At 70.3% G+C, this 57,671-nt stretch carries 48 protein-coding genes and 1 pseudogene (1 of these 49 only partly in view); 28 read left to right on the top strand and 21 right to left on the bottom strand.

Annotation, left to right across the window (positions count from 1 at the left end):
- Positions 1 to 121: 121 nt before the first annotated feature.
- On the bottom strand, positions 122 to 1,615 hold the full coding sequence (gene pdxR / locus ACZ7L6_RS25735; protein ID WP_471927706.1) for a MocR-like pyridoxine biosynthesis transcription factor PdxR: 1,494 nt from the start codon (positions 1,613 to 1,615) through the stop codon (positions 122 to 124).
- A gap of 47 nt (positions 1,616 to 1,662) precedes the next feature.
- Between pdxR and ACZ7L6_RS25730 the strand changes: the two genes are divergently transcribed.
- On the top strand, positions 1,663 to 2,184 hold the full coding sequence (locus tag ACZ7L6_RS25730) for a carboxymuconolactone decarboxylase family protein (RefSeq protein WP_471927704.1): 522 nt from the start codon (positions 1,663 to 1,665) through the stop codon (positions 2,182 to 2,184).
- Positions 2,185 to 2,203: 19 nt separating this feature from the next.
- Here the strand turns inward: ACZ7L6_RS25730 and ACZ7L6_RS25725 are convergent, their stop codons facing one another.
- The 3 genes from ACZ7L6_RS25725 to ACZ7L6_RS25715 all read right to left on the bottom strand — a co-directional run bounded on the left by ACZ7L6_RS25725 (position 2,204) and on the right by ACZ7L6_RS25715 (position 5,520).
- On the bottom strand, positions 2,204 to 3,691 hold the full coding sequence (locus ACZ7L6_RS25725) for a glutamate synthase subunit beta (RefSeq protein ID WP_471927702.1): 1,488 nt from the start codon (positions 3,689 to 3,691) through the stop codon (positions 2,204 to 2,206).
- Positions 3,692 to 3,991: 300 nt separating this feature from the next.
- The gene (locus ACZ7L6_RS25720) at positions 3,992 to 4,471 is read right to left on the bottom strand and encodes an anthrone oxygenase family protein (RefSeq protein ID WP_471927700.1); all 480 of its coding nucleotides are present in this window, start codon (positions 4,469 to 4,471) and stop codon (positions 3,992 to 3,994) included.
- A 353-nt stretch (positions 4,472 to 4,824) separates the two neighbouring features.
- Positions 4,825 to 5,520, bottom strand: coding sequence for a DUF2293 domain-containing protein (locus ACZ7L6_RS25715; RefSeq protein ID WP_471927698.1), 696 nt, complete (start codon positions 5,518 to 5,520; stop codon positions 4,825 to 4,827).
- Positions 5,521 to 5,781: 261 nt separating this feature from the next.
- On the opposite strand from ACZ7L6_RS25715, the gene ACZ7L6_RS25710 reads away from it, so the two are divergent.
- The 3 genes from ACZ7L6_RS25710 to ACZ7L6_RS25700 all read left to right on the top strand — a co-directional run bounded on the left by ACZ7L6_RS25710 (position 5,782) and on the right by ACZ7L6_RS25700 (position 7,467).
- Positions 5,782 to 6,423 (top strand): nucleoside/nucleotide kinase family protein, encoded by a 642-nt coding sequence (locus ACZ7L6_RS25710; RefSeq protein ID WP_471927696.1) that lies wholly within the window; start codon positions 5,782 to 5,784, stop codon positions 6,421 to 6,423.
- Positions 6,424 to 6,481: 58 nt separating this feature from the next.
- Entirely contained in the window at positions 6,482 to 6,895 is a 414-nt protein-coding gene (locus tag ACZ7L6_RS25705) for a PPOX class F420-dependent oxidoreductase (protein ID WP_471927694.1), read from the top strand.
- Positions 6,896 to 7,029: 134 nt separating this feature from the next.
- Positions 7,030 to 7,467, top strand: a complete 438-nt coding sequence (locus ACZ7L6_RS25700; RefSeq protein WP_471927692.1) for a CBS domain-containing protein — start codon at positions 7,030 to 7,032, stop codon at positions 7,465 to 7,467.
- 91 nt (positions 7,468 to 7,558) lie between these two features.
- Here ACZ7L6_RS25700 and ACZ7L6_RS25695 read toward each other — a convergent pair whose 3' ends face one another.
- The gene (locus tag ACZ7L6_RS25695) at positions 7,559 to 8,686 is read right to left on the bottom strand and encodes a magnesium and cobalt transport protein CorA (protein ID WP_471927690.1); all 1,128 of its coding nucleotides are present in this window, start codon (positions 8,684 to 8,686) and stop codon (positions 7,559 to 7,561) included.
- 262 nt (positions 8,687 to 8,948) lie between these two features.
- Here ACZ7L6_RS25695 and ACZ7L6_RS25690 point away from each other — a divergent pair, with 262 nt between their 5' ends.
- Entirely contained in the window at positions 8,949 to 9,743 is a 795-nt protein-coding gene (locus ACZ7L6_RS25690) for a methyltransferase domain-containing protein (protein WP_471927688.1), read from the top strand.
- Positions 9,744 to 9,751: 8 nt separating this feature from the next.
- Here the strand turns inward: ACZ7L6_RS25690 and ACZ7L6_RS25685 are convergent, their stop codons facing one another.
- Entirely contained in the window at positions 9,752 to 10,642 is an 891-nt protein-coding gene (locus tag ACZ7L6_RS25685) for a carbohydrate kinase family protein (RefSeq protein ID WP_471928111.1), read from the bottom strand.
- Between the two features lie 391 nt (positions 10,643 to 11,033).
- The gene (locus tag ACZ7L6_RS25680; RefSeq protein ID WP_471927686.1) at positions 11,034 to 11,942 is read right to left on the bottom strand and encodes a pseudouridine-5'-phosphate glycosidase; all 909 of its coding nucleotides are present in this window, start codon (positions 11,940 to 11,942) and stop codon (positions 11,034 to 11,036) included.
- Positions 11,943 to 12,040: 98 nt separating this feature from the next.
- Here ACZ7L6_RS25680 and ACZ7L6_RS25675 point away from each other — a divergent pair, with 98 nt between their 5' ends.
- A complete protein-coding gene (locus tag ACZ7L6_RS25675; protein WP_471927684.1) occupies positions 12,041 to 12,469 on the top strand; it encodes a VOC family protein in 429 nt (142 codons plus the stop codon).
- 31 nt (positions 12,470 to 12,500) lie between these two features.
- Here ACZ7L6_RS25675 and ACZ7L6_RS25670 read toward each other — a convergent pair whose 3' ends face one another.
- The 3 genes and pseudogenes from ACZ7L6_RS25670 to ACZ7L6_RS25660 all read right to left on the bottom strand — a co-directional run.
- On the bottom strand, positions 12,501 to 13,790 hold the full coding sequence (locus ACZ7L6_RS25670; protein WP_471927682.1) for an MFS transporter: 1,290 nt from the start codon (positions 13,788 to 13,790) through the stop codon (positions 12,501 to 12,503).
- A gap of 217 nt (positions 13,791 to 14,007) precedes the next feature.
- Positions 14,008 to 14,562, bottom strand: coding sequence for a methylated-DNA--[protein]-cysteine S-methyltransferase (locus tag ACZ7L6_RS25665; protein ID WP_471927680.1), 555 nt, complete (start codon positions 14,560 to 14,562; stop codon positions 14,008 to 14,010).
- 77 nt (positions 14,563 to 14,639) lie between these two features.
- Positions 14,640 to 15,497: pseudogene (locus ACZ7L6_RS25660) on the bottom strand (glycerophosphodiester phosphodiesterase); the annotation flags it as partial.
- Positions 15,498 to 15,776: 279 nt separating this feature from the next.
- On the opposite strand from ACZ7L6_RS25660, the gene ACZ7L6_RS25655 reads away from it, so the two are divergent.
- The 7 genes from ACZ7L6_RS25655 (at position 15,777) to ACZ7L6_RS25625 (ending at position 24,619) form a co-directional block, all read left to right on the top strand.
- Complete coding sequence (locus ACZ7L6_RS25655; RefSeq protein ID WP_471927678.1) at positions 15,777 to 16,643, top strand: MHYT domain-containing protein; 867 nt, start codon at positions 15,777 to 15,779, stop codon at positions 16,641 to 16,643.
- A gap of 40 nt (positions 16,644 to 16,683) precedes the next feature.
- A complete protein-coding gene (uvrB, locus tag ACZ7L6_RS25650) occupies positions 16,684 to 18,831 on the top strand; it encodes an excinuclease ABC subunit UvrB (RefSeq protein WP_471927676.1) in 2,148 nt (715 codons plus the stop codon).
- A 195-nt stretch (positions 18,832 to 19,026) separates the two neighbouring features.
- Complete coding sequence (locus ACZ7L6_RS25645; RefSeq protein ID WP_380851736.1) at positions 19,027 to 19,605, top strand: TerD family protein; 579 nt, start codon at positions 19,027 to 19,029, stop codon at positions 19,603 to 19,605.
- A 61-nt stretch (positions 19,606 to 19,666) separates the two neighbouring features.
- A complete protein-coding gene (locus ACZ7L6_RS25640) occupies positions 19,667 to 21,745 on the top strand; it encodes a TerD family protein (protein ID WP_471927674.1) in 2,079 nt (692 codons plus the stop codon).
- Between the two features lie 224 nt (positions 21,746 to 21,969).
- A complete protein-coding gene (locus ACZ7L6_RS25635) occupies positions 21,970 to 22,971 on the top strand; it encodes a TerC/Alx family metal homeostasis membrane protein (protein ID WP_471927672.1) in 1,002 nt (333 codons plus the stop codon).
- Positions 22,972 to 23,112: 141 nt separating this feature from the next.
- Positions 23,113 to 23,415, top strand: coding sequence for a DUF1330 domain-containing protein (locus tag ACZ7L6_RS25630; RefSeq protein WP_471927670.1), 303 nt, complete (start codon positions 23,113 to 23,115; stop codon positions 23,413 to 23,415).
- A 103-nt stretch (positions 23,416 to 23,518) separates the two neighbouring features.
- Complete coding sequence (locus tag ACZ7L6_RS25625; protein ID WP_471927668.1) at positions 23,519 to 24,619, top strand: calcium:cation antiporter; 1,101 nt, start codon at positions 23,519 to 23,521, stop codon at positions 24,617 to 24,619.
- A 70-nt stretch (positions 24,620 to 24,689) separates the two neighbouring features.
- Here the strand turns inward: ACZ7L6_RS25625 and ACZ7L6_RS25620 are convergent, their stop codons facing one another.
- Positions 24,690 to 25,994 carry an MFS transporter gene (locus ACZ7L6_RS25620; RefSeq protein WP_471927666.1) on the bottom strand — a complete coding sequence of 435 codons (1,305 nt, stop codon included), beginning with the start codon at positions 25,992 to 25,994 and terminating at the stop codon, positions 24,690 to 24,692.
- 62 nt (positions 25,995 to 26,056) lie between these two features.
- Positions 26,057 to 27,103 (bottom strand): S66 family peptidase, encoded by a 1,047-nt coding sequence (locus tag ACZ7L6_RS25615; protein ID WP_471927664.1) that lies wholly within the window; start codon positions 27,101 to 27,103, stop codon positions 26,057 to 26,059.
- 103 nt (positions 27,104 to 27,206) lie between these two features.
- Between ACZ7L6_RS25615 and aroQ the strand changes: the two genes are divergently transcribed.
- Positions 27,207 to 27,680, top strand: a complete 474-nt coding sequence (gene aroQ, locus ACZ7L6_RS25610) for a type II 3-dehydroquinate dehydratase (RefSeq protein WP_471927662.1) — start codon at positions 27,207 to 27,209, stop codon at positions 27,678 to 27,680.
- 45 nt (positions 27,681 to 27,725) lie between these two features.
- Here the strand turns inward: aroQ and ACZ7L6_RS25605 are convergent, their stop codons facing one another.
- From ACZ7L6_RS25605 to ACZ7L6_RS25585, 5 genes are all read right to left on the bottom strand, one after another.
- Positions 27,726 to 28,454, bottom strand: a complete 729-nt coding sequence (locus tag ACZ7L6_RS25605; protein ID WP_471928109.1) for an amino acid ABC transporter ATP-binding protein — start codon at positions 28,452 to 28,454, stop codon at positions 27,726 to 27,728.
- A 38-nt stretch (positions 28,455 to 28,492) separates the two neighbouring features.
- Positions 28,493 to 29,413 (bottom strand): amino acid ABC transporter permease, encoded by a 921-nt coding sequence (locus tag ACZ7L6_RS25600; RefSeq protein WP_471927660.1) that lies wholly within the window; start codon positions 29,411 to 29,413, stop codon positions 28,493 to 28,495.
- Positions 29,410 to 30,294 (bottom strand): ABC transporter substrate-binding protein, encoded by an 885-nt coding sequence (locus ACZ7L6_RS25595; protein ID WP_471927658.1) that lies wholly within the window; start codon positions 30,292 to 30,294, stop codon positions 29,410 to 29,412. The genes ACZ7L6_RS25600 and ACZ7L6_RS25595 overlap by 4 nt, the downstream gene beginning before the upstream one ends.
- 322 nt (positions 30,295 to 30,616) lie before the next feature.
- Positions 30,617 to 31,273, bottom strand: a complete 657-nt coding sequence (locus ACZ7L6_RS25590) for an MBL fold metallo-hydrolase (protein ID WP_471927656.1) — start codon at positions 31,271 to 31,273, stop codon at positions 30,617 to 30,619.
- 139 nt (positions 31,274 to 31,412) lie between these two features.
- Positions 31,413 to 32,099: a maleylpyruvate isomerase family mycothiol-dependent enzyme gene (locus ACZ7L6_RS25585; RefSeq protein WP_471927654.1), complete on the bottom strand. Its 687-nt coding sequence runs from the start codon at positions 32,097 to 32,099 to the stop codon at positions 31,413 to 31,415.
- 251 nt (positions 32,100 to 32,350) lie between these two features.
- On the opposite strand from ACZ7L6_RS25585, the gene uvrA reads away from it, so the two are divergent.
- Positions 32,351 to 35,389, top strand: a complete 3,039-nt coding sequence (gene uvrA / locus ACZ7L6_RS25580; RefSeq protein ID WP_471927652.1) for an excinuclease ABC subunit UvrA — start codon at positions 32,351 to 32,353, stop codon at positions 35,387 to 35,389.
- Positions 35,390 to 35,542: 153 nt separating this feature from the next.
- Here uvrA and ACZ7L6_RS25575 read toward each other — a convergent pair whose 3' ends face one another.
- From ACZ7L6_RS25575 to ACZ7L6_RS25565, 3 genes are all read right to left on the bottom strand, one after another.
- Positions 35,543 to 36,454: a carbohydrate kinase family protein gene (locus tag ACZ7L6_RS25575; protein ID WP_471927650.1), complete on the bottom strand. Its 912-nt coding sequence runs from the start codon at positions 36,452 to 36,454 to the stop codon at positions 35,543 to 35,545.
- Positions 36,451 to 37,659, bottom strand: a complete 1,209-nt coding sequence (locus ACZ7L6_RS25570) for a LacI family DNA-binding transcriptional regulator (protein WP_471927648.1) — start codon at positions 37,657 to 37,659, stop codon at positions 36,451 to 36,453. Before ACZ7L6_RS25570 ends, ACZ7L6_RS25575 begins: the two co-directional genes overlap by 4 nt.
- Positions 37,660 to 37,886: 227 nt before the next feature.
- Complete coding sequence (locus tag ACZ7L6_RS25565) at positions 37,887 to 38,843, bottom strand: hypothetical protein (RefSeq protein WP_471927646.1); 957 nt, start codon at positions 38,841 to 38,843, stop codon at positions 37,887 to 37,889.
- Between the two features lie 282 nt (positions 38,844 to 39,125).
- Here ACZ7L6_RS25565 and ACZ7L6_RS25560 point away from each other — a divergent pair, with 282 nt between their 5' ends.
- The 13 genes from ACZ7L6_RS25560 to pgi all read left to right on the top strand — a co-directional run bounded on the left by ACZ7L6_RS25560 (position 39,126) and on the right by pgi (position 55,672).
- Complete coding sequence (locus ACZ7L6_RS25560) at positions 39,126 to 39,836, top strand: hypothetical protein (RefSeq protein WP_471927644.1); 711 nt, start codon at positions 39,126 to 39,128, stop codon at positions 39,834 to 39,836.
- Positions 39,837 to 40,033: 197 nt separating this feature from the next.
- Entirely contained in the window at positions 40,034 to 42,124 is a 2,091-nt protein-coding gene (gene uvrC, locus ACZ7L6_RS25555) for an excinuclease ABC subunit UvrC (protein WP_471927642.1), read from the top strand.
- A complete protein-coding gene (rapZ, locus tag ACZ7L6_RS25550) occupies positions 42,121 to 43,080 on the top strand; it encodes an RNase adapter RapZ (protein WP_471927640.1) in 960 nt (319 codons plus the stop codon). Before uvrC ends, rapZ begins: the two co-directional genes overlap by 4 nt.
- Positions 43,077 to 44,144, top strand: a complete 1,068-nt coding sequence (locus ACZ7L6_RS25545; RefSeq protein WP_471927638.1) for a gluconeogenesis factor YvcK family protein — start codon at positions 43,077 to 43,079, stop codon at positions 44,142 to 44,144. The genes rapZ and ACZ7L6_RS25545 overlap by 4 nt, the downstream gene beginning before the upstream one ends.
- Entirely contained in the window at positions 44,135 to 45,124 is a 990-nt protein-coding gene (whiA, locus tag ACZ7L6_RS25540; protein WP_004002132.1) for a DNA-binding protein WhiA, read from the top strand. Before ACZ7L6_RS25545 ends, whiA begins: the two co-directional genes overlap by 10 nt.
- 201 nt (positions 45,125 to 45,325) lie before the next feature.
- Complete coding sequence (locus ACZ7L6_RS25535; protein ID WP_471927636.1) at positions 45,326 to 48,280, top strand: M14 family metallopeptidase; 2,955 nt, start codon at positions 45,326 to 45,328, stop codon at positions 48,278 to 48,280.
- A 230-nt stretch (positions 48,281 to 48,510) separates the two neighbouring features.
- Positions 48,511 to 49,518 carry a type I glyceraldehyde-3-phosphate dehydrogenase gene (gene gap, locus ACZ7L6_RS25530; protein WP_394726396.1) on the top strand — a complete coding sequence of 336 codons (1,008 nt, stop codon included), beginning with the start codon at positions 48,511 to 48,513 and terminating at the stop codon, positions 49,516 to 49,518.
- A 144-nt stretch (positions 49,519 to 49,662) separates the two neighbouring features.
- Positions 49,663 to 50,874, top strand: a complete 1,212-nt coding sequence (locus tag ACZ7L6_RS25525; RefSeq protein WP_471927634.1) for a phosphoglycerate kinase — start codon at positions 49,663 to 49,665, stop codon at positions 50,872 to 50,874.
- 6 nt (positions 50,875 to 50,880) lie between these two features.
- The gene (gene tpiA / locus ACZ7L6_RS25520) at positions 50,881 to 51,657 is read left to right on the top strand and encodes a triose-phosphate isomerase (protein ID WP_471927632.1); all 777 of its coding nucleotides are present in this window, start codon (positions 50,881 to 50,883) and stop codon (positions 51,655 to 51,657) included.
- A 124-nt stretch (positions 51,658 to 51,781) separates the two neighbouring features.
- Positions 51,782 to 52,012, top strand: coding sequence for a preprotein translocase subunit SecG (gene secG / locus ACZ7L6_RS25515; RefSeq protein WP_062713769.1), 231 nt, complete (start codon positions 51,782 to 51,784; stop codon positions 52,010 to 52,012).
- A gap of 201 nt (positions 52,013 to 52,213) precedes the next feature.
- On the top strand, positions 52,214 to 52,549 hold the full coding sequence (locus tag ACZ7L6_RS25510; protein WP_003957010.1) for an RNA polymerase-binding protein RbpA: 336 nt from the start codon (positions 52,214 to 52,216) through the stop codon (positions 52,547 to 52,549).
- 146 nt (positions 52,550 to 52,695) lie between these two features.
- Positions 52,696 to 53,964: an MFS transporter gene (locus tag ACZ7L6_RS25505; protein WP_471927630.1), complete on the top strand. Its 1,269-nt coding sequence runs from the start codon at positions 52,696 to 52,698 to the stop codon at positions 53,962 to 53,964.
- Between the two features lie 52 nt (positions 53,965 to 54,016).
- Positions 54,017 to 55,672, top strand: a complete 1,656-nt coding sequence (gene pgi, locus ACZ7L6_RS25500; protein WP_471927628.1) for a glucose-6-phosphate isomerase — start codon at positions 54,017 to 54,019, stop codon at positions 55,670 to 55,672.
- A gap of 138 nt (positions 55,673 to 55,810) precedes the next feature.
- Here pgi and ACZ7L6_RS25495 read toward each other — a convergent pair whose 3' ends face one another.
- Positions 55,811 to 57,671 carry the 3' portion of an ABC transporter permease gene (locus tag ACZ7L6_RS25495; RefSeq protein WP_471927626.1) on the bottom strand. It continues 671 nt past the right edge of the window, so 1,861 of the gene's 2,532 nt are visible here — the last part of the coding sequence; the start codon falls outside the window, past its right edge; it ends in the stop codon at positions 55,811 to 55,813.

Below are 57,671 nucleotides of genomic sequence, written 5' to 3'. Positions count from 1 at the left end.
GGGCAGGAGGCGGCAGGGGCGCGCTCCTTCCCGGGCAGGAGCGCGGTACCGCAGGGCCTGGGCTGGGCCCGGTGCCCGCGCGCCTCACCCGCCGTCCGGGTTCCCGTTCCCGCCCCGGTTCCTAGCCGCCCGGCGGCAGCACCCGGCACAGCGCCTCCAGAGCAGACCCGTACGCATGCTCCGAAGGCGTCGCGAAGCCGACGACGAGGCCCTCGGCGACCGGCATGTCCGGCTCTGTGGCCTCCGGGTGGCGGAACTCGGCGAGGCCGTCCAGGGCGATGCCCTGCCAGGCGGCCGCCGTGACCGTGGACCGCTCGGTGCCGGGCGGCAGCCGCAGCACGGCGTGCAGTCCGGCGGCGACACCGGTGACCTCGATGTGCGGTGCACGCTCGGCGAGCGCCGCGACGAGGCGGTCACGGCGGCTCCGGTACCGCTGCCGCATACGCCGTACATGACGGTCGTACGCCCCGGAAACGATGAGGTCGGCGAGGCTCAGCTGATCGAGGGCGCTCGCCCACGCCTCACGCTCGCCCTTGGCCGCGAGCACGTCGTCGACGTACCGCTCCGGCAGCACCATCCACCCCAGCCGCACCGCCGGTGACAGGCTCTTGCTGACCGAGCCGACGAAGATCACCCGCTCCGGGTCGAGGCCCTGGACGGCGCCGACGGGCTTGCGGTCGTAGCGGAACTCGCCGTCGTAGTCGTCCTCCAGCACCACGCCCCCACGCGCGCGTGCCCAGTCGATCACGGCGGCGCGGCGCTCGGGGTGCAGCGGGCCGCCGGTCGGGAACTGGTGCGCGGGCGTCAGCAGCACGGCCCGTTCGCGCCCCAGCCGGTCGACGCGGGCGCCGTCCTCGTCGAGGGGGAGCGGTACGGTCCGTACGCCCCCGGCGGCGAGGAGTTCCCGGTGGAAGCCGAGCCCGTACGCCTCCACGGCCAGCGGCCCGCGCAGCACGCCGCGGCCCCCGCCCCTGTCCTGGCCGAACAGCAGCCGCAGCGCGTGCGCGAAGCCGGAGCAGATCACGATGCGGCCCGGCTCGGTGCGCACGCCACGCGCGCGTGCCAGGTACTCGGTGAGCGCCTCCCGCAGTTCGACGCGCCCGGCGGGATCACCGGGCCCGAAGACCTCGTTCGGCGCCTGCTGGAGGGCCCGCCGGTAGGAGGCCAGCCAGACCGCGCGCGGGAACGCCGACGCGTCCGGCGTGCCCTGCCGCAGGTCGTGCCGAGGCCCACGCGCGCGTGGAGGCGCCTTATGGGGCACTCGCTCGGCAGGGTCGACACCGCTCGCGCAATCACGCCGCAAGGGCTGGGCGCGCTCGGCCACCCTCGTCCCCGAGCCCTGCCGTGCGGTGAGCCAGCCCTCGGCGACCAGTTCCGCGTAGGCGTCGGCCACCGTGTTGCGGGCGACGCCGAGGTCGGCCGCGAGCGAGCGGTACGGCGGCAGCCGGGTGCCGGGCGCGAGCCGCCCGCTGCGCACGGCCTCACGCAGCGCACGGGTCAACGCGGCCCGCCGCCCGCCCGGCGCCGGCGACTGCGACGACCCTGACGATTCGGAGAGGTCCAGGTGCAGGTCGGCACCGATGCGCTCCGCCGAATTGACCCATGATTCCGCCATGGAAATGCACCCTACAGCCGGTCTTTCGCACTCATAGTGTGGAGCACATGACGACGAACACGACTGCTGCGCACGGCACTTCCGGCATCGACTCCGCCATCGCCACAGCCGAGGCCGCGCGGGCCCGCCTGGACTTCGCCAGGTCCGCCCCGAAGGTCTTCCGCGCCATCGTCGGCTTCGACGCCGCCGCCCGCGAGGGCCTGGACCCGGCGCTCGTCGAGCTGATCCAGATCCGCGCCTCGCACCTCAACCACTGCGCCTACTGCCTCCACATGCACACCAACGACGCCCGCAGGGCCGGTGAGAGCGAGGACCGGCTGCACATGGTCGCTGTCTGGCGCGAGGCCCGCCACTTCTTCACCGAGAAGGAACAGGCGGCCCTGGCCCTGACGGAGGCGGTGACCCTGGTGGCCGACGGAGGCGTCCCCGACGACGTCTACGCCCGGGCCGCAGCCCACTTCGACGAGCAGGAACTGGCGCACGTACTGGCCCTGATCCTCACGATCAACACGTGGAACAGGGTGGCGCTGGCGACGGGGAAGGTGGCGGGGACGGACGAGCGGCGGTAGGCGGCGCGACCGCCGCCCCTCAAACGGTCATGGGCCGGTCGTACGGCGAGATCGGTGCCGGCAGCCGCGAACTGCCCGTCAGATAGCGGTCGACGGCTGCCGCCACCGCCCGCCCTTCCGCGATCGCCCACACGATCAGCGACTGCCCGCGCGCGGCGTCCCCCGCAGCGAACACGCCGGAGGCGTTCGTGGCGAACCCGGCGTCCCGCGCGATCGTGCCGCGAGGCTGCAGCTCCAGCCCCAGCTGGTCGATCAGCCCGTCCTCCCGGTCGGGCCCGGAGAAGCCGAGGGCGAGCAGCACGAGGTCGGCCGGCAGCGACCGCTCGGTGCCCGGCAGCGGGCGGCGCTCTGCGTCCACTTCGACCAGGCTCAGCGACCGTATGCGCCCGTCGGCGTCACCCGTGAAGCGGAGCGTGGACGCCGCGAACAGCCGGGCGTCCGCGTTCGCCGCGGGCGCCGTCTGAAGATCGCGCGCCTCCTCGTGCGCGGCCGACAGACGGTAGATCTTCGGGTACGTCGGCCAGGGCTCCGTGTCCTCGTCCCGTGCGGCGCCCGGCTGGGCGTAGATGTCCAGCTGGGTCACGGACGCGGCGCCCTCCCGTACGGCGGTGCCCAGACAGTCGGCCCCCGTGTCCCCGCCACCGACGATGACGACATGCTTCCCGGCGGCGGACAGGGGGGACGTCTCCAGGTCCCCCTCGCACACCCGGTTGGCCAGCGGCAGATACTCCATCGCCTGATGGATACCGCTCAACTCCCGCCCGGGTACGGGCAGTTCCCGCCATGCCGTGGCTCCCGTGGCGATCACCACGGCGTCGTAGCGCGACCGCAGTTCGGCGGCTCCGATGTCCCGTCCGACCGCCGTCGACGTACGGAACTTCGTCCCCTCGGCCCGCATCTGCTCGATCCGCCGCTCCAGATGGTGCTTCTCCATCTTGAACTCGGGGATCCCGTACCGCATCAGCCCGCCGATCCGGTCGTCCTTCTCGTACACGGCGACCGTGTGCCCCGCCCGGGTCAGCTGCTGTGCGGCCGCGAGCCCGGTCGGGCCCGAGCCGATCACCGCCACCGTCTTCCCGGACAGCCGCTCCGGGGGACGCGGCGGGGCGAAGCCGTCCTCCCAGGCCCGGTCGGCGATGGCGCACTCGACGTTCTTGATGGTGACGGCCGGCTGGTTGATCGCCAGCACACACCCCGCCTCGCACGGCGCCGGGCACAACCGCCCCGTGAACTCGGGGAAGTTGTTCGTCGCGTGCAGCCGGTCGGCGGCCGCCCGCCAGTCCTCCCGTGACACCAGGTCGTTCCACTCGGGGATCAGATTGCCCAGCGGACAGGCGTCGTGGCAGAAGGGTATGCCGCAGTCCATGCAACGGTCGGCCTGCTTGCTGATGATCGGCAGCAGCGCCCCGGGGACGTACACCTCGTCCCAGTCCTTGACCCGCTCCTCGACGGGCCGACGCGGCCAGTCCTGGCGGGGGGTGGTCATGAAACCCTTGGGATCGGCCATGGCCGTCTTCCTTGCGTGCGCGTGTGACGTGTTGGAGCCGTGCGTCATCGGGCGGCACTCTTCCGGCCACGATACGTCCCATCGGTGGCCTGCGCAGAGTGGGGGACAGCGCTTTCTCCACGGTTTTCCCGCGGGCTCTTCCCGGGCTCGCCCCATGTGGAGTGGGCAGGGGCGGGGCCTATGGGGAGTCGGCCGGATGTGGCTGATGCGGGGCGGGTCGGATGTGGCTCATGCGGGGCGGGTCGGACGTGGCCCGTGCGGAATGGGGCGGGATGGGGTCCGGAGCGGGGCGGGGGCGGGTCAGCTGAGGGCGAGGACGTACGACACCGTCGCGGCGGCCGAGGCGACCATGCGGACGTGGTTCCACGCCGTCCACTCGCGCACGTACGTCGGCCAGTAGGCGGCCGCCTCCGGGGTGCCCGCGTCGAGCTCGAGCAACGCTTCGTTGCGGGGCACGTTCGCCGCCATGGTCACCCCGAACGAGCCGAACAGATACAGCCCGCTGCCGAGCAGCAATTCCACCGTTCCCTCGTCCGGCCAGAGCACGAACGTCACCACGGCGATCACCGCGCACAGCACCGCCGACCCGACGAACACCAGCATGAACGCCGGCGTCAACGCCGTCACATTGATCGCCTTCATCGCGGCGACGCCCTGCGCCGGCGGCAGCACGGCGAGCCCGCGCATCACGAAGGTCGAGAAGGCACAGAAGACCCCGGCCACGAGACCGGTCCCGACCACTCCGATCACGACCAGTACGAAGTACGGCCCCTCAATCATGTCAACGTCAACTCCCGCATCCAGCCGAGATCCTTCCCGGCCCAGCCCCATCTGTCACCTCAAGTGAAGTCGTGCACGAGAACAGTCACCATGGCTGAACGACGCGCACACATACGCGAGCGTCCAGCGGGACGAAGGACGGGCGCCGAGCCTTGAAGAACGGCACTGTGGGTGACCGGTTTTCCTCCTCGGCTGTTGCCAAGTCGGTCGGCTGGAGATGATCCGCCGCAGCGGCGATCAACCGCTGCGGCGATCAACCGCAGCGGCGCTCAACGCGACGGCGTCGTCCGGCGGTGCCGAACGGCCATCCCGCTCAACCGCCACCCTCCGATTCCCGTCTCCCCGGGCCACCGTCAGCCGACGCCCGACATCTCCGCCCGCCACGCCCGCAACGTCGTCTCCACCACCGCCGCGATCCGGCGCCGAGCCTCGTGCCTCGGCACCCCACTCATCAGCAACTGGTCGTACGGGCTGTCCAGATGCCGTACGGACGCCACGACCGCCGACGTCACCGCCCCCTCGGACAACGCCCGCCCCGCCGCACTTCGCCCCACCCGTCCACTGCCCCGAACCGACGCATGCGCGGCGATGTCCCGCGCCCGGTCCGCCGGACACCCCGGAAACAGCCGCCGTATCTCCGCCGCGAACGCCTCAGCGAACCGCACGTCCTCCCGCGCCCGCCGCCGTGCGTCCCGCTGCCGGCGCCGCCGCCGGGCCTCCTCGTCCGCCAGACACCGCTGCTCGGCCCGGGCGAGCCCCGCCTCCTCGACGAGGACGCCCTGCCGCTCGTAACGGCTCTTGCGCCGGTTGAACCTGACGACCACCGCCGACAGCGCACTCTCCTCCCGTGACCGACGCGTCAACGCCGTGTCGCCGCGCGGCAGGAACACCAGATGTCCCAGATCGGCACAGTCGAGGCACCGCGGCGCCCCGTCCTCCAGTACGAGCATCGGCAACGGACCCGCATGACACTCCGCACAGTGCCGCCGCTTGAGAGGCTGGATCACCAGAAGGCCGGTGCGGGGCGGGGGAGTTGCGAGCGCTGCCATACCGGGTTCATTCCCCGTGGGGCGGCTCTGGGGAACTACCCGACTGGGACAACGCACTGCCTCACCAGGACCGCGAACTGCCTGATCGGGACAGGGAACTGCCTGATCGGGCGGGGTGAGCGGCCTGATCGGTCCGCTGAGCGGTGCGAGCGGGGCCACGAAGCGGTCCGGGGGGGCCGGGACACCCGGCCCCGCCCGGCGGCCGCGCCGAAACCTCCCCACCGAGGAGCACCCCGCACCCCGACCGCTCCGTGTCGCATCATGGGCCCTGTGCGACTCGAAGCGATCACCTGGGACCGGCTCGGCGACCTGCTGGCCGAGCGGCTGCTCGACCTGAAGCCGGCCGACGGCAGCTCCTGGCCGCGCATAGCCTTCGACGCTGCCCCGGCGGCCCGCCCGGGAGACCTGGCCGAGCGGGTCGGTGAGGCGTTGCGCATACGCGGCCGTCCCTCGCTCGCCGTCGGCACGGAGGGCTTCCTGCGCCCCGCCTCGGTCCGGCTGGAGCACGGCCACCAGGACGTGGATGCCTATTACGACGGCTGGCTCGACACCGGCGCCCTGTGGCGCGAGGTCTTCGGCCCCCTCGAACCCGGCGGCGACGGCCGCGTCCTGCCCGATCTGTGGGACCCGGCCACCGACCGGGCCACCCGCAGCCCCTACGTCCAACTCCCGCCCGGCGGCTTCCTGTTGCTGCACGGCCCCCTCCTGCTGCGCCACTGGTTCCCCTTCGACCTGACCGTCCACGTCCTTCTCTCACCCGGTGCTCTGCGCCGCCGTACATCCGAGGCCGAGCACTGGACCCTCCCGGCCTTCGAGCGCTACGAGCACGAGACCGACCCGGTCGGCACGGCCGATGTCCTGGTGCGCGCCGACGACCCGCGGCACCCGGCGTGGAGAGGTTGATCCAGAGGGTGATCCCAAAACCCCCCTCCATGCACATGCATTTAATTACTCTGCTCCCATGACAACCTCCACAAGGGATCCGATCTCCTTCGACGACTCCGTACGCACCCTGCTCGACGGCAAGAACTTCGCCAGCGTGGCCACCCTCGGCCCCGACGGCGCCCCGCAGAACTCGGTGGTCTGGATCAAACGCGAGGGCGACACCGTGCTCTTCTCCTCCGTCGACGCCCGCCAGAAGGTGCGCAACCTCCGCCGCGACCCCCGCATCAGCGTCTCGGTCTACGACCTCTCCAATCCCTACAGCTCGGTCGAGATCCGCGGCACCGCGGAGATACTCCCGGACGAGGCCAAGCGGCTCCCGTTCGAGCTCTCGCACAAGTACCTCGGCATCGACCCGCCCGCCGAGAAGGACGACGAGACCCGCGTGATCATTCGTGTCGTCCCGCGGAAAATCGTGCGCTTCTCGGCCTGAGCACCTCCTGCCGTCGGCGGCCGTCACCACTCGGTTCCGGGTGCACGGGCCGGGCGGCGCGGCGAGAATGAAGGACGCCGGGACTAGCGGTGCGTTCCGCGCCGCGCCGGCCGTCCGGCATCGGGAGGTACTTCATGACCACTGCCGGAGACATCATGCACCGTGGTGCCCAGTGGATCCCGGCCCACGAGACCCTCGACCGCGCCGCCCAGCTGATGCGCGAGCTGGGCGTCGGGGCCCTGCCCATCAGCGACCAGAACGAACGGCTCTGCGGCATCCTCACCGACCGCGACATCGTCATCGGCTGCGTGGCCATGGGCCGCGACCCGAGCAAGGTCACCGCCGGCGAGATGGCCCAGGGCACCCCGCGCTGGATCGACGCGAACGCCGACATCAAGGACGTGCTCCGGGAGATGAAGGAGCATCAGATCCGCCGGCTCCCCGTCATCGACAACAAGCGCCTGGTCGGCATGATCAGCGAGGCCGATCTGGCCCAGCATCTGTCGGAGCGCGAGATCGGTCAGTGGGCCGAGAGCGTCTACGCCAGGACCGGGGCGCCGACGACGCACTGACCGGGCGAACGCCTCACCCTCGCCAGTTGTGCCGTCCTCGTCCGGCCGACCGTGCCGGGCGGGGACGCACCTGAGTCGGCCGGAGGAAGCGTCAGAGCCATCCGTTGCGCCGGAAGCCGCGGTACAGCACCACGCACGCGACGGATATCACGGCTATGACCAGCGGATAGCCGAACGTCCAGCGCAACTCCGGCATGTAGTCGAAGTTCATCCCGTACACCCCGCACACCATGGTCGGCACGGCCACGATCGCGGCCCAGGCCGTGATCTTCCGCATGTCCTCGTTCTGCGCGACGGTGACCTGTGCCAGGTGCGCCTGCAGGATCGAGTTCAGCAGTTCGTCGAAGGCGAAGATCTGCTCCTTGGCGCGCAGCAGATGGTCGGACACATCACGGAAGTAGGCCTGTATCTCCGGCTCGACCACCCGGATGGGCAGCGTGGCCAGGTCCTCCAGCGGGCGGCTCAGCGGAACCACGGCCCGCTTCAGCTCCAGGAGTTCCCGCTTCAGCTGATAGATCCGCCCCGGGTCGACCCGCGCGCCGTTCTCCGCGAACACGTCCGACTCGACCTCGTCGATGTCCTCCTGCACCGAGTCCGTGACGTTCAGATAGTCGTCGACCACATGGTCCGCGATCGCGTGCAGCACCGCCGCCGGCCCCTTGGCGAGTTGCTCGGGGTCCGACTCCAGTTCCTCGCGCAACGGGCCCAGTGAACCGTGCCGCCCGTGTCGCACCGTGATCACGAAGTCCCGGCCGACGAACACCATGATCTCGCCGGTGTTCACGACCTCGCTCGTCGCCGTGAGCTGCTCGTGCTCGACATAGCAGACCGTCTTGAACACCGCGAACAGCGTCTCGTCGTACCGCTCCAGCTTCGGTCGCTGATGTGCCTCGACCGCGTCCTCGACCGCCAGCGGATGCAGGTCGAACAACTCGGCGATGCCCGCGAACTCCTGGTCCGTCGGCTCATGGAGGCCGAGCCAGACGAAGCCGGCCCCGCGCTTGCGGACCCGCTGTACGACATCGACCAGATCACCGCTCTCCGGGACCCGTATCCCGTCCCGGTACGTCACGCAGTTCACCACCGAGGAGCCCAGCGGGGACCGGGCGGGATGGCTGAGGTCGACGCGGGGGCGCCGTCGAGTCAGCCGTGCCACCTTGCGGAGGCCGCCGACCTTTCCGAGGCCCGTGACCTTCCGCAGATTCCCTGCCATGGACATCTGGATCTCCTTGCGTGGATCCTCGCGCCGCATCTCTGCGCCCTGGCCCGCCAGTTTGCCAGTTGGGGGTGAGCGGTGGGTAAGCCTGTGGGAACAGCGGATTCCGCTTTGTTCCCGCCTGTGGATGAAGGGAGTTTGCCCATGTCGCCTCACGTTATGGGTGCGAAAACCGGGGGAGCGGAAGGGGGTCGTGTGGAATTCGCGACCCTCCCGTCGAGCGTCGACCGCCACCAAAAAAGAGGGCAAATGGGATGATCTAGACATGATGCGAACCGACGGGTATCTCCTTGACAACCGGCAGGCCGAGGCAGGTGGGCGCTGCGACGCCCTGGGACCTCTTTTCGACCCCACGACGTTCCGGCACCTCGAAGGGTTGGGCATCGGGCCCGGCTGGCACTGCTGGGAGGTGGGCGCCGGCGGCACTTCGGTGGTCTCCTGGCTGGCCAAGAAGGTCGGCCCGACCGGAAAGGTGGTCGCCACCGACCTCGATACCTCACGGCTCGCCCCGGCCGCCCGCCCGCCGGTCGAGGTCCGCGTCCACGACGTGGGCGCCGAGGAGCCGCCGGGGGACGAGTTCGATGTCGTGCACGCCCGGATGGTCCTCTCTCATGTACCGGATCGCGAGCGGGCGTTGCGGTCGATGATCAATGCGCTTCGCCCCGGCGGCAGACTCCTGGTCGAGGACGCCGACCTGTTCCTGCAGCCCCTGCTCTGCCCCGACGAGCACGGCCCCGAACAGCAACTGGCGAATCGCCTCCGCGACGGCGTCCGCGCCCTCCTCGCCGACCAGGGCGCCGAACTCTCCTTCGGCCGCAGGCTCCCGCGCCTGCTCCGCGAGGCCGGACTGAGCCGGGTGGCTGCCGACGCGTACTTCCCGGTCGCCTCGCCCGCCTGCGCCGACCTGGAGTCCGCCACCATCCGAGAGCTCCGCGACCAGCTCGTCACCGCGGGCGTCGCCACCGACCAGGACATCGACCGCCACCTCGCCAACGTCACCGCGGGCGGCATGGACCTGGCTGCGACCCCGATGATCTCGGCGTGGGGACGCAAGGCGTAGGCCAGGGGTCACACCGGCCGGGGCGGTCTCCCGCCCACCTGCCCCACCGCCAGTGCTCCCGCCCGGCACCCCTCCCGAGCCGCGTCCTCGGGTCCGGCGCCAGTGAGCAGGGCCGCGAGGAAAGCACCGGTGAAGGCGTCGCCGGCACCCGTCGTATCCGTCGGGGTCGCCTGCACGGCGGGGACGTGGGCGCCCACGGTGCCCGACCGTGCCACCAGGGCACCGTCCGCGCCCTGCTTCGCGACGACCAGCGGGACAAGACGGCTCAACTTGGCCGCCGCGTCCGCCGCATCGGGCAGCCCCGTGAGCAGGCATGCCTCGTCACGGCTCGGCAGCAGGATGTCCACGCCCTCCACCAGCCCCAGGAAACGGTCGACGCCCAGCTCCGTGAGGAACCCCGCCGACGCCGGATCCAGGCTCACCGGAACTCCACGCGCGCGTGCCGACTCCAGAGCCATTGCCGCGAGCGCCCGGCTCGGCTCGGAGAACATCAGGTAGCCCGAGAGATGCAGTCGGGCGACCCCGTCGAGCAGCGTGTCCGACCAGTCGCCGGGCCCGAGCCGCAGGCACGCGCCGCTGTCGGTGAGGAACGTCCGCTCGGCGGCGGCGCCCTTGTCGACCAGGCAGATCACCGTCCCGGTCGGCGCGTGCGGATCCACGACGAGACGGGGCCGCACTCCGCAGGCGGTCAGCTCCCGTTCGTGCCATGCGGCCGTGTCCGCGCCCACCCTCCCCAGAAGCCGCACATCTGCACATCCCCAACGCGCGGCCCAGCAGGCCACGTTGGCGCCCGCGCCGCCCGGCACCGTCCGGATGGCCGCGGCCGTGTCCGTGCCCGAGGCGAGCGGCCCCCGGTGCTGGGCAATGACGTCCGTCACCACGTCCCCGACGACCAGCAGCGCACCGTCGCGTGTACCGCGGGCAGCCGGTCCACTCCCCGAACGGCCGGGCGCTGTCCCGCCGCTGCCGGGGTCCCGCGGGGCTGCCTCGTTCCCGGGCCGGCGGCCCGTCGCCTCGTTCCGGCCCACCGCCTCGTTCCCGGGCCCGCGGCCCGCCACCTCGTTCCCGGGCCCGCGGCCCGCCGCCTCGTTCCCGGGCCCGCGGCCCGCCGCCCTCGGTCCGCTCCCCGAGCCGCCGGGAGCTGTCCCGCCGCTGCCGGGCTCCCGCGCTGCCTCGTTCCCGGGTCCGCCGCCCGCCGCCTCGTTCCCGGGCTCGCGGGCCGCCGCTCCCGGTCCGCGGCCCGCCGCCTCGCTCCCGTTGCCGCCTGCCCCCGCCCCGGTCATGTCCCGCTCACGCCCCGGCCCACGCTGCCGCGATCCGCCCCGCCAGCCGTACGTTGCCGCGCACCGCCGCAAGGTTGGCGTTCAGCGAGGCACCGTCGGTGTGCCGTACCAGGTAGTCCAACAGGAACGGCGTGACCGCCTGACCGGTGATGCCCCGCTCCTCGCACGCGTGCAGCGCGTCGGTGAGCACACGCGCGTGCAGCTCCGGATCCAGCTGCTCCTCCTCCGGCACCGGATTGGCGACGATCAGCGCCGACTCCGGGCCGTCGAGCGCGTCCTGAGACCGCATCACCTCGGCCACCTCCTGCGGCGACTGAAGCGTCCAATCCACCGGGTGCCCCGAGTCGGACAGATAGAAGCCGGGGAAGCGTTCCGTGCGGTAGCCGGCCACAGCGACGCCCAGCGTCTCCAGCCGCTGCAGGGTCGCCGGGACATCCAGGATCGACTTCACGCCGGCACACACCACGGTGATCCGCGTACGGGCCAGCAGCCCCAGGTCAGCCGACTCGTCCTGCGTCACCGTCCACTCCCGGTGCACGCCGCCGAGCCCGCCCGTCGCGAACACCCGTACCCCTGCTAGAGCCGCCAGCAGAGCGGTCGCCGACACCGTGGTCGCCCCGCTCGCCCCCGACGCCACCGCCAGCGGCAGATCACGGTGCCCGAGCTTGCGGATCCCGTCCTCGTTCGCGATCCGCTCCAGCTGCTCCTTGTCCAGTCCGACATGGGGCCGCCCGTCCAGCACGGCGATCGTCGCGGGGACGGCGCCCTCCCGGCGTACGACGTCCTCCAGCTCCAGTGCCACCTGCAGATTGCGCGGGCGCGGCAGCCCGTGCGCAATGATCGTGGACTCCAGAGCCACCACGGGCCGACGCGCGTCGATCGCCTCTCGCACCTCTTCGGACACCACCAGCACCACGCGCCTGCCTCCTGTCTGTCGGTCTTCCCTCATCTCTGGCGGGCGGCGCACCGGGTCAAACCCTTGCGGCCTGTGGGAGACGACACCAGCCTGGGGGCATGACGGACAACACTGCACGTCTCGACCACGTCGTCCTCTGGGTACGTGACCCGGTGGCGTCGGCCGACTTCTACGAGAAGGCGGTCGGCATGGAGCCGGTCAGGCTCTCCGAATTCTCCGCGGGGGCTGTTCCGTTCCCCTCCGTACGCCTCAACGAGGAGACGATCCTCGACCTCATGCCGCTCACCATGGCGGAGCGCATGCAGATGCTGCCCGGCGCCGCCGAAAGCGCCGGCCACCCGGTCAACCACGTCTGCCTGGCCCTGCCCGGCGACGACTTCGACGCCCTGCGGGCCCGCCTGGAGGAGCGCGGCGCGCCCGTGTCGGACATCTCCCACGACTCCTTCGGCGCCCGTGGCAAGGCCAAGCGCAGCTTCTACTTCCGCGACCCCGACGGCAACGTCTTCGAGGCCCGGCACTACGACTAGCTTGCCCGCCCCGGCTGGTCTTGCCGCGGCCTCACCCGTCCGCCGGGACGTCCCGCGCCCGACGACGGCCCCGCGTGAACATCGCCAGCGCCGCCAAGGGGACGAGCAGACACGCGGCGGTGAAGTTCAGCCAGGCGTAGCTCGCCTGGGCGACCACGAGCCCGGCCGCCGCTCCGCCGATGCCTGCGGAGGCATTCATGATCAGGTCCGACAGACCCTGAGCGGCAGCCCGCGCGGGCTGCGGCACGGAATCCGTGAGCAGCGCGGAACCGGAGACGAGCCCGGCCGACCAGCCGAGCCCGAGTACGAAGAGCCCGGCGGCAGTCTGCCCGTGACTGCCGCCGGCCGTACCGGCGAGGAACGCCGCGCACGCGAGCAGCCCCACGGCGAGCCCGATCCCGGACAGCCGCCCCAGCCGGTCCGACAGCCTCCCCATGAGCGGCGCGAACGCGTACATGCCCGCGATGTGCCCGCTGATGACCAGCCCGATCAGATCGATGCCCGCCCCGTGGTGCGCGAGGTCGACCGGGGTCATCGACATCACCGAGACCATCGCGGTGTGCGCCACGGCAACCGTCACCACCGCGAGCCGGGCCCGCGGCGAGGCGGCCACGGCGGCCAGTCCGGCGCGCAGCGAACGAGCCGCGGACGACTGTTCGTCGGCCGGTGCGAGCGCACGCGCCGTCAGCAGCGGGTCCGGCCGCAGCAGTACGGCCACCACGACCGCGGATATCAGGAAGATCCCGGCCGCCCACAGGAACGGGCCGGCCGCCGCGGGTATCCCGAGGCCCGTGACGCTGCGACCGGCGGGCGAGGCGATGTTCGGGCCGAGGACCGCGCCGATGGTCGTCGCCCATACGACCAGGGAGATGGCCCGGGCCCGCCGCTCCGGCTCGGCCAGATCGGCCGCCGCGAACCGCGCCTGCAGATTCGCCGACGAGGCCGCGCCGAACGCGGCCATCCCGCACAGCAACAGCGGAAAGCTCCCGACGCGGGCCGCGATCACCGTGACACCGGCGCCCAGCGCCCCGATGAGATAGGCCAGCACGAGCCCGGGACGGCGTCCACGCGCGGTCATCAGCGCGGCCAACGGCATCGAGAGAACCGCCGTACCGGCGACGGTCGCGGTGGGCGCGAGTCCGGACAGCGACTCGGTGCCGCTGACCTCCGTGGCCAGCACGGCCGCGAGCGCGATGCCGGTGGCGACGCCCAGCCCGCCCAGGATCTGCGTCGTGATCAGCACGGCCGTGGTGCGGCGCCGCAGAGCCGGCAACCGGTCGGGCGTGACGGACACGACGGCCTGCCGCTCGACGGCGGTCATGAGGTACACCCGTCCGTGCGGCGCGCTGGACCGGCCGACTGAGGACAGCACACCGGACCGGCCGCGTACAGGTGGGTGAAAAGTGTCGTCACAGGCGCAGTCTCCCCCTCTTCTCTCGCCTGCCCAACCGGTGAAGGACCGGTGCTCAACCTCGTGAAGCACTGGGCCCAACGGTGTGAAGGACCGGACCCAACCGGGTGAAGGCCCAGGAAGCCTCTCAGAACAGCGGCTCCGGAAGCACTCCCTCCAACGCGAGCAGCTTCCGCTTGGTCTCCAGACCGCCCCCGAACCCGCCGATGCCGCCGTCGCTCTCCACGACCCGGTGACACGGCACCACGACCGGCAGCGGATTGGCGCCCATCGCCATCCCCACCGCCTGGGCGGCGCCCGGCTGGCCGACTCGCCCGGCCAGATCGCCGTACCCGACGACCGTCCCGTACCGGACGCCGGCGGCCAGTTCGTGCAGCACCTGCCGGTTGAAGCCGGAGATGAGGGACCAGTCCAGCGGCAGCTCGAAGTCGCGCCGCGTACCCGCGAAGTACTGCTCCACCTGACGTATCGCCTCGGCCAGCAGCGGAGAGCCCGGCGCCTCGACCGGCTCGGTGCCGAGCCGGGAGGCCAGGTGGTCGAGCGCCTTGTCGCGCACCTTCTCCGTGGCGTGGAACACGACAGTGACCAGGCCGTCGCGGGTCGCGGCCAGCATCAGTGGACCGATGTCGGTACCGACGACGGCCCAAACGACCTGCTGCTCGTACTGCCCATGGCTGTCCATGTGCCAACCGTACGACCCACCACTGACAACGCCCCGGGAACGGGCCGCGGCCCATGCACGGACCTCAGGCCCAGGGACAGGGAGTCCCGCACCACGTCGGGATGGTTGGTGATGATGCCGTCGACGCCGTACCCGGCGACCAGCCGGGCGGTGTCCGCGTCGTTCACGGTCCAGGTGAAGACCTCCAGCTGCCTGCCGTGCGGTCCCGTGAAGGCGTGGACGGTGGCGACGTAACCCCGGGAGATGGAGCCGTACGAGGGGTTGATCTGGTCGGCGAAGGTCGCGTACCCGGCGAGGTCCGCCGCGGGCGGCGTCCCCAGGAAGCCGGTCCTGACGGCGGGCTTCAGCTTGTGGACGGTCCGGATGCTGTCGGCGCTGAAGCTCTGCACGATCAGCCGGCTCGCCAGATGGGGCGGATCGAGCCAGCCCCCGTCGCTCAGCACCTCGAGGATCTGCCGTTCGATGCCCGGGTACAGCTCGGGGTTCTTGATCTCCAGGAGCAGCTTCTGGTGGTGCAGCTCCACGCGGTCCATGAACTGTTCCAGCGTCGGCACGCGCGCGCCCGTGTACACGTGCCCGAACCAGCTGCCGGCATCCAGGCGGGCGATCTCGGCGGCGGTGAAGTCCTTCACCTTCCAGGGCGCCCGGTCGGGGAAGACCTGCTCCACGTCGGTCGTGCGCCTGAGGTTGTCGTCATGGATGACGACCAGTTCGCCGTCCTTGGTGCGCTGTACGTCGTTCTCGACCCAACCGATGCCCAGTTCGGCGGCCTTGTCGACGGCGGCGAGCGTGTTCTCGGGAGCGTAGGCCGAGGCCCCTCGGTGAGCGATGACCGTGGGCTGCTCGGCGCCGGCCCGGGCGTCGGAGGCGGGAAGCAGCAGAGCGGCGGTTCCCAGGAGCGCGGTCGTCATGGCGGCTACAGCGCGCGCGTGCATGCGTACTCCTCGCGTCGAACGATCACGGACAGCACAACTGTGACAGCAGACGGTCAACGACGAAGGAGTACAGAATGGCCACAGAATGAATGGAGTTGCCCAGGCCCGCTCACTCGTGCCGCACAACTGGGGCAAGGCCGTGTTTCTTTGCCGGAAAATCGTTCGACCATTCCGGTGGGAGTTACCCTCTGCCTCAACCCTGACCGCTCGGGCGGTGCTGGGAGGGGGGCGCATTTCACGGGGTTCCGGGACGTAAGAGGGCGGGAAGGGCAACCGCGTATGCAGGGCACGATCGACGGTTTCAGCTACGGACTCGTCACACCGCTGGTGGCCTACCTCATGGCCTGCCTCGGCGGTGCCCTCGGCCTGCGCTGCACCACCAGATCGATGCTCGTCTCGCAGTCCTGGCGTCCCGGCTGGCTCGCTCTGGGAGCGGCGGCCATCGGCTCCGGCATATGGACCATGCACTTCGTCGCGATGATGGGGTTCACGGTCAAGGAGACGCCGATCCACTACGACAAAGCGATGACGTTCGCGAGCCTGGCCGTCGCCATCGTCATGGTGGGCATCGGGATCTTCATCGTCGGCTACAAGGGCGCCAGCGGAACGGCTCTGTTCACCGGAGGCACCATCACCGGCCTGGGCATCGCCTCGATGCACTACCTGGGCATGGCCGGCCTGCGGCTCGACGGCAAGCTGGAGTACAACACGATCACCGTGGCCGTCTCCGTCGTGATAGCCATGGTGGCGGCCACTGCCGCGTTGTGGGCCGCCGGACAGGTCAGAGGGTTCCTGTGGAGCGTGGGCGCGAGCCTCGTCATGGGCCTCGCCGTCAGCGGCATGCACTACACCGGCATGGCCGCCCTCAGTGTCCATCTCCACGGCACGGGGTCCCCCTCCACGGGCGACTCACCCGCCGCCCTGCTCGCGCCGATGCTGGTCGGCCCGCTCGCCTTCCTGCTCCTCGCGGGCGTCGTCGTGCTCTTCGACCCGAAGATGGTCATGGGTAAGCCCACGGTGGCCCCCGTCGAGCACAAGCCGGGCGTCCCGGCCCACGCCACCGTCCCGCATCCGACCCGTCGGCCGCCGCTGCGACCGCGCCGCGCGCCGGAGCACCGAGGCTCCCGAACCCCGCAGAACCACTGATCGGGCCGTGTTGTCAGTGGCGGGTCGTACGGTGGATTCCATGCGGCCCGTTTCCAGCATCGAACGCACGGTGGCGCCCTTCGAGGTCGTCAGCCCCTACCAGCCCAGCGGCGACCAGCCGCAGGCCATCGCCGAGCTCGCCCGGCGCATCGAAGCCGGCGAGAAGGACGTCGTCCTGCTCGGCGCGACCGGCACAGGCAAGTCCGCCACCACCGCGTGGATGATCGAGAAGCTCCAGCGCCCCACCCTGGTGATGGCGCCGAACAAGACGCTGGCCGCTCAGCTGGCGAACGAGTTCCGCGAGCTCCTGCCGAACAACGCCGTCGAGTACTTCGTCTCGTACTACGACTACTACCAGCCCGAGGCCTACGTCCCGCAGTCGGACACCTACATCGAGAAGGACTCCTCGATCAACGAGGAGGTCGAGCGCCTGCGCCACTCCGCGACCAACTCGCTGCTCACCCGCCGAGACGTCGTCGTGGTCGCCTCGGTCTCCTGCATCTACGGCCTCGGTACTCCCCAGGAGTACGTGGACCGCATGGTCCCCCTCAAGGTCGGCGAGGAGATCGACCGGGACCAGCTGCTGCGCCGCTTCGTGGACATCCAGTACACGCGCAACGACATGGCCTTCACCCGCGGCACCTTCCGGGTGCGCGGCGACACCATCGAGATCTTCCCGGTCTACGAGGAGCTCGCCGTCCGCATCGAGATGTTCGGCGACGAGATCGAGGCCCTGTCCACGCTGCACCCGCTCACCGGCGAGATCATCAGCGACGACGAGCAGCTGTACGTGTTCCCGGCCTCCCACTACGTCGCGGGCCCCGAGCGTATGGAGCGGGCCGTCAACGACATCGAGAAGGAGCTGGGGGAGCGCCTCGCCGAACTGGAGAAGCAGGGCAAGCTCCTGGAGGCCCAGCGCCTGCGGATGCGGACGACGTACGACCTGGAGATGCTCCGCCAGATCGGCTCCTGCTCCGGCGTCGAGAACTATTCGATGCACTTCGACGGCCGCGCGCCCGGCTCCCCGCCCAACACCCTGCTGGACTACTTCCCGGACGACTTCCTGCTCGTCATCGACGAGTCGCACGTCACGGTGCCGCAGATCGGCGCCATGTACGAGGGCGACGCGTCCCGTAAGCGCACCCTCGTCGACCACGGCTTCCGCCTACCCTCCGCCCTCGACAACCGCCCCCTGAAGTGGGAGGAGTTCCAGGAGCGCATCGGGCAGACCGTCTACCTGTCGGCGACCCCCGGCACCTACGAGCTCTCCCGCTCGGACGGCCAGGTCGAGCAGATCATCCGCCCCACCGGCCTCGTCGACCCGGAGGTCGTCGTCAAGCCCACCGAGGGCCAGATCGACGACCTGGTCCACGAGATCCGCCAGCGCGTCGAGAAGGACGAGCGCGTCCTGGTCACCACCCTCACCAAGAAGATGGCCGAGGACCTCACGGACTACTTCCTGGAACTCGGCATCCAGGTGCGCTACCTGCACAGCGACGTCGACACGCTGCGCCGCGTCGAGCTGCTGCGCGAGCTGCGCGCGGGCGAGTTCGACGTCCTGGTCGGCATCAACCTCCTGCGCGAGGGCCTCGACCTGCCCGAGGTGTCCCTCGTGGCGATCCTCGACGCCGACAAGGAGGGCTTCCTGCGCTCCGGCACGTCCCTGATCCAGACCATCGGCCGCGCGGCGCGCAATGTCTCCGGCCAGGTCCACATGTACGCCGACAAGGTCACCCCGGCGATGGAGAAGGCCATCGACGAGACCAACCGCCGCCGGGAGAAGCAGGTCGCGTACAACAAGGCGAACGGCATCGACCCCCAGCCGCTGCGCAAGAAGATCAACGACATCGTCGCGCAGATCGCCCGGGAGGACGTCGACACCGAGCAGCTGCTCGGCACGGGCTACCGCGCGAAGAAGGACGGCCGCGGCACCAAGGCCCCCGTGCCCTCCCTCGGCGACAAGGCGGCCAAGGGTGCGAAGGCAGCCAAGTCCGCCAAGGGCAAGGCCAAGGAGACGGTACCGACCGACCGGCCGGCCGCCGATCTGGCCGAGCAGATCGAGGAGTTGACGGAGCGTATGCGCGCCGCAGCCGCAGATCTGCAGTTCGAGATCGCGGCCCGGCTGCGCGACGAGGTGTCCGAGATGAAGAAGGAACTGCGCCAGATGAAGGAGGCGGGCCTGGCCTGACCGGCCCCGGGCGCCGGTCCCATGCCGATACCGGCGCCCTGAACCGCCTTCGGGGGCCCGCCAAGCACGCGCTGTGTTGCAAGACCGACACAAAGTGCGGACCGGGGTACGGCACTGTCAGTGCCCCTGCGTAGGGTTCTCGTCATCCGCGGAGTCCGCGGCCAACAGGGGACAGCTCGAGAGGGGAATCAGCACGTGACCGTCAACATGACCAAGGGTCAGGCCATCAGTCTGCAGAAGAACGACGGCGGCAGCCTGACCGCGGTGCGCATGGGTCTCGGCTGGCAGGCGGCTCCCCGGCGCGGCCTGTTCGGCTCGCGGACGCGGGAGGTCGACCTCGACGCCTCCGCCGTCCTGTTCGCGGACAAGCAGCCGGTCGACGTCGTCTTCTTCCGCCACCTGGTGAGCGACGACGGCTCCGTGCGCCACACCGGTGACAACCTCGTCGGCGGTGTCGGCCAGGGCGGCGACGACGAGGCGATCCTCGTCGACCTGGCGCGTATCCCGGTCCACATCGACCAGATCGTGTTCACCGTGAACTCCTTCACGGGCCAGACGTTCCAGGAGGTGCAGAACGCGTTCTGCCGCCTGGTCGACGAGACCAACGGCCAGGAACTCGCCCGCTACACCCTCGCGGGCGGCGGCGCCTACACGGCCCAGATCATGGCGAAGGTGCACCGCAACGGCCCGGGCTGGACGATGACGGCCCTCGGCACCCCGGCCAACGGCCGTACCTTCCAGGACCTGATGCCGGCGATCCTGCCGCACCTGTAGGACCTGCCGGGCGATCGGCGAGCGGCACACGACACGACAAGCGACACAGGGGGACGAAGGCATGACGGCCGAGCTGGTGCGGGGGCAGAACCACCCGCTCTCCCAGGCCCGTCTGGAGATCCGGATCTCGGCCGGCACGCCGATCGTGGCCGGAGCCACGCTCGGCGACGAACAGGGCAGGATCCACGGCGTCGAATGGGTGGCCCACCCCGGTGCCCCCACCCTGCCCGGCCTTGAGGTCTCCCGGCAGGCGGCCGCCGACCATCGCCTCGCGGTGGATCTGGACGCCATGCCGGAGGCCGTGCACCGCGTCAGTGTGCTGCTCGCCCTGCCGACCGGGGTCGGCGGCCCGACCCGGTTCGACGCCGTGCCCACCCCCTTCGTCGCGGTCACCGGCCTCGACGGCACCGAGGTCGTCAGCTACACCATCACCGGCCTGGAGGCCGAGTCAGCGGTCGTCGCCCTGGAGCTCTACCGCCGCCAGGGCGCCTGGAAGGTCCGCGCGATCGGCCAGGGCTACGCCGGCGGCCTCGCCGACCTCTTCACCGACCAGGGCCTGCCCCAGGCCCACCAACTCGCCGGCGGCATCAACGAAGCGGTGGCCCAGGGCATGGCCCGCTCCGTGCCGGCACCCCCGCCACGGACCGACGGCGACCGCTCCCGGCAGGCGGCCGCACCGGCGCTCGGCCCGGACCAGGGCGGCCCCACACAGCAGGGCGCTTCCGGCCCCGTCCCACCGCAGCCGACGTCGCCCTACGGCACCCAGGAACCGGGCGTGCCCGGCCAGCCGACAGCGTCGTCGACAACCCCGTACGGCACTCAGACGCCAGGAGTACCGGGCCAGCCCACGCCGCAGCCGTCGTATCAAGGCGGAACCGGCGCCACCGACCCCACCCAGCCGTCCGCGCCGACGTCCGGCGGCCCGATCGACTACAGCCACCCGCGCCGTCAGAACGCGGCTCCGCCGCCGCCCCCGCCGACCGCGCCCCCCGCCCAGCCGGGGCAGCCCGCGCAGCCCGTCGCGGGTGACGCCACGGGTTGGTCCATGGAGGAGCGGCTCTACAACCAGGTGTGGGGCATGTTCGAGGACCTGGCCCGTACGACCGCCGCCTACCGCAGTGCGGTCGACTTCGCCGACTCGCGCATGGAGAAGGAGCTCGACCAGGTCCTGTCGGACCCGCGCAGCAGGATCGGCGGGCAGGGCGACGCCGCACGCGAGGCGGCCCAGGCCAAGCACGCCCAGCTCGTCAACCAGGCCAGGGCCACGCTCGACCGGGACATCGCCCAGCTCACCGCGGAGTCCGAGGTCGTCGAACCCGCACTGCCGCCCGCGTACGCACGCTGGGACAACCCCGTGTGGCACGGCTACCGCGTACCGATGGAGATACCCATGGCCCTGCGCCTGGGTGACCTCCACCTGCCCGAGAGCGACCGGCTGCGCATCCCCATGCTGGTCCGGCTGCCGCTGGAGCGCGGCCTGTGGATCGACAGCGCACCCGGTGGGTCGCTCGACGGCTCGTTCACGGACTCCCACGACCTGCGGCGTCTCGCGATGGAGGCAGCGGTGGCGCACGCTGCACGGCTGCTCGCCGTCTATCCGGCGGGCGAGTTCACGGTGCACGTCATCGATCCGGCAGGGTCGGGCGGACAGGCGCTGGCACCCCTGGTACAGACCGGTGTGCTCGCGGCCCCGCCGGCCCTGGGCGCGGCGGGAGTCGCGGACGTCCTGGCGCGGCTCACTCAGCGCGTCGACCTGGTACAGATGGCGGTGCGCGGTGGTGCGCCCGAGTCCCTGCCGCCCGGTTTCGACACCTCCGAGCAGCTGCTGATCGTCAACGACTTCCCGCACGGCTTCGACGACCGGGCCGTGAACCAGCTGCGCTACCTGGCCGACGAGGGTCCGGCTGTCGGCGTCCATCTGATGATGGTCGCGGACCGCGAGGAGGCCTCCGCCTACGGCCCGTTGCTCGACCCGCTGTGGCGTTCGCTGCTGCGACTGACCCCGGTGCCGGACGACCATCTCGCCGACCCCTGGGTGGGGCACGCCTGGACTTACGAGCCCTCCCTCGTGCCGCCCCACAGCCAGGTGCTCCAGCAGGTGCTCACGCAGGTCGCCGCAGCCCGGGCCAAGCACTGGTAAAGCGCCTCTGACCAGCACACTTGGCATTTCTTTTGCCAAGCACTTTACCTTTCCTTGGTGATTGGGGTACTGTTCATTCCACGGAGGGGAGTACTCCCTGTCTGCTGCGGCGTACCCGTCAATACGGATCCGGCCAGATCCCGGGGCGTCGGCCCATCGTGGGTGGAAGAGACCTCCGGCGCGCGACGACGCTGACATTTGCCGTTACGACTGCCGGAGGCGCAGTGGAAGTTTCCACGACCCTGTGGGTCCTGACCATCGTGGGCCTTGCCGCCCTGATCGCGGTCGATTTCTTCATCGGCCGCAAGCCGCATGACGTGTCGATCAAGGAAGCCGGAATCTGGACGGTCGTCTGGATCGCCCTGGCGGGCCTCTTCGGGCTCGGCCTGCTGATCTTCGGCGGCGGACAGCCCGCCGGCGAGTTCTTCGCGGGCTTCATCACCGAGAAGTCGCTGAGTGTCGACAACCTCTTCGTCTTCGTCCTGATCATGGCGAAGTTCGCCGTGCCGTCCCAGTACCAGCAGCGAGTGCTGCTCGTCGGTGTCCTCATAGCCCTGGTGCTGCGGGCCATCTTCATCGCCGCGGGCGCGGCCATCATCGCCAGCTTCTCGTGGGTGTTCTACCTCTTCGGCGCCTTCCTGATCTGGACCGCCTGGAAGCTCATCCAGGAGGCCCGGGCCGACGAGGAGGACGAGGAGTACGAGGAGAACAAGCTGCTCAAGGCCGCCGAGCGCAGGTTCGGTGTCGCCGACCGCTACCACGGCACCAAGCTGTGGATCCAGCAGAACGGCAAGCGGGTCATGACCCCGATGCTGGTCGTGATGCTGGCGATCGGCACCACCGACGTGCTGTTCGCCCTCGACTCCATCCCGGCGATCTTCGGTCTGACGCAGGACCCGTACATCGTGTTCACGGCCAACGCCTTCGCGCTGATGGGTCTGAGGCAGCTGTACTTCCTCATCGGCGGCCTGCTGAAGAAGCTGGTCCACCTCAGCTACGGCCTGTCGATCATCCTCGGCTTCATCGGCGTCAAGCTGGTGCTGCACGCGCTGCACGAGTCCGGCGTCCATGTCCCGGAGATCAGCATCCCGGTCTCGCTCGGCGTGATCTGCTCGGTCCTGATCGTCACCACGATCACCAGCCTGAGGGCCTCCAAGAAGCAGACGGCGGCCGAGGGGGCGCAGCAGCGGAGTGAAAGCGCTCCGAAGGACAGCATCGACGTCTGACCACGTCGGACGTAGGAAGAACCAACACCGGGAGTGGTGCCCAGCGAATTGCCGAGCACCGCTCCCGGTGCTTCGTTGGGTGCTGGGTGTCCCCGGCCGGGGACACAACAGCCGGGGGTGGAGGCACCTGTGGAAGCAGCCATGAAGTTCGTGCAGATCATCGACTTCGAGACCGAGCGCATCGACGAGATGCGGGAGCTGGCCCAAGAGACGCAGCAGCGCTTCGAGGGCCGCAGCGGTGGCCCCACGCGCCGTCTCGTTCTCAAGGACCGGAGTCAGGCCAACCGCTACCTCGTAGTGATCGAGTTCGACTCCTACGAGGACGCCATGCGCAACAGCGACGACCCCGAGACGACCAAGTTCGCGGAGCAGATGGCCGCACTGTGCAGCAGGCCGCCGTCCTTCACGGACTGCGACGTACAGGAGATGACCGATTTCGCGTAGCGACATACGACACACAGAGGCCCCGCACCCCGAGGGCGCGGGGCCGCCCGACAGCCACAAGGACCGGAATGCGAACCCCCAGGGCCTCTGCGACGATCGCTCCATGATCGATCGGCTCAGGCCGCTCACGACCCGGTGGACGTCCTTCGTGCCGGTGCTCGCGGTCGTCCTGCTGGTCTTCACCTGGGGACGGGACCTGCCCGGCGCGGTCGTCGCGCTGGTGACGCTGGTCCTCGCGGCGGCCGTCCTGGCCGCCGTACACCATGCCGAAGTGGTCGCCCACCGGGTCGGCGAACCCTTCGGTTCCCTCGTCCTCGCCGTCGCCGTCACGATCATCGAGGTCGCACTGATCGTGACCCTGATGGCCGACGGCGGCGACAAGAGTTCGACCCTGGCCCGGGACACGGTCTTCGCCGCCGTGATGATCACCTGCAACGGCATCGTCGGCCTGTGTCTGCTGGTCGCCTCGCTGCGGCACCGTACGGCCGTCTTCAACCCCGAGGGCACAGGAGCCGCGCTCGCGACCGTCGCCACCCTGGCCACACTGAGCCTGGTGCTGCCGACGTTCACCACGAGCAAGCCCGGCCCGGAGTTCTCCAGCGTGCAGCTGACGTTCGCCGCGCTCTCCTCGCTGATCCTGTACGGCCTGTTCGTGACAACCCAGACCGTGCGGCACCGCGACTACTTCCTCCCCATCACCCGGCAGGGCGAGGTGATCGCAGCGGACGACCACGCCGACGCGCCCTCTGCCCGTGCCGCCTTGATCAGCCTGGGGCTGCTGGGCCTGGCGCTGATCGGCGTGGTCGGTCTGGCCAAGGGGGTGTCGCCGACCATCGAGTCCGGAGTGGCGGCCGCCGACCTCCCCCATGCCGTCGTCGGCGTGATCATCGCCCTGCTGGTACTGCTCCCCGAGACGATCGCCGCGCTGCGCTCCGCGCGCCGGGACCGCGTGCAGACCAGCCTGAACCTCGCCCTGGGCTCGGCGATGGCCAGCATCGGCCTCACCATCCCGGCGGTCGCTCTGGCCTCCATCTGGCTCTCGGGCCCGCTCGTCCTCGGCCTCGGCCCCACCCACATGGTGCTGCTCGCCCTGACGGTCGTGGTGAGCTCGCTGACGGTGGTGCCGGGGCGGGCGACGCCGCTGCAGGGAGGCGTCCATCTGGTGCTGTTCGCGGCGTATCTGGAGCTCGCGATCAATCCGTAGCCGCCGCGATCCGTAGCTGCTGTTGCTCTGCGGCCGATCGTCCTGCCCAGCTGCGGTGTTCCGGAGCCCGTCACCCGGTGGCGGGCTTTGCCGCCGCAGCGGGCACCGGACGTGTCTCGGGCAGCAGCGCGAAACAGCCCAGGCTGAGCAGCGCGATGCCGGTCAGATACGCGCCCACGCCCCAGGGCACCCGCCCGCCCTGCTCGGCCAGCGCTGTCGCCGCGATCGGCGTGAGCGCGCCCCCGAGGACGCCGCCGAGGTTGTAGCCCACCGCTGCGCCCGTGCAGCGCACCCGGGGCTCGTACAACTCCGGCAGATACGCGGCGATCACGGCGAACATCGTGATGAACGCGATCATCGCCCCGACGAACCCCAGGAACATCGGCAGCGTCGCGCCCGTCGCGAGGAGCGCGACCATCGGGACCATCCACAGGGCCGCGACAGAGCACCCGATCAGACAGAGGGGCCGTCGCCCGTAACGGTCGCCGAGGAGAGCCATCACCGGCGTGAGCGAGCCCTTCACCACCACCGCGCCCATGATGCACGTCAGCATGACGCTGCGGCTCACGCCGAGCCGCTCCGTGCCGTACGCGAGGGACCAGGTCGTCACGGTGTAGAAGATCGCGTATCCGATCGACAGCGCCCCCGCAGTCAGCAGCACGAGCCGCCAGTGGTCGCGTACGACCTCGGCGAGCGGCACGCGCGCGTAGTCGTCGATTTCGAGGAAATGGGGGCTCTCGGCGAGCGACGACCGTAGCCACAGCCCCACCACCGCGAGCACACCTGCCGCCCAGAACGGCACGCGCCACCCCCACGCGGCGAACTGCGCCTCGGACAGCGTCGCCGACAGCCCCAGCACCACACCGTTGGCGAGCAGGAAGCCGAGCGCGGGCCCGACCTGCGGGAAGCTCGACCACAGACCGCGGCGCTCGGCCGGCGCGTGCTCCACGGTCAGCAGGACGGCCCCGCCCCACTCGCCGCCGATGCCGAGTCCCTGCAGGAAGCGCAGCAGGAGCAGCAGCAGGGGAGCGGTGACACCGATCGTGTCGTACGTCGGTACGCAGCCGACCGCGACCGTGGAGGCGCCGGTCAGCAGCAGCGAGGCGACGAGAACCGGCCGGCGTCCGTGCCGGTCCCCGATGTGCCCGAACAGCACGGACCCCAGAGGCCGCGCCACAAAGCCCACGCCGAACGTCGCGAAGGCGGCCAGGGTCCCCGCCACCGGCGAGAACGTGGGGAAGAACAGCGGACCCAGGACCAGCGCCGCCGCGGTCCCGTAGACGAAGAAGTCGTAGAACTCGATGGCCGTCCCGGCGAGCGAGGCCGCCGCGAGCCGCAGCATGGAGGGTGCCCTTACGGTGCGTACGTCGTGCATGCTGCGTCAACTACCCACAGTGACCACGGGTTACGGGGGCGTACGGGCGTGCCGGGCCCTCGTCAGTACGTGACGGTGATGCGCCGGGCAGGGCCGTCGACGCGGACGATGCCGCCGTAGGGGATGACGAGTTGTGGGTCGGTGTGGCCGAAGTCCACGTCGAAGACGATCGGGGTGTTGGGGGCATACATGCGCATGGCGCGCAGCACGGCCTCACGCTGCTCGGCGGCGTAACGTGCGCCCTGCTCCGGGCTGTTGGGGCGCTCGAAGGACCAGGTTCTCGCCCGGCCCATGAGCAGCGCCGCAAAGCGCTGCACAAGCCCGCGTTCGCCCATGTTCCGCAGGGTCCTGAAGACCTCGTCGGCGCTCGGCATGTCCTCCGACGTCTCCAGGAGCAGCACTCCGCCGTCGTATGCCGACAGGTCGCGCGAGATCTCACGGTCGGCCATCAGCAGCCAGCCGACGATCTCCAGACAACCGCCCCAAGTGCGTCCCTCCACCACCCGGTCGGCATTGACCCACGTCCACCCGTCGGCGGGGCGCATCTCCGGCTCCGCGTCGAAGGTCGTCGGGTCGGCCCAGTCGCCGTTGACGTCGTTCCAGCTCTCGGCCGGCCTGAGTTCGTACTCGCCCGAGGTGAACAGCGCGGCCCGCAGCGAATCAGCGGTCTGCGGGTGCATGGCGCCGGGGCGGCCCAGTTCGCACATCACGGTCACGCCGTGAAAGCCGACGATGCCGGTGTTGCGCAGAAACATGAGCAGGTTCGTGTTGTCGCTCATCCCGAAGAACGGCTTCGGGTTCGCCCGGATCAACTCCCGGTCCAGCAGCGGCAGCACGGTGATCTGGTCGTCGCCACCGATGGACGCGATGACTGCCTTGATGCCGGGGTCGGTGAACGCGGCGTGGAGGTCGTCGGCCCGTTCCCGCGGTGTCGAGCCCATCTTGCGGGTCGCCGGGTACTCGACCGGTTCGAGCCCGTAGTCCTTGCGCAGCCGCTCCAGGCCCAGTTCGTAGGGGCGCGGGAAGAGCCCGGGCAGACCTGCGGAGGGGGATATGACGGCGACGCGGTCGCCGGGGGAGGGCTTCGGAGGGTACGACATCGTGGTCATGGGCGGAGGGTATGGCCCCTGGCGTCATCCATGCACCGTGATAAACCGGGGTCTGAGCAGCGGTCCTCGACGGGCCGCCGACCCCGAACGGACCGGAGGAACCGTGCCCCGCACCCTGGCCAACGCCCCGATCATGATCCTCAACGGCCCCAACCTGAACCTTCTGGGCCAGCGCCAGCCGGAGATCTACGGCTCCGAGACCCTGGCCGACGTGGAGGCCATGTGCGCCAAGGCGGCGACCGCGCACGGCGGCACGATCGACTTCCGGCAATCCAACCACGAGGGCGAGCTGGTCGACTGGATCCACGAGGCACGGCTGAACCACTGCGGGATCGTGATCAACCCCGGCGCCTACTCGCACACCTCGGTGGCGATCCTGGATGCGCTCAACACCTGTGACGGGCTTCCAGTGTTGGAGGTCCACATCTCCAACATCCACAAGCGCGAGTCGTTCCGGCACCACTCGTACGTCTCCCTGCGCGCCGACGGGGTCATCGCGGGGTGCGGGGTGCAGGGGTACGTGTTCGGCGTGGAGCGGGTCGCGGCGCTGGCGGGGGCGGGACAGGCGGACACCTGAACCTCGGCCGACAGGTAAGGACCGCCGACCATTGCGGGGCGGTCCTTACAACCGCCCCGCCTCCACGATCCGCCGCAGGAAGCGCCGCGTGCGCTCCTGTTGCGGATCGCCGAAGATCTGCTCGGCCGTGCCGCGTTCCAGCACCACGCCTCCGTCCAGAAAACAAACCTGGTCGGCGACCTCGCGCGCGAACCCCATCTCGTGGGTGGCCAGCACCATCGTCATCCCGTCCTCCTTCAAGTCGCGGACGACGGCGAGGACTTCGCCCACGAGCTCCGGGTCGAGGGCGGCGGTGATCTCGTCGAGCAGCAGCAGCCGGGGACGTACGGCCAGGGCGCGGACGATCGCGACCCGCTGCTGCTGACCGCCGCTCAGCCGGTCCGGGTACTCGCCCGCCTTGCCGGCCAGCCCCAGCCGCTCCAGCAGCTCACGCGCGCGTGCCTCGGCCTCCGCCCGGGACACGCCGTGCACCCGGCGCGGGGCGAGGGTGATGTTCTCCAGGACCGTCATGTGCGGGAAGAGGTTGTACGCCTGGAACACCACGCCGATACGGCGCCGTACGGCGTCCTGGTCGATGCGAGGATCGGTGATCTCCTCGCCGTCCAGCCAGATCGCGCCGTCGTCGATGTCCTCCAGGAGGTTCGCGCACCGCAGCAGCGTGGACTTGCCGGAGCCGGAGGCGCCGATCAGCGCGGTCACCGTGTGCGGGGCGACCTCCAGGTCGACGTCCCGCAGCACGACCGAGCTCCCGAAGGTCTTGCGGACGGACTCCATGCGCAGCACAGGCGCGTCGCTCGAAGAGCTTGCGTCGCTCACAGGGCTCCTCCCTGGGCGCGCCGACGGTCCATCCGGGCCGTCACCCAGTCCGTGAAGCGGGTCATCGGGATGGTCAGCGCCACGAAGACCAGGCCCGCGACGATGTACGGCGTGTAGTTGAGGCTGCGGCCCACGATGATGTCCGCGGCCCGTACGGCGTCCACCGCGCCGCCGATCGACACCAGGCCGGTGTCCTTCTGCAGCGACACCAGGTCGTTCAGCAGAGGCGGCACCTGACGGCGTACGGCCTGGGGCAGGACCACGTGCCGCAGCGCCTGCCGGTTGGTGAGGCCGAGCGAACGCGCCGCCGCGCGCTGCGAGGGGTGGACGGACTCGATGCCGGCGCGGAACACCTCGGCGACGTACGCCGAATACGTCAGCGTCAGCGCCGTACCGCCCAGCAGCACCGGATCGACGGTCACGCCCTGAAGCCGAAGCGCGGGGACGCCGAGGACGACGATCATGAGGTTAATGATGAGCGGAAGGCCCCGGAAGAAGTCCGTGTACGCGGCCGCCAGCACCCGCAGCGGGAAGAACACCGGGCCACGCAGGGTGCGGGCGACGGCGATGAGCATGCCGAGGACCAGCACGGCCGCGCCACAGATCAGCAGCAGCCGGACGTTGAGCCACAGCCCTTCGAGAACCTTGGGGAGCGCCTCGCGCGCGTACTCCCAGTCGAAGAACGTCTCCTTGGTGCGCGGCCAGCCCGGTGCGTTGACCACGACCAGATACAGCACGACGCCGGTGACCAGGGTGGAGAGGGCAGCGATCGCCGTGGCCCGGCGGGCGCGGGCGCGCTTGTAGCGCTTGCGGTCGAGGCGTCGCTGGGACGGGACGTAACCGTCGCCGCCCGCGCCGGGCATGCCGCCGTTGTCGTCCGCGCCCTCAGGGCCGGACTCCTCTTTCGTGACCGTCACTTGAGCACCGGAGCGTCGACGGCGTCCGACAGCCACTTCTGCTCGAGTCCGTCCAGGGTGCCGTCCTTGCGCAAGGTGTCCACGGCGTCCGTCACGCACGCGGTGAGCGCGCTGCCCTTGTCGAGCACGAGCCCGAACTGCTCCGGATTACCGCCCTGGTTCTCGAACTGCCCGACGATCGTCGCGTCCGTCACCTCGGCAGCGGTGATGTAGAAGGCGGTCGGCAGGTCGACGACGATGGCGTCGACCTGACCGTTCTTCAGTGCGGACTTGGCCTGGTCGTTCTTGGCGTACGCGGCGGCCTCCTGCGTCGGCTTCACCACGTCGTCGATGTAGTCGAGGCTGGTCGTGCCCACCTGGGCGCCCAGCTTGAGGTCCTTGAGGTCCGCGATGCTCTTCGCCTTCGCGGCCTTGGTGCCCTTCAGCGCGATGACGGCCTGGCGGACGTCGTAGTAGCCGGAGGAGAAGTCGACGGCCTTCTTGCGCTCGTCGCTGATCGACACCTGGTTGATGTCGAAGTCGAAGGTCTTCTCGCCCGGTGCGAAGGCCTTGTTGAACGGCACGCTCTGCCAGACGACGGCGCTCTTGTCGTAGCCGAGCTGCTGTGCCACGGCATAGGCGACAGCCGACTCGAAGCCCTCACCGCTCGCGGGCTTGTCGTCCTTGAACCAGGGCTCGTACGCCGGCTCGTCGGTGGCGATCGTCAGTTTGCCGGAGGTCTTGGTGGCCAACTTGCCCTTGGCGCAGGTGTTCCCGGCCGACCCGGACGGCGTGTCGGCGGCCTTGTCCTCGGGCTGCGGGGCACAGCCGAGGGCGGTGGCGAGGAGGGCTGTCGTTGCGACGGCGACGGCGCTACGGAGCGCGCGAGGGGCAAGGTGCATGGCGGGAGATTGACAGTACACCGTCGTGTTTGTCGAGGTCGCGACGGTAATCGTCCGCATAGTGGGAACGGGTGTTGCGTTCCTGTGAACGGCCCCGCGGCAGTCGCCGGGGCCGCCGGCCGAGGGCGGGGATTGAGAGACCGGCGGCCCGTACCGCTCAGGAGCCGTCATCCTGTGCGGGGCTGCTTCCAGTTGACTGCGCAACAACGTCCGCCGGGAGCGCGCGCATGGCACCGGCGCGTGTGAACGATTCACACGGGGCGCGTGCGCGGGGAGTGCGTGGCGCGCATGCTTGCCGGTTGCCCGTTCACCGGCCCGGCGTTCACCAGCCCCGCGCGTGCCACTCCGGCAGATGCGGCCGTTCCGCGCCCAGCGTCGTGTCGTTGCCGTGCCCCGGGTAGACCCACGTCTCGTCCGGCAGCACGTCGAAGATCTTCGTCTCGACGTCGTGGATCAGACTGGCGAACGCCTTCGGATCCTTACGGGTGTTGCCCACGCCGCCCGGGAACAGGCAGTCCCCCGTGAAGACATGGGGATGCCCGTGCGGGTCGTCGTAGACGAGGGCGATCGAACCCGGCGTGTGCCCCACCAGGTGGCGCGCGGTGAGTTCCACGCGCCCCACCCGGATGGTGTCGCCGTCGTCGACCAGGACGTCGGTCGGCACCGGGATGCCCTCGGCGTCGTCGCGTCCGGCGTACGTGCGCGCACCGGTGGCCTCGACGACCGCGGCGAGCGCCTGCCAGTGGTCGCCGTGCTGGTGCGTGGTGACGACGGACGCGATGCCGTCGTCACCGATCATGCCGAGCAGTGCGTCCGCGTCGTTGGCGGCGTCGATCAGCAGCTGCTCGTCCGTGGCCCGGCAGCGCAGCAGATAGGCGTTGTTGTCCATCGGGCCGACCGCGATCTTGGTGATCATCAGGTCCTTGAGCTCGTGCACGTCGGCGGGGCCACCGACGGTCACCTGTCCGCTGTACGTCATGTCGGCAGCCTATAGCGGCAGGGCGGTCCCTGGGCTGTCCAGAAGCGGCCCGGGGACCGTCCGCGTACTACAGGGACGAGGCGGCTCCGGGACCGTCCAGGTGTTGCAGCGGCGAGGCGGCCCGGGGACCGTCCGGGCGCTACAGCGGGGGAAGCGACGGCAGCGGGCCGCCCTCCACGCTCAGGCCGGATCCGTCGCGGCGCCCGGCGAGCCAGCCGAGCAGCTCGGGTGCGGGGCCTCGGACGGTGACCGCGGCAACGCCTTCCTCCCTTCCCGTGCTCCACGCGCGCGTGCCGTCCGTGAGGCGGGTGGGCGGCACATCGGGGTGCCCGGAGAACCGCTCAGCGAGGAAGTCGATCTCGCGCTCCACGAACTCCGCCGGCAGGTCCTCCAGCTCGTACCCGATGCCGAGATCCACGTGGTGCAGCTCCACCTCGACCCACCGCCGGAACGGCACCCGGGCCGCCGCGTCGGTGACCCCGTTGCGCAGTTCCACCGTGCGCGACCAGTCTGCGGGCGCCGCTCCCGTCTCCTGGAAGCGTGCCGCGCTCTCGCGCACGTCGGCGAGCTGGGTGTCGAGCGGACGTGGGGCGTCCCGTTCGATGTCGGCGTCCCGGGCGGTGGCGGAGACGTACATGGGACGCCCTTCGAGGACGTTCACGAGGGCGTCCGCGTTGCGGGCGAGGTGCGCGAGGACATGGCCGCGGGTCCAGCCGGGGAGCCGTGACGGCTCGGCCGCCGACGCGTTGTCCAGTTTGGCGGCTGCGGTGAGCAGCCGGTCGGTCGCTTCACGTACAGACACCAGGTCACGAGCGTGATCAATCATGGTGCTGACACTAGCCCCACCACACCTTTGGGTGAAGGTGGTGAACGGGTGCCGTAAATCGAATGCGCGTGCTATAGGGTCGGTCGTGACGTCGGGCATGCTGGAGGGCCCGGGATTGTTGTCGCATCCGGGAATCCGACCGGCGTTGTCAGTGGCTCCCCCTAGTCTGAGAAAGCACGGGGGCCTCGAATCCGGGAAAGCACGGGGGCCTCGCCCCCCTGTCACTTCTCTCAAGAAAGGTGCGGACCGGCGTGGCCGACCGTCTCATCGTCCGTGGAGCGCGCGAGCACAACCTGAAGAATGTCTCGCTCGACCTCCCGCGCGACTCGCTCATCGTCTTCACGGGCCTGTCGGGGTCGGGCAAGTCCTCGCTGGCCTTCGACACCATCTTCGCCGAGGGGCAGCGGCGCTACGTGGAGTCGCTGTCGTCGTACGCCCGGCAGTTCCTCGGCCAGATGGACAAGCCGGACGTCGACTTCATCGAGGGTCTGTCCCCGGCGGTCTCCATCGACCAGAAGTCGACCTCGCGCAACCCGCGCTCGACGGTCGGCACCATCACCGAGGTCTACGACTACCTGCGGCTGCTCTTCGCGCGCATCGGCAAGCCGCACTGCCCCCAGTGCGGCCGCCCGATCTCGCGCCAGTCGCCGCAGGCCATCGTCGACAGGGTCCTGGAGCTGCCGGAGGGGAGCCGCTTCCAGGTGCTGTCGCCGCTGGTGCGCGAGCGCAAGGGCGAGTTCGTCGACCTCTTCGCCGACCTCCAGACCAAGGGCTACTCCCGCGCGCGCGTGGACGGCGAGACGATCCAGCTGTCCAACCCGCCCACGCTGAAGAAGCAGGAGAAGCACACCATCGAGGTGGTCGTCGACCGCCTCACGGTGAAGGACTCCGCCAAGCGCCGCCTCACCGACTCCGTGGAGACCGCCCTCGGCCTGTCCGGCGGCATGGTCGTACTCGACTTCGTCGACCTCCCCGAGGACGACCCCGAGCGCGAGCGCATGTACTCGGAGCACCTGTACTGCCCGTACGACGACCTCTCCTTCGAGGAGCTGGAGCCGCGCTCCTTCTCCTTCAACTCGCCCTTCGGCGCCTGCCCCGAGTGCACCGGTATCGGTACGCGCATGGAGGTCGACCCCGAGCTGATCGTCCCGGACGAGGAGAAGTCCCTCGACGAGGGCGCCATCCACCCCTGGTCGCACGGCCACACCAAGGACTACTTCGGCCGCCTGATCGGAGCTCTCGCAGACGCGCTGGGTTTCCGCACGGACATCCCTTTCGCGGGCCTGCCGCAGCGTGCCAAGAAGGCCCTGCTCCACGGCCACAAGACGCAGATCGAGGTCCGCTACCGCAACCGGTACGGCCGCGAGCGGGTGTACACGACGCCCTTCGAGGGTGCCGTCCCCTTCGTCAAGCGCCGGCACAGCGAGGCCGAGAGCGACGCCAGCCGGGAGCGCTTCGAGGGCTATATGCGCGAGGTGCCCTGCCCCACCTGTGAGGGCACCCGCCTGAAGCCGATCGTCCTCGCGGTCACGATCATGGAGAAGTCGATCGCCGAGGTCTCCGCGATGTCCATCAGCGACTGCGCGGACTTCCTGGGCGAGCTGAAGCTCAACGCCCGCGACAAGAAGATCGCCGAGCGTGTGCTGAAGGAGGTCAACGAGCGGCTGCGGTTCCTGGTCGACGTCGGCCTGGACTACCTCTCGCTCAACCGCGCGGCCGGCACGCTCTCCGGCGGCGAGGCCCAGCGCATCCGGCTGGCCACCCAGATCGGCTCCGGACTCGTCGGCGTCCTGTACGTCCTCGACGAGCCGTCCATCGGTCTGCACCAGCGCGACAACCACCGGCTCATCGAGACCCTCGTCCGGCTGCGCGACATGGGCAACACGCTCATCGTCGTCGAGCACGACGAGGACACCATCAAGACCGCCGACTGGGTCGTCGACATCGGCCCCGGCGCCGGCGAGCACGGCGGCAAGGTCGTGCACAGCGGCTCCCTGAAGGAGCTGCTCGCCAACGCCGAGTCGCAGACCGGCCAGTACCTGTCCGGCAAGAAGTCCATCCCGCTGCCCGACATCCGCCGCCCGCACGACCCGTCCCGGCTGCTCACGGTGCACGGCGCCCGTGAGAACAACCTCCAGGACATCGACGTCTCGTTCCCGCTGGGCGTGTTCACCGCGGTCACCGGCGTGTCCGGCTCCGGCAAGTCGACGCTGGTCAACGACATCCTGTACACGCACCTGGCCCGCGAGCTCAACGGCGCCCGGAACGTCCCCGGGCGGCACACGCGCGTGGACGGCGACGACCTCGTCGACAAGGTCGTGCACGTCGACCAGTCGCCCATCGGTCGCACCCCGCGCTCGAACCCGGCGACGTACACCGGAGTCTTCGACCACATCCGCAAGCTGTTCGCCGAGACCACCGAGGCGAAGGTCCGGGGCTACCTGCCCGGCCGCTTCTCCTTCAACGTCAAGGGCGGCCGCTGCGAGAACTGTGCGGGCGACGGCACCATCAAGATCGAGATGAACTTCCTCCCGGACGTGTACGTCCCGTGCGAGGTCTGCCACGGCGCCCGCTACAACCGGGAGACCCTGGAGGTCCACTACAAGGGCAAGTCCATCTCCGAGGTCCTGAACATGCCCATCGAAGAGGCCATGGACTTCTTCGAGGCCGTCCCGGCGATCAACCGCCACCTGAAGACGCTGAACGACGTCGGTCTGGGTTATGTCCGGCTCGGCCAGTCCGCGACCACCCTGTCCGGCGGCGAGGCGCAGCGCGTGAAGCTCGCCAGCGAGCTCCAGAAGCGCTCCACCGGCCGCACGGTCTACGTCCTCGACGAGCCGACCACCGGTCTGCACTTCGAGGACATCAGCAAGCTGCTGAAGGTCCTCTCCGGCCTGGTCGACAAGGGCAACACGGTCATCGTCATCGAGCACAACCTCGATGTGATCAAGACCGCCGACTGGGTCGTCGACATGGGCCCCGAGGGTGGCGCCGGCGGTGGCCTCGTCGTCGCCGAGGGCACCCCTGAGCAGGTCGCCGGGGTGCCCGCCAGCCACACCGGCAAGTTCCTGCGCGAGATCCTCGGCGCCGACCGGATCAGCGACGCGGCCTCGGTGAAGGCCCCGCGCAAGACGGCGGCCAGGAAGACGGTCGCGGCGGCATCGACGGCGAAGAAGACGGCGACCGCCAAGGCCACCAAGACGGTCAACAACAAGGCCACCGACAAGGCGGCCGGGGCCACGAAGAAGGCGGCAACCGCGAAGAAGTCGACGCGGGCCCGCAAGGCCTGAGGCTCGCGGGCAACGAGTCCGACCACATCCTGAAAAGTGCGGCGCCCCGCGGGAACTCCCCGCGGGGCGCCGCACGTTCCCTCATCAGCCGCCCAATACCTGCGGCTGCGACGGACCTTGACTCCTCAACAGCGGAATGGAACGGAACGCCTCCTAGAAGTCCCCCAGTTCGGAGGCGTACGGCGGTTCGGCCCCCGCCCGGGAACAGGTGATCGCGGCAGCCCGCGCCGCGAACCGCAGCAGCCGTGTCCAGCCGTCGGAGCCCAGTCCCACGAGCCCCTCGGCGGACAGGGCGTCCTGGGTGGCGAGGCCGTGCAACAGGGCCGCGTTCACGGTGTCGCCCGCACCGATCGTGTCCACGACGTCGACCACTTCGCCCGGCACGGCGTGCACCGCGCCGTCCCGCGTGAAGGCGGTCAGCCCGTCACCGCCCTGAGTGATCACGACGGCCGCAGGTCCCGCGGCCAGCCACTCGCGCGGAGTGCCGCCCAGCCACAGCGCGTCCTCCTCGGAGAGCTTCAGCAGCGACACCGAGGGCAGCCAGCTCTTGAACCGCGCCCGGTAGCCGTCCGGGTCGGGGATCAGGCCGGTCCGGATGTTCGGGTCGAGCGCGGTGAACACCCCTTGCGCGGCCGCGCTCCGCATCAACTCCTCATAGGCGCTCGCCCCCGGTTCCAGGACGAGCGAGCAGGTACCGAAGGACACCGCGCGCGCCTGCGCGGGCAGCTCCTGGGGTGCCTGGAAGAGCCGGTCGGCGGTGCCTTCGACATAGAAGGAGTAGGCGGCCGAGCCGTTCGTGTCGATGGTCGCGACGGCGAGGGTGGTCGGTTCCATGCCGCGCTGCACGGCCGATACATCGACCCCGGCCTCACGCAGCCCGCCGAGCAGGGCCTCTCCGAAGGCGTCGTAGGACGTGCGGGAGTAGAAGGCGGTGGGCGAGCCGAGCCGGCCGAGGGCCACCGCGGTGTTGTAGGGGCCGCCGCCGAGCGCCGGCTTCAGACCCGCAAGGGCGCCCGGGCCCTGCGGTACCAGGTCGATCAGAGCCTCACCGGCGACGACGATCACGAGACGGTTCCTTTCACGGACGACAGGGGCTGATCGGGACTGTCGGACGGCGGGGGCTTTGCGGTGCCCTCGGGCTTCTCGGACCCTGCGGGCATCTCCGGGCTCGTGGGTATCGCCGGCCGCGCGAGTATCCGGGGTGTCTCGGCGTTCTCGGATCGCCCCGATGGCGATCGCCCAGGCCGCCGCGGCTGTTCCGCGCAGCCGCACGACGTGCGGTGCACGAAGGTGCAGGGGAGGCGCACCGTCCGGGCGGGCCGGTCCGGCGAGGCAAGGCGGTCCAGCAGCACACGGACCGCCTCAGCGCCGATGTCTCTGCTGGGCTGGGCTATCGCGGTGAGCCGGGGCGAGAACAGATCGGCCCAGGGGAAGTCGTCGAAGCAGCACAGTGCGATGTCGTCGGGCACGGACATGCCGCGGTCACGCAGGGCGCGCAGGGCACCGATCGTCATCGCGTTGTTGGCGGTGACAAGCGCGGTGGGCGGTGCGGCGAGGGCCAGCAGGCCGGCGGTGGCCTGTTCGGCTCCGGCCGACTCGGAGTCGCCGTGCACGACGAGGTGTTGGTCGTAGGCGAGCCCGGCGGCCGCCAGGCCGTCCCGGTACCCGGTGAGCCGTTCGCTGGTGGTGCTGAGCCCGGGCAGGCCGGCGACCAGGGCGATCCGCCGGTGGCCGAGGCCGGCGAGATGCGTGACCAACCGGGCCACGGGTTCGGCGCTGTCGGCGCAGACCTGGTCGAAGAAGGGTGAGCCGTCCGCAGAGGTGTCGACCACGCGGTCGAGGAGGACGGTCGGCACATGGTGGCGCCCGAGGTAGGCGACCAGATCCCGGGGGTCGGCGGAGGGGGCGACGATCATGCCGTCCACCCGGCGTTCGTGCAGCAGCTGGACGACCTTGCGTTCATGCACCGGATCGTCGTGCGGGTCGGCGATGAGCAGGCTGTAGCCGTGTTCCAGGGTCGCGGCCTCGACGGCCTGGAGGATCTCCGTGAAGTACGGGTTGCTGATCGCCGACACCGCGAGCCCTATGGACCGGGTTCGGGAGGTCACCAGGGAACGGGCGAGGGTGTTGGGCGTGTAGCCGAGCTCGTCCATGGCGTCTCGCACCGCCTGGCGGGTGTGGGGCAGCACCGGCCGGGTGCCGTTCAGCACATGGGAGACGGTGGCCACGGACACGCCGGCGCGGCGCGCGACGTCGGCCATGGTCGCCATGAGATCCCCTCCCTGTTCCCTCAGTGCCGTGTCGTTCCCTCTGTGCCGACGTCCCTCCCCGGGGCGCGGCGGTTCTTCTGGCCGGGAACGTATCCCATTCCGAGCCGGACGTAAACGCTTGCGCAATCGTTTACGTCCTCTCGCTGCCTGTCCCGGGGGACGTCAGCCGTACTTGGATCAGAAGGTGGCGGTCCGCCGGGCCGAGGCCAGGATGGAGCGAGGGCGCCTCACTCCCACTCCCACCCGATGCCCACGATCCCCGTCCGCACCCGTGGCTCGACAAGGTGGACGGAGTGGTGCAGTCCGCTGAGGGCCAGCCCTTGGCGGCCGCTGCGGGGCGCTGCCGCCGAGTGCTGGGCGAAGCGGTGGCAGCGGACGGGGAGGGAGTTCTCGGCGAAACGGACCTGGAGGGCGTACTGGCCGCCCGCAAGAGGAAAGCCGCGGGCGTATTCACGGGACACGTCGGCCGTGCCGTCCTCGACGCCGTAACGGAAGAGGTAGGTGTCGCCGGCCCGCAGACGCCTGTCGAAGAGCATCTCGGCCACGAGGACACCGGTGTCGTGGTGCCACCGGACCCGTCCCGTGCGGCAGTTCTCCAGGGCCCGGACCGTCATGCGCTCCGGTACGCACCCCGGGTCGCCGTGATGCACGGCGACGAAGCGGTCCACGCCGTCCTTGTGGGCGCGCACGATGTGGTGGGACTCGCGTCCCGCCAGCTCACGGCGTGCGCCGATCCGTACCCGCTCGTGGTGGGCGAGGGTGTGCACGCCGCCGTCGACGGGCCAGTCCAGTTCGGCCAGCAGCTGTTCCAGGACGCCCGAGGCCTCCACCAGGGAGCGGTAGGAGCGTGCCGCGGGCCGCTGAAGGGCCGAGTGGTCGTCGGCCTCGGCGAGCAGCCGGATCAGGGACTCCTCCGGCAGCTGGAGTATCTCCTCCAGCGCCCGTACCGCACGCAGTGACTCGGGGCGCTGCGGTCGGCGCGCCCCCTGCTGCCAGTAGCTGAGGCTGGTGACGCCCACCTTCACGCCGCGACGCGACAGATGGTGCTGCACGCGCTGCAGCGGCAGTCCCCGGGCGGCTATCGCGGCACGCAGGGCGACGTGGAAGGGGCCGCCTCGCAGGGCCGTGTCCAGTTCCGCGGTGGCGACGGCAGGGACGTCCGCGTGCTGTGTGGCGTGCGGCATGCAGGGGCCTTTCTGTGGTTGTTCACAACGGCTGGTCGGACCGTTCGCGCGGCTCGTCGGGGCCACCCCGTGGGACGGCAGGGGCCTTCACATCCGTACGCCGTCGTTCACGGCCCCGAGTTCCCCCGCATTGAAGCGTGTTGACAAAGTCCCGACAACACCTGATGTCCAACAGCGGCGCACGGCTGGCCGAGTCCCGATGCCTTCACACGCGCGGCTGCCTCAAGTCGTGGGGAGATGCCCCGAATCCGGATACGCCTGCGGGCATGGCAGGGTGTGGTCGTGCATTCGACGGATGATCAGCCACGGCCCCTGGCGACGTGCTGGCTGTACTGGATCGCGGTACCGACCGGTGACCAGGCCGGGGTCATGACGACGCTGGGGCTCAGCCGGCCGAGGCCGGTGACCTTCGCGGAGGCCGAGGTGATCATCGACGAGGACGGCCACGGAGGGGCGGACGACAATCCCGACGGTCTGGCTCGGGTGTACGTGAGCCCGGAGGTCGACGGCTGGACGCTGGTCATCGGCCCGTGGTGCGATCCGTGCGACAGCGCGCGCAGCGACGAGGTGCTGCGCCTGTGCGTGGAGCTGAGCGCACGATACGGCCGGGCACAGGCGTACTACTACGGCATGCAGGGCGATGGTTCGGCCTGGCTCGTCGCCGAGCGGGGCACGGTGCTGCGACGTTACAGCGAGACGGGGGAGGGCGAGGACGCCCTGCTCACCCTCGGCGAACCGCTGCCCTTCGAAAGGGCCCGGCGCAAGGAGCTGGGACTGTCACCGACCTGGGACGAGGCGAAGGAGAGCGAGGACGACCAGGACGAGTGGAAGTGGGCTGCCTTCGATCTCGCTCCCGAGATCGCCGCCGCTCTGGGCGTCAGTCCGCTCACGCTGACGGCCGACAGCCGGGTGCGTGGCACCGGGGTTCTCGCGATCACGAACGCCGCTGTGGCGGACCGCGCGGCCGACGGCGGTCCACGGGAGCCACGCTGAGGTCCTGAGCCGGGCTGTCCGGGCCCCGCCACGCGGTGCCGCGACATGTCACCGTGGTGTCCGGCACCGAGACCAGGAGCCCGGGACGACCACCCCGTGTGCCGGCCGTTTCTCCCGTCGGCGGCGCCCGCCGAGCGCACAGCGAGGTTGTCCACAGCCTCGCCGGACTGTCACCCCTCGCCAGTAGGGTGTGAGACATGGCCGACCCCTCCAGCTACCGCCCCAAGCCGGGACAGATCCCGGACTCTCCCGGGGTGTACAGGTTCCGCGACGAGCACCGCCGGGTGATCTACGTCGGAAAGGCGAAGAGCCTGCGCCAGCGCCTGGCGAACTACTTCCAGGACCTGGCGGGACTCCACCCGCGCACCCGCACGATGGTCACCACGGCCGCGTCCGTGGAGTGGACCGTGGTGTCCACCGAGGTCGAGGCCTTGCAGCTGGAGTACTCCTGGATCAAGGAGTACGACCCCCGGTTCAACGTCAAGTACCGCGACGACAAGAGCTACCCGTACCTCGCGGTGACGATGAACGAGGAGTACCCGCGCGTGCAGGTGATGCGCGGTCACAAGAAGAAGGGCGTCCGGTATTTCGGGCCGTACGCGCACGCGTGGGCGATCCGCGACACCGTCGACCTCCTCCTGCGCGTCTTCCCCGTGCGTACCTGCTCGGCCGGTGTCTTCAAGAACGCCCGCCGCACCGGCCGCCCCTGCCTGCTCGGCTACATCGGCAAGTGCTCCGCCCCCTGCGTGGACCGCGTCTCCGCCGAGGAACACCGTGAACTGGCCGACGAGTTCTGCGACTTCATGACCGGCCGTACGGCCACCTACATCCGCCGCCTCGAGAAGCAGATGATGGAGGCGGCCGAGGAGATGGAGTACGAGCGGGCCGCCCGCCTGCGCGACGACATCGAGGCACTGAAGAAGGCCATGGAGAAGAACGCGGTCGTGCTCGCCGACGCGACCGACGCCGACCTCATCGCCGTCGCCGAGGACGAGCTGGAAGCGGCCGTGCAGATCTTCCACGTCCGCGGCGGCCGGGTGCGCGGCCAGCGCGGCTGGGTCACCGACAAGGTCGAGGAGATCACCACCGGCGCCCTCGTCGAGCACGCCCTCCAGCAGCTCTACGGCGAGGAGACCGGGGACGCCGTTCCCAAGGAGGTCCTCGTCCCGGCCCTGCCCGAGCCGGTGGAGCCCGTGCAGGAGTGGCTCACCGGGCGACGCGGCTCGAACGTGTCGCTGCGCATCCCGCAGCGCGGCGACAAGCGCGCCCTCATGGAGACCGTCGAGCGCAACGCCAAGCAGGCTCTCGCCCTGCACAAGACCAAGCGCGCCTCCGACCTGACCACGCGCTCGCGCGCGCTGGAGGAGATCGCCGACGCCCTCGACCTGGACAGCGCCCCCCTCAGGATCGAGTGCTACGACATCTCGCACCTTCAGGGCGACGACGTGGTGGCCTCCATGGTCGTCTTCGAGGACGGCCTGCAGCGCAAGAGCGAGTACCGCCGCTTCCAGATCAAGGGCTTCGAGGGTCAGGACGACGTCCGCTCCATGCACGAGGTGATCACCCGGCGCTTCAAGCGCTACCTCGCCGAGAAGGAGAAGACGGGGGAGTGGGCCGAAGGCGAGAACACCCTTGCGGCCTCCGACGCGGAGAGCACCCTCACCTCGTCCGACGAGCCCCTCGCCAACGGCCTCAAGGACGACGACGGCCGCCCCAAGCGCTTCGCGTACCCGCCGCAGCTCGTCGTCGTCGACGGTGGGCAGCCCCAGGTCGCGGCCGCCAAGAGGGCCCTTGACGAGCTCGGGATCGACGACGTGGCCGTGTGCGGCCTCGCCAAGCGACTGGAGGAGGTCTGGCTGCCGGAGGACGACGATCCGGTGGTCCTGCCCCGCACCAGTGAGGGCCTGTATCTGCTGCAGCGCGTCCGCGACGAGGCCCACCGTTTCGCGATCACCTATCAGCGCACGAAGCGGGCCAAACGTTTCCGGGCGAGCCCGCTGGACGACGTGCCGGGGCTCGGAGATGCGCGTAAGCAGGCACTGCTGAAACATTTCGGTTCGTTGAAGAAACTTCGATCCGCCACCATCGACCAGATCTGTGAGGTGCCCGGCATAGGCCGAAAGACGGCCGAGACGATCGCCGTGGCACTTGCCCAGGCGGCACCGGCCGCACCCGCCGTGAACACGGCGACTGGAGAGATCATGGAGGAGGAACCCGCCACCATGGGTTCCGGCGGGGAACCCGTACGGACGGGCGCCCCGGACGAGCGACGGGGGCAGGAGACATGAATGTGAACAAGCACGACGGGCAACTAGGCCAAAACGGAGACGGAGCACAGGTGAGTACCGGCACGAACGGCGATGCGGCCGGAGTTCCCGAGGCGGCCATCCCGGAGCTGGTGATCATCTCCGGCATGTCCGGGGCGGGCCGCTCGACGGCGGCCAAGTGCCTGGAGGACCTCGGCTGGTTCGTCGTCGACAACCTCCCGCCCGCGCTGATCCCCACCATGGTGGAGCTCGGCGCCCGCTCCCAGGGCAACGTCGCCCGGATCGCGGTGGTCGTCGACGTCCGGGGCCGGCGCTTCTTCGACAACCTCCGCGAGTCCCTCTCCGACCTCGACACGCGGGGCGTGACGCGCCGGATCGTCTTCCTGGAGTCCTCCGACGACGCCCTGGTGCGCCGCTTCGAGTCGGTGCGCCGCCCGCACCCCCTCCAGGGTGACGGCCGTATCGTCGACGGCATCGCCGCCGAGCGCGAGCTGCTGCGTGAGCTGCGCGGCGACGCCGACCTGGTGATCGACACCTCCAGCCTCAATGTGCACGAGCTGCGGGCCAAGATGGACGCCCAGTTCGCCGGAGAGGAGGAGCCCGAGCTGCGGGCCACCGTCATGTCCTTCGGCTTCAAGTACGGCCTCCCGGTCGACGCCGACCTGGTCGTGGACATGCGCTTCCTGCCCAACCCGCACTGGGTCCCGGAGCTGCGCCCCTACACCGGCCTGAACGAGGAGGTCGCGGCGTACGTCTTCAACCAGCCCGGCGCGAAGGAGTTCATCGACCGCTACTCCGAGCTGCTCCAGCTGATCGCGGCCGGGTACCGTCGCGAGGGCAAGCGGTACGTGACGATCGCGGTCGGCTGCACCGGCGGCAAGCACCGCTCGGTCGCCACATCGGAGAAGCTCGCAGCGCGCCTTGCCGCCCAGGGCGTGGAGACGGTGGTCGTGCACCGGGACATGGGACGCGAATGACGGGACGTACTCCCCGGCTGAGCAGGCTGCGCCGAGCGGTGCCCGAGTCGCGCGCCGGCCGGCCCGCCGAGGCCCGCGGTGCCAGGCCGCGGCGCCGGGGCACCCAGCCCAAGGTCGTCGCCCTCGGCGGCGGCATGGGCCTGTCCGCCTCACTCGCCGCGCTGCGCCGGATCACCGGCGACCTCACCGCCGTCGTCACCGTGGCCGACGACGGCGGCTCCAGCGGGCGCCTGCGCGACGAACTGGGCGTGCTGCCGCCCGGCGACCTGCGCAAGGCGCTGGCCGCGCTGTGCGGGGACGACGACTGGGGTCAGACCTGGGCCCGCGTCATCCAGCACCGGTTCCACTCCAAGGGCGACCTGCACGACCACGCGGTCGGCAATCTGCTGATCGTCGCCCTGTGGGAACAGCTCGGCGACCACGTCCAGGCCCTCGACCTGGTCGGCAGGCTGCTCGGCGCCCAAGGGCGCGTGCTGCCCATGTCCGCCGTGCCGCTGGAGCTGCAGGCCCTGGTCAAGGGGCACGACCCGGACCGGCCCGAGGACGTCGACACCGTGCGCGGCCAGGCCACCGTCGCCCTCACCCCCGGTGAGGTGCAGTCGGTGCACCTCGTCCCGCACGACCCGCCCGCCGTTCCGGAGGCCGTCGCCGCCGTCCGGGACGCGGACTGGGTGGTGCTCGGCCCGGGCTCGTGGTTCTCCTCGGTCATCCCGCACCTGCTGGTGCCGGAACTCCTCGACGCCTTGATCGAGACGAAGGCGCGCCGGGTACTCTCGCTGAACCTCGCCCCGCAGCCGGGAGAAACCGAAGGCTTCTCACCGCAGCGTCATTTGGAGGTTTTGGGACGACACGCCCCTAAACTCGCCCTGGACGTGGTGCTGGCCGACGAGGCCGCCGTGCCGGACCGGGATGTGCTCACCGAGGCCGCCAAGCGGCTCGGTGCCGCGGTCGAGCTGGCCCCGGTGGCCCGGAGGGACGGGACGCCCCGGCACGACCCGGAGCTGCTGGCCGCCGCGTACGACCGTATTTTTCGGATGCATGGAAGGATCGGCCCATGGCGATGACGGCAGCGGTGAAGGATGAGATCTCCCGGCTCCCCGTCACCCGGACCTGCTGCAGGAAGGCGGAGGTCTCCGCCATTCTGCGGTTCGCCGGCGGCCTCCACCTGGTCAGCGGACGCATCGTGATCGAGGCGGAGCTGGACACCGCGATGGCGGCCCGCCGGCTCAAGCGGGACATCCTGGAGATCTTCGGCCACAGCTCCGAACTGATCGTGATGGCGCCGGGCGGGCTGCGCCGCGGCTCGCGCTACGTCGTGCGCGTGGTCGCGGGCGGTGACCAGCTGGCCCGCCAGACCGGCCTGGTCGACGGGCGGGGCCGCCCGATCCGCGGCCTGCCCCCGCAGGTGGTCTCCGGGGCCACCTGCGACGCCGAGGCCGCCTGGCGCGGTGCCTTCCTCGCGCACGGTTCGCTCACCGAGCCCGGCCGCTCCTCCTCCCTGGAGGTGACCTGTCCGGGCCCCGAGGCGGCGCTCGCCCTGGTCGGCGCCGCCCGCCGGCTGTCGATCGCCGCCAAGGCCCGCGAGGTGCGCGGCGTGGACCGCGTGGTCGTCCGGGACGGCGACGCGATCGGCGCCCTGCTGACCCGGCTCGGCGCGCACGAGTCGGTGCTGGCCTGGGAGGAGCGCCGGATGCGCCGCGAGGTGCGCGCCACGGCGAACCGCCTGGCCAACTTCGATGACGCCAACCTGCGCCGCTCCGCGCGCGCGGCAGTCGCGGCGGGCGCCCGGGTCCAGCGTGCGCTGGAGATCCTCGGTGAGGAGGTCCCCGAGCACCTCGCCGCCGCCGGACGCCTGCGCATGGAGCACAAGCAGGCCTCGCTGGAGGAGTTGGGCGCGCTCGCCGACCCGCCGCTGACCAAGGACGCCGTCGCCGGCCGTATCCGCCGGCTGCTGGCCATGGCCGACAAGCGGGCCCAGGACCTCGGCATCCCGGGCACGGAGGCCAACCTCACCGAGGAGCTGGCGGACAACCTCGCAGGCTGACGAGCCGTACAGCACGGTCGTAGCGCAAGACGACACGGTCGTACCGCACGACCCAAAACGCCGGTGCCGACGCCCACTTGGGCCGTCGGCACCGGCGTTTCCACGTCATTGATGCACCTTGACGCACCCTTGACTCGATCATGGACTGTCATGAGCCTGGCATGTGTTCGCTGCTGTGGCGGACCACTGCTAGGGGGGTTCATGAGACATAGAGCGAGATCGATCCTCGCTGTCGGCGCGCTCCTGATAGGCGGAGCGAGCATCGCACCCATCGCCCAGGCGCAACAAGGAAGTTCACAGGACACCGACCCGAACGAGGTCAAGGTCTTCCGCGCCGAGGTCACCAAGAAGCAGATACCCCTGCTGCTCGCGGCCGGCCAGGACGGACACGAACTCAGTGAGCAGGCGCCCGAGAAGGGCACGGCCACCGTCGAGGTCTACCTCACCGACGACCAGGCCAAGAAGCTCGAGAAGCAGGGCGTCGAGCTCACCGAGCACGATCTCTCGGCCAAGGCCGAGGCCCGCACCGAGAAGGCCGCGGCGGGCGTGTACCGCCCGTACAGCGGAAGCGGGGGCCTGAAGGAGGAGATCGTCCGGACCGGACAGGAGAACCCCGGCCTCACGAAGGTCGTCTCCATCGGCAAGACGGTGGGCGGCCAGGACATCCTGGCGCTCAAGCTCACCAAGAACGCCAAGAAGACGAAGGACGGCACCAAGCCCTCCGTCCTCTACCTCTCCAACCAGCACGCGCGTGAGTGGATCACGCCGGAGATGACCCGGCGTCTGATGCACTACTACCTGGACAACTACAAGACGGACAAGCGGGTCAAGAAGATCGTCGACTCGACCGAGCTGTGGTTCGTCCTCTCGGCCAACCCCGACGGCTACGACCACACCTTCAAGGACTCCACCACCCGCCTGTGGCGCAAGAACCTGCGGGACATCAACGGCGACGGCGCCATCAGCACCGGCGACGGGGTCGATCTCAACCGCAACTTCCCCTACAAGTGGGGCTACGACGACGAGGGTTCGTCCCCCAACCCCACCAGCGAGACCTACCGCGGCGCGTCCCCGGCCTCCGAGCCCGAGACCAAGGCGCTGGACGCCTTCGAGCGCCGTATCGGCTTCGACTACGGCATCAACTACCACTCCGCGGCCGAACTCATCCTCTACGGCGTCGGCTGGCAGGTCGCCACGAACACCCCGGACGACGTCCTCTACAAGGCGCTCGCCGGCACGCCGGACAACCCCGCGGTCCCCGGCTACCACCCGCAGGTCTCCTCGGAGCTGTACACCACCAACGGCGAGGCCGACGGCCACGCCTCGAACGTCAACGGCATCGCGATGTTCACGCCCGAGATGTCGACCTGCCAGACGGCGTCGAACATCGACCCGAACGACCAGTGGAACGCGCGGGACTGCCAGTCGGTCTTCAACTTCCCGGACGACGAGAAGCTGATCCAGCAGGAGTTCGCCAAGAACATCCCGTTCGCACTCTCCGTCGCTCAGAGCGCCGCGCATCCCGACCAGCCGTCGTCCTCGGTGGGCCTGAAGGCCGCCGACTTCACCCCGGCGCCGTTCACCACGTCGTACTCCCGGGGCGCGGACCAGGAGGTCTCCGTCGTCGTACGCAAGTCCGTCCGCGACAAGGAGCTCAAGTACCGCGTCAACGGCGGCCGTACGAAGGACACGAGGCTCAAGCCCTGGAAGGGCGGCGAGACATACGGCGGTGAGGACAACCTCTACTTCGACGAGTACCGGGCGAAGGTCGCCGACGGCGACCCGGGCGACAAGGTCGAGGTGTGGTTCACCGGGGAGACCAGGAGCGGGAAGAAGGTCTCCAGCGAGCACTTCGCGTACACGGTGGCCGAGCGGCCGCGTGCGGACGTCCTCGTGGTCGCCGAGGAAGGCGCCACCGCCACGCACGCGCAGAAGTACGTCGACGCGCTCAGGGCCAACGGCCGCAAGGCGGTCGTCTGGGACGTCGCCACGCAGGGCGCGCCCGACGCCCTCGGTGTGCTGAGCCACTTCGACACCGTCGTCCACTACACCGGCGCGAACGTCCCCGGCAACGCCACCCAGCTCCAGCTGCGAGCCTTCCTCAACGAGGGCGGCAAGCTGATGGAGGCGGGCGAACAGGCCGGCGGCGCCGTCGACCTCGGCGGCGGCACCCTGTCGAACGACTTCAGCCAGTACTACCTGGGCGCCTACTCCCGTACGTCGACCACGGGGGCCACCGGCTTCACCGGCTCCGGCAGGCTCGGCGGCTTCACCGGAGCGCTCGGCGACGCCACCGGCAACCCGCTCGACAAGGCCGGGAGCTACAGCGTCACCTCGGACCAGCTCCCCGCCGACAAGTACCCGCAGTTCGCCAGCGCGGGCGCGGGCCAGTTCGCCGGGACCGTCAACCCGTACGGGCCCTACGCCGGCTCCTACATGGCGGCCGCCGTGCACACCGACGACGCCTACAAGCGGCTCACCAGGACCGTCGATCTCACCGGTGTGACCGCGGCGCAGCAGCCCACACTGCGCACCCAACTGCTGTGGGACGTCGAGCCCGGCTACGACAACGTCCTGATCGAGGCCCACACCACCGGGGCCGAGGACTGGACGACGCTCCCCGAGAAGGGCGGCGCCAGCAGCAACGCCGCGCCGGCGGAATGCGAGGCAGGGTTCTACATGGCCGAGCACCCCTGGCTCAGGCACTACCTGACGCAGTCGGCCGCCGGCTGCACCGCCTCCGGCACCAGCGGCCAGTGGAACGCCCTCACCGGGGCCTCCGCGGGCTGGAAGCAGGTCGAGTTCGACCTGAGCGCGTACGCCGGCAAGTCGGTCGAGGTCTCGATCAGCTATGTCTCCGACCCGAGCTTCGGCGGACGCGGCGTCCTCGCCGACCAGGCCTCGCTCGTCATCGGCGGCACGGCGACCGGGACCGAGGGCTTCGAGTCGTCGCTCGGTGCCTGGAAGGTGACCGGACCGCCCGCGGGCAGCCCGGCCGCACTCAAGGACTGGACGCGCACCGGAGCGCTGTTCCAGACCTATGGAGCGGTCACCACGGACGACACCGTGCTGCTGGGCTTCGGCCTGGAGCACGTCTCCGCGGCGGCCGACCGCAAGGCGCTCATCGGAAAGGCCCTCGACTCACTTGACGAGTGACACGCCGAGGTCAACAGTGCGCGACGCACAAGTGACCAAATCGAGTGATCCGGGCTTCCGGGCGAGGCGGTCCGTACCCCTACTGACGGGTACGGACCGCCGTGCCGTGTATGAGGCATCTGGATGTCACCACGGCGGCCTCAGAGAGGTAGGGTCGTAGGCGGTCGGGGACATCCCAAATAGAGCTCGCCGGCACCGCATGGCCGGCGTACCAACGAGGAGATCGGTTCGTGACGATCCGCGTAGGCATCAACGGCTTCGGTCGTATCGGTCGCAACTACTTCCGCGCGCTGCTGGAGCAGGGTGCTGACATCGAGATCGTGGCTGTCAACGACCTGGGTGACACTGCGACCACCGCTCACCTGCTGAAGTACGACACGATTCTGGGCCGCCTCAAGCAGGAGGTCACCCACACCGCCGACACGATCACTGTCGACGGCCACACCATCAAGGTCCTGTCCGAGCGCAACCCCGCCGACATCCCGTGGGGCGAGCTGGGCGTCGACATCGTCATCGAGTCGACCGGCATCTTCACGAAGAAGGCCGACGCCGAGAAGCACATCGCCGGCGGCGCCAAGAAGGTCCTCATCTCGGCTCCGGCCTCCGGCGAGGACATCACCATCGTGATGGGCGTCAACAACGACAAGTACGACCCGGCGAACCACCACGTCATCTCCAACGCCTCCTGCACCACCAACTGTGTGGCGCCGATGGCGAAGGTCCTCGACGAGAACTTCGGCATCGTCAAGGGTCTGATGACGACGGTGCACGCGTACACGAACGACCAGCGCATCCTGGACTTCCCGCACAAGGACCTGCGCCGCGCGCGTGCCGCCGCCGAGAACATCATCCCGACCACCACGGGTGCCGCCAAGGCCACCGCGCTGGTCCTCCCGCAGCTCAAGGGCAAGCTGGACGGCATCGCGATGCGCGTCCCGGTCCCGACCGGCTCGGTCACCGACCTCGTCCTGGAGCTCGGCCGCGAGGTCACCAAGGAAGAGATCAACGCCGCCTTCCAGAAGGCCGCCGAGGGCGAGCTGAAGGGCATCCTCGAGTACACCGAGGACCCGATCGTCTCCTCCGACATCGTCAACGCCCCGGCGTCCTGCACCTTCGACTCCTCCCTGACCATGGTCCAGGAGGGCAAGAACGTGAAGGTCATCGGCTGGTACGACAACGAGTGGGGCTACTCCAACCGCCTCGTCGACCTGACGGTCTTCGTCGGCAACCAGCTCTGATATCCAGAGCAGGCACATTGATGTGAGTGCAGGGCTCGGGCGGCGCAGGGACGCGCCGTCCGAGCCCTGACTCACGTGCAGATCAGACCTGTTGGATCACGAGCGTTTCCGAGCGATCACGAGCCCTTCTCAGGAGTCCCCTTCATGAAGACGATCGACGAACTTCTCTCCGAAGGCGTCGCCGGCAAGCGGGTCTTCGTCCGCGCCGACCTGAACGTGCCGCTGGACGGCACCACCATCACCGACGACGGCCGTATCCGCGCCGTGCTGCCCACCGTCAAGGCCCTCGCCGAGGCGGGCGCCCGCGTGGTCGTCGCCTCGCACCTGGGCCGCCCCAAGGGCGCTCCGGACCCGGCCTTCTCCCTCGCTCCCGCCGCCGCCCGCCTCGGTGAACTCCTCGGCGCCGACGTCGCGTTCGCGACCGACACGGTCGGCGAGTCCGCGCAGGCCACGGTCGCCGGTCTCACCGACGGCCAGGTCGCGGTCGTCGAGAACCTCCGCTTCAACGCCGGTGAGACGTCCAAGGACGACGCCGAGCGCGGCGCCTTCGCCGACCAGCTGGCCGCCCTCGCCGACGTGTACGTCGGTGACGGCTTCGGCGCGGTCCACCGTAAGCACGCCTCGGTCTACGACCTTCCGGCCCGCCTCCCGCACTACGCCGGCCACCTCATCGCCACCGAGGTCGGCGTCCTGAAGAAGCTCACCGAGGACGTCCAGCGGCCGTACGTCGTCGCGCTCGGCGGTGCCAAGGTCTCCGACAAGCTCGCCGTCATCGACCAGCTGCTCGGCAAGGCCGACCGTCTCCTCATCGGCGGCGGCATGGCCTACACCTTCCTCAAGGCCAAGGGCTACGAGGTCGGTATCTCCCTCCTCCAGGAGGACCAGGTCCCGGCCGTGCAGGAGTACATCGAGCGCGCGGAGAAGACCGGCGTCGAGCTGGTCCTGCCGGTCGACGTCCTGGTCTCCACCGAGTTCCCGGACCTGAAGACCAAGGCCCCGGCCAACCCCACGACCGTCGCCGCGGACGCCATCCCCGCCGACCAGGAGGGCCTGGACATCGGTCCTCAGACCCGCAAGCTGTACGCCTCGAAGCTCGCCGACGCCGCCACCGTCTTCTGGAACGGTCCCATGGGCGTCTTCGAGCACCCCGACTACGCCGAGGGCACCAAGGCGGTCGCCCAGGCCCTCGTCGACTCCAAGGGCTTCACCGTGGTCGGCGGCGGCGACTCCGCCGCGGCCGTGCGCACCCTGGGCTTCGACGAGAACGCATTCGGCCACATCTCGACCGGCGGCGGCGCCTCCCTCGAATACCTCGAGGGCAAGACGCTCCCCGGCCTCGCCGCACTGGAGGACTGACCCTTTATGAGCACGCGCACGCCGCTGATGGCGGGCAACTGGAAGATGAACCTCAACCACCTCGAGGCCATCGCCCACGTCCAGAAGCTCGCCTTCGCCCTCGCGGACAAGGACTACGACGCCGTCGAGGTCGCCGTCCTGCCGCCCTTCACCGACCTGCGCTCCGTGCAGACCCTGGTCGACGGCGACAAGCTGAAGATCAAGTACGGCGCACAGGACATCTCGGCGCACGACTCCGGCGCCTACACCGGCGAGATCTCCGGCCCGATGCTGGCCAAGCTGAAGTGCACGTACGTGGCGATCGGCCACTCCGAGCGCCGCCAGTACCACGCCGAGACCGACGAGATCGTCAACGCCAAGGTCAAGGCCGCCTACAAGCACGGCCTCACCCCGATCATGTGCGTCGGCGAGGAGCTGGAGGTCCGCGAGGCCGGCAACGCCGTCCCGCACACGCTCGCCCAGGTCGAAGGCGGTCTGAAGGACCTGCCCGCCGAGCAGGCCGAGTCCATCGTGATCGCCTACGAGCCCGTCTGGGCCATCGGCACCGGCAAGGTCTGCGGCGCCGAGGACGCCCAGGAGGTCTGCGCCGCCATCCGCGGCAAGCTCGCCGAGCTGTACTCGCAGGAGCTGGCCGACAAGGTCCGCATCCAGTACGGCGGCTCCGTGAAGTCCGGCAACGTCGCCGAGATCATGGCGCAGGCCGACATCGACGGCGCCCTGGTCGGCGGTGCCTCGCTGGACGCCGACGAGTTCGTCAAGATCGTGCGGTTCCGCGACCAGTGAGTATGCGGTAACGGCGATTCGTCGTACCCTTGCGGGGCCGAAGCTGTTCTTTGGAGCGTGAAGCTTCAAGCAAGCTTCGGCCCCGTCGTTATCCGAATCCGAGGAAGTTGGTCCAGCCGTGGTTCTGGGGTTCTCCATCGCCCTGATCGTCTTCAGCCTGCTGATGATGCTGCTGGTGCTGATGCACAAGGGGAAGGGCGGCGGCCTCTCCGACATGTTCGGTGGCGGTATGCAGTCGTCCGTCGGCGGCTCGTCGGTCGCCGAGCGCAACCTCGACCGGATCACCATCGTGGTCGGTCTGCTGTGGTTCGCGTGCATTGTCGTGCTCGGCATCCTGATGAAGGTGAACAACTGACCGGCACGCACATTCCGTACGTAAGGCCCCATGTTCGGTACGCGCAGCTGAGCGCGGCCTATCATGGGGCTTGCGTCTAGGTGTGGGGGATCTGTAACTCCAATCACTGGACGCGCGTTGGGCCTTACGTAGACTGAGGCGCTCGCAGCGAAGCGAAACGCCGACTCGCTTCGCGGCACCATCACGCAGGGAGTTACGACCGTGGCAAGTGGCAACGCGATCCGAGGAAGCCGGGTCGGGGCGGGGCCGATGGGCGAGGCCGAGCGCGGCGAGTCCGCGCCGCGGCTGCGCATCTCCTTCTGGTGCTCCAACGGGCACGAGACGCAGCCGAGCTTCGCCAGCGACGCGCAGGTACCCGACACCTGGGACTGCCCGCGCTGCGGCTTTCCCGCAGGACAGGACCGGGACAACCCGCCGGACCCGCCGCGCACCGAGCCCTACAAGACGCACCTCGCGTATGTACGGGAACGGCGCAGCGACGCCGACGGCGAGGCGATCCTCGCCGAGGCGCTCGCCAAACTGCGGGGCGAGATCTAGAAGTTGAGGACCGGCCGGGCATCCGAGGGTGCCGGGCCGGACCCGTTTGACCCACCGGCGCCGAGCCGCTCGCGGACCGATTGTCAGTGGTGCCCTCTACGGTTTGTTCATCGATGGTGTGCGTCGATGGACCGGGAGGGGGCGTTGTGGCGACGGCTGAAGCGGCGGGCGTGCGTGCGCCCGCGTGGCGCGGGGGGTTCGGACGGCTGTGGAGTGCCGCCGTGCTCTCCAGCTTCGGTGACTCCCTGCGTACGGCTGCCCTGCCGCTCCTCGCCGTGACGCTGACGGACCGGCCGCTGCTGATCGCCGCCGTCACCGCCTGCGGCTATCTGCCGTGGATCCTCTTCGGGTTGCTCGGCGGCGCTGTCGCCGACCGGGTGGACCAGCGGTGCGCGATGTGGATGGTCGACGCGTTACGAGGTCTGCTGGTCGGCGCGTTCGCGGTGGCCGTGGCGCTCGGGCACGCCTCGATCGGCCTGCTCATCGCGCTGGCCTTCAGCCTGACCGCGCTCCAGACGCTCTTCGACAACGCCTCCACGGCCCTGCTCCCCGCCCTGGTGGACCGAGAGGCCCTCGGCAGTGCGAACGCCCGCCTCATGACCGGTCAGCGCATCGCCGGTGGGCTGGTGGGCGGGCCGGTCGTGCCGGTGCTGCTGGCAGGGGGAGCCGCCGTTCCCTTCGCGGCCGACGCCGGCACGTTCCTGGTGGCGGCCTTGCTGGTGGCCTCGCTGCGGATCGAGGCACCCGAGCGGAAGCCGGCCCCGGCCGGCAGCACCCTGCGCAGGGAGATCGCGGAAGGACTGCGCACGCTGTGGCACGACCGGGCCCTGCGAGGTCTGTGCGTCGCCACCGCGCTGTGCAACATCGGCATGGGCGCTCAGCTCGCCACGCTGGTCGTCCTGGTGACGGGATGGCTGGACGCCGGTGCGGCGGGGTATGCGGCGGCGGGTGCCGCGTTCACCATCGGCGGCCTGGCCGGGGGAGTGGTGAACGGACGGATCGTGAGACGTCTGGGCCGGATGCGGGCAGTGCTGCTCGCCGGCACCGTGCAGACCGTGGCCCTCGTCGTCATGGGCACCGTGCGCAGTCTGGCCGTGCTGGTGGCCGCCCTGGTCGTCTTCGGACTGCTGGGCATGGTGTGGAACGTCAACACGACGACGCTCATGCAGCAGCGCAGCCCCGCCGAGTTGCTGGGCCGGGTGGCCTCGGCGTTCCGCACCCTGGCCTTCGCCGGGGTGCCGCTCGGCGCCCTGCTGGGCGGGGCCGTCGCCTCCGCCTGGGGGCTCAACACCCCGCCGCTGCTCACGGCCGCCTTCTTCGTGCCGGCCGTCACCGCGTTGATACCGGGGCGCAAGCCGGACGTACCTGTTGTTGCGCCGGACGACGACGCCACGACGGCTCACGCGCCGCGCTGATCAATTAGGTTGGACCAGCTGGGACAGGCACGAAAGAAGGCTGAAGTCGGACATGAACGCAGACGGCCGTACCAGGCTGAACCGGACGCCCGAGTGGACTGCGCTGGCCAAGCACCGCGAGGAGCTGGGCGAGGTGCAGCTGCGGGAGCTGTTCGCCGCCGACCCGGGCCGCGGTGCGGGGTACACGCTGCAGGTCGGCGACCTGCACATCGACTACTCCAAGCACCTCGTCACCGACGAGACGCTGCGGCTGCTGCGCGAGCTGGCCGCCGCCACGGACGTGTTCGGGTTGCGGGACGCCATGTTCCGCGGCGAGAAGATCAACACCACCGAGAACCGCGCCGTGCTGCACACCGCGCTGCGCGCGCCGCGCGACGCGGTGATCGAGGTCGACGGGGAGAACGTCGTCCCGGGTGTGCACGCCGTCCTCGACCGGATGGCCGACTTCGCCGACCGGGTCCGCTCCGGCGCCTGGACCGGCCACACCGGCAAGCGCATCAGGAACGTCGTCAACGTCGGCATCGGCGGCTCCGACCTGGGCCCGGCGATGGCGTACGAGGTGCTGCGCAGCTTCACCGATCGCGACCTCACCGTCCGTTTCGTATCGAACGTCGACGGTGCCGACCTGCACGAGGCCACCCGCGACCTGGACGCGGCCGAGACGCTGTTCATCATCGCGTCCAAGACGTTCACGACGATCGAGACGATCACCAACGCCACCTCGGCGCGCAACTGGCTGCTGGGCGAGCTGAAGGCGGGTCAGGAGGCCGTCGCCAAGCACTTCGTCGCCCTGTCGACGAATGCGGAGAAGGTCGCCGACTTCGGTATCGACACGGCGAACATGTTCGAGTTCTGGGACTGGGTCGGCGGGCGGTACTCGTACGACTCGGCCATCGGTCTCTCGCTCATGATCGCCATCGGCCCGGACCGCTTCCGGGAGATGCTCGACGGCTTCCGGCTCGTAGACGAGCACTTCCGCACCGCGCCCGCCGAGGCCAACGTGCCGCTGCTCCTTGGTCTGTTGGGCATCTGGTACGGCAACTTCCACGACGCCCAGTCGCACGCCGTGCTGCCGTACAGCCACTACCTGTCGAAGTTCACGGCGTATCTGCAGCAGCTGGACATGGAGTCCAACGGCAAGTACGTCGGCCGGGACGGGCAGGAGGTCGACTGGCAGACCGGTCCGGTGGTGTGGGGCACACCGGGCACCAACGGGCAGCACGCCTACTACCAGTTGATCCATCAGGGCACCAAGCTGATCCCGGCGGACTTCATCGGGTTCGCCGAGCCGGTCGCCGAGATGCGCGACGAACTCAAGGCGCAGCACGACCTGTTGATGGCGAACTTCTTCGCGCAGACGCAGGCGCTGGCGTTCGGCAAGACGCCGGACGAGGTGCGCGCGGAGGGGGTGCCTCAGGAGCTGGTGACCCACAAGACGTTCAAGGGCAACCACCCGACGACCACGATCCTCGCGCGTGAGCTGACGCCGTCGGTGCTCGGGCAGCTGGTCGCGCTGTACGAGCACAAGGTGTTCGTGCAGGGTGCGGTGTGGAACATCGACTCCTTCGACCAGTGGGGCGTCGAGCTCGGCAAGGTCCTCGCCAAGCGGGTCGAGCCCGCGCTGACCGAGGGCGCGGACGTGCCGGGGCTGGACGCGTCGACGAAGGCGCTCGTCGCCAAGTACCGGGAGCTGCGCGGGCGGCAGTGACGGGGCCCTCCGGGGGTTGGGCGGGGCGCCTATTAGCTCGGTTCCTTCTGTTTGATGGTGGCTGCGGGCGTATGTGGTTGGTCGCGCAGTTCCCCGCGCCCCTGGAAGGGTGCAGCGGCGCAGCCGCTGCACCCTTCCTCAGGCGACCGCGCTCAGTGTGTCCGCGAGGCGGCGGCGGGCCGCGCGGTGGGCGGGTACGGCGGCGAGCGCGGCCGCTCCCGTGACCGCCGCCGCGCCGAACAGCAGCAGGAGTGCGGCGGACGGACCCTGGGCGATTCCGGCGCCGATGCCGCTCGATCTGCCCTGTTCGTCGATCAGCCAGTGCGCGAGGGGCGTGCCCAGGGCCGTGCCGATGACGACCGCGGCCAGGGCGGTGCAGGCGGTGGACGTGACGGTGATCGCGGTGATCTGCCGTGGGGACAGGCCGATGGCCTTGAGGGCCAGCAGGTCTCGCTCGCCCTCGCGGACGGTGCCGCCGATCGCGGTCAGCAGTTCGATGAGCCCGATGAGGGCCAGGACGGCGATCAGGCCCACGACCACGCCACGCAGGGGCGAGAGCCCCTCGGAGGGGTTGGGTACGGCGTGGACGTCCAGGTGTCCGCGCCCGGTGTCGGCCAGGCGGCCGGCGACCTCGTGCGGGTCCGCGCCCGGGCGGAGCCGGAGCTCGTAGAGGGTGGGGCCGAGGGCCGGGTCGTTCTCGCGGAGGGTGTCGAGGGAGGTGGAGATGACGCGGCCGGCGTTCTCCGGCTCGATGCTGCGGCCCACGATGTGCAGGATCTGCGGCTGATCGCCGACGGTCATCCGCACCCAGTCGCCGACCTGCACGTCCAGCAGGTCGAGCAGCCCCTGCCCGGCCACCGCCTCGTCGCGGCCCCGAGCGGGACGGCCCTCGGCGAGGGCGTACGGGTACGGCTCCGCGCGGGTGCCGAGGCCGCGCAGGGCGATCGTGGCCGTCTGGCCGGGGACCAGGGCGGCCACCTCGACGCCCGGGTAGGCGGCGGCGACCTGCGGATCGCGCTCCAGCAGCGTGCGGGCGTCCAGGTCGGCCAGGCCGGAGTCGGCACGGGCCGTGAGGGCGGTCGGCAGGCCGATCCGGTCCGGCCTGCTGTCGAAGCGGTCAATGGTGGTCCACGCGCTCATCGCGACCACGATCAGCAGCAGCGGCAGCGCGAGCCGGGCGACCGTGGCCGGCGACCGCAGACGGCGCGTGAACGCCCGGTGCCAGCCCAGCACCAGAGCCGGCGGCAGCCCCAGCCCGAGGGCACGACGGGACAGACCGGACAGCCGCCCGGCAGGTCGAGCCGCCGGTCGCAGTCCCAGAAGTCGCCGAACCGCGCTCGTCGGGCGTCCGCCGGTGGGAGCCGCCGCGGACTGTGAGGGGGCCCGGCCCGTCACGCCGGGCACGCCCTCGTCCATCGGCGCCGTCGCGGACCGCCGCTCGAGGGCCGCGTCTGTCACGCCGGGCACGCCCTCGCCCCGCGGAGCCCCCGCGGACCGCGACCCGAGAGCCCGGCCCGCCACACCGGACAGACCCCCGCCCATCGGCGCCGTGGGCCGCGGCACCGGTACCGGAGGCACCCGGCCCGCCCGCCACGCCGCGAGCCCCGTGGTCGCGCCGATGAACAGCACCGCGCCCACCGGCACCGCGAACAGCGCCACGGTGTGCCCGGGCAGCCCCTGCCACACCCCGACCGCGTCCCCGAGCCGACCGGGGATCCGGCTGCCCAGGGCCTGGATGAGGGACGCCGCGGCCACGGCGCCCAGCAGCGCGTAGGCCAGGTGCTGAAGCAGGAAGACGCGCACCACCTGACCCGGCGTGAAGCCGATCGCCTTCAGCACCGAGATGTCCCGCAGATGGCCGCGGATACGGGTGCCGATCGCCCCGTGCACGGCGAGTCCGGCGGCGATCAGCGCGCCCAGCCCGAACAGCCCCAGCACCTGCCCGAGCAGCCGGTTGTCGCCCTGCGCCTCGGCGCGCGCCTGCTTCCAGGTGGAGACC

Source organism: Streptomyces sp. NPDC107522 (assembly GCF_055657525.1).
The sequence above is the reverse complement of the archived record's forward strand: the minus strand, read 5'-3'. Positions and strand labels throughout refer to the sequence as shown.

Coding starts and splice junctions, on each gene's coding strand:
- ACZ7L6_RS25710 (WP_471927696.1), top strand. CDS start 5,782: ATGGGCCCTGTGCGACTCGAAGCGATCACCTGGGACCGGCTCGGCGAC.
- uvrC (WP_471927642.1), top strand. CDS start 40,034: ATGGCCGACCCCTCCAGCTACCGCCCCAAGCCGGGACAGATCCCGGAC.
- ACZ7L6_RS25640 (WP_471927674.1), top strand. CDS start 19,667: ATGACGGCCGAGCTGGTGCGGGGGCAGAACCACCCGCTCTCCCAGGCC.
- ACZ7L6_RS25725 (WP_471927702.1), bottom strand. CDS start 3,691: ATGGCCGATCCCAAGGGTTTCATGACCACCCCCCGCCAGGACTGGCCG.
- ACZ7L6_RS25585 (WP_471927654.1), bottom strand. CDS start 32,099: ATGATTGATCACGCTCGTGACCTGGTGTCTGTACGTGAAGCGACCGAC.
- ACZ7L6_RS25705 (WP_471927694.1), top strand. CDS start 6,482: ATGACAACCTCCACAAGGGATCCGATCTCCTTCGACGACTCCGTACGC.
- ACZ7L6_RS25625 (WP_471927668.1), top strand. CDS start 23,519: ATGATCGATCGGCTCAGGCCGCTCACGACCCGGTGGACGTCCTTCGTG.
- ACZ7L6_RS25565 (WP_471927646.1), bottom strand. CDS start 38,843: ATGCCGCACGCCACACAGCACGCGGACGTCCCTGCCGTCGCCACCGCG.
- ACZ7L6_RS25630 (WP_471927670.1), top strand. CDS start 23,113: ATGAAGTTCGTGCAGATCATCGACTTCGAGACCGAGCGCATCGACGAG.
- pdxR (WP_471927706.1), bottom strand. CDS start 1,615: ATGGCGGAATCATGGGTCAATTCGGCGGAGCGCATCGGTGCCGACCTG.
- tpiA (WP_471927632.1), top strand. CDS start 50,881: ATGAGCACGCGCACGCCGCTGATGGCGGGCAACTGGAAGATGAACCTC.
- ACZ7L6_RS25535 (WP_471927636.1), top strand. CDS start 45,326: ATGAGACATAGAGCGAGATCGATCCTCGCTGTCGGCGCGCTCCTGATA.
- ACZ7L6_RS25605 (WP_471928109.1), bottom strand. CDS start 28,454: ATGGAGTCCGTCCGCAAGACCTTCGGGAGCTCGGTCGTGCTGCGGGAC.
- ACZ7L6_RS25655 (WP_471927678.1), top strand. CDS start 15,777: ATGCAGGGCACGATCGACGGTTTCAGCTACGGACTCGTCACACCGCTG.
- ACZ7L6_RS25720 (WP_471927700.1), bottom strand. CDS start 4,471: ATGATTGAGGGGCCGTACTTCGTACTGGTCGTGATCGGAGTGGTCGGG.
- ACZ7L6_RS25690 (WP_471927688.1), top strand. CDS start 8,949: ATGATGCGAACCGACGGGTATCTCCTTGACAACCGGCAGGCCGAGGCA.
- ACZ7L6_RS25590 (WP_471927656.1), bottom strand. CDS start 31,273: ATGACGTACAGCGGACAGGTGACCGTCGGTGGCCCCGCCGACGTGCAC.
- ACZ7L6_RS25545 (WP_471927638.1), top strand. CDS start 43,077: ATGACGGGACGTACTCCCCGGCTGAGCAGGCTGCGCCGAGCGGTGCCC.
- ACZ7L6_RS25525 (WP_471927634.1), top strand. CDS start 49,663: ATGAAGACGATCGACGAACTTCTCTCCGAAGGCGTCGCCGGCAAGCGG.
- ACZ7L6_RS25730 (WP_471927704.1), top strand. CDS start 1,663: ATGACGACGAACACGACTGCTGCGCACGGCACTTCCGGCATCGACTCC.
- ACZ7L6_RS25665 (WP_471927680.1), bottom strand. CDS start 14,562: ATGGACAGCCATGGGCAGTACGAGCAGCAGGTCGTTTGGGCCGTCGTC.
- rapZ (WP_471927640.1), top strand. CDS start 42,121: ATGAATGTGAACAAGCACGACGGGCAACTAGGCCAAAACGGAGACGGA.
- ACZ7L6_RS25675 (WP_471927684.1), top strand. CDS start 12,041: ATGACGGACAACACTGCACGTCTCGACCACGTCGTCCTCTGGGTACGT.
- ACZ7L6_RS25620 (WP_471927666.1), bottom strand. CDS start 25,994: ATGCACGACGTACGCACCGTAAGGGCACCCTCCATGCTGCGGCTCGCG.
- ACZ7L6_RS25670 (WP_471927682.1), bottom strand. CDS start 13,790: ATGACCGCCGTCGAGCGGCAGGCCGTCGTGTCCGTCACGCCCGACCGG.
- ACZ7L6_RS25695 (WP_471927690.1), bottom strand. CDS start 8,686: ATGTCCATGGCAGGGAATCTGCGGAAGGTCACGGGCCTCGGAAAGGTC.
- uvrB (WP_471927676.1), top strand. CDS start 16,684: ATGCGGCCCGTTTCCAGCATCGAACGCACGGTGGCGCCCTTCGAGGTC.
- ACZ7L6_RS25700 (WP_471927692.1), top strand. CDS start 7,030: ATGACCACTGCCGGAGACATCATGCACCGTGGTGCCCAGTGGATCCCG.
- ACZ7L6_RS25570 (WP_471927648.1), bottom strand. CDS start 37,659: ATGGCGACCATGGCCGACGTCGCGCGCCGCGCCGGCGTGTCCGTGGCC.
- ACZ7L6_RS25615 (WP_471927664.1), bottom strand. CDS start 27,103: ATGACCACGATGTCGTACCCTCCGAAGCCCTCCCCCGGCGACCGCGTC.
- ACZ7L6_RS25715 (WP_471927698.1), bottom strand. CDS start 5,520: ATGGCAGCGCTCGCAACTCCCCCGCCCCGCACCGGCCTTCTGGTGATC.
- whiA (WP_004002132.1), top strand. CDS start 44,135: ATGGCGATGACGGCAGCGGTGAAGGATGAGATCTCCCGGCTCCCCGTC.
- pgi (WP_471927628.1), top strand. CDS start 54,017: ATGAACGCAGACGGCCGTACCAGGCTGAACCGGACGCCCGAGTGGACT.
- ACZ7L6_RS25595 (WP_471927658.1), bottom strand. CDS start 30,294: ATGCACCTTGCCCCTCGCGCGCTCCGTAGCGCCGTCGCCGTCGCAACG.